This window comes from Streptomyces sp. SS8, assembly GCF_054072955.1.
This window is the reverse complement of the sequence record NZ_JBSVCZ010000001.1, coordinates 288,165-344,492: the sequence shown is the minus strand read 5'-3', so window position 1 is coordinate 344,492 and position 56,328 is coordinate 288,165. Positions and strand designations below refer to the sequence as shown.

Genomic DNA, 56,328 nt, shown 5'->3' with positions numbered 1-56,328 from the left:
CGGCGTACTCCACCCGGGCGCGCCCCGACAGGCGCTCCAGGTTCGGCCGATCGCCGCCGGGGACGCCGAGGACACCGAGGGTGGGGACGCCGGCCGGAACAGTCGTTTCTGACATGGGCGGAAAACCGTTTCGCAACGAGGGGGCAACGGAGGAGGAGAAGTATTGGGCCCGGCGCGAAGAGATCCGGAGCACCGTACGGACGCACGGACGGACGGACGGATTGACCACGGTAGGGACCTGTAACTACCTTCGTCAACGAAGGCATCTGTCCCGGCGTCCCGGCTCTCTCGCGCCGGTTTTTCCTCCGTCAACGGCCCTTGGCCGCCCCTACCCTCTTCAAGGGGTGCTCATGGATGTCTCGTTCCTCGGCGGTCCGCATCCGCAGCGCGGAGTCGGTGTCGTCGCCCCCTTCGACTTCGCACTCGACCGCGAACTGTGGCGGTGGATCCCCGACGACGTCTCCCTCCATCTGACCCGCACTCCGTTCGTCCCCGTCGAGGTGAGCCTGGACCTGGCCAGGCTCGTCAGCGAGCACGAGACGCTGCGGGAGGCCGTCCAGGCGCTGTGCGCGGTGGCGCCGGAAGTGGTGGCGTACGCCTGCACCTCCGGCTCCTTCGTGGGCGGCACGGTCGGGGAGCGGGCCATGTGCGCGGCCATGGAACTCTCCGGAGAGGTCCCCTCCCTCACCACCTCGGGCGCCCTCCTGGAGGCGCTGGAGGAGCTCGGCGCGCGGCGGGTCGCCGTCGTCACCCCGTACACCAGGTCGGTGACCGACTCCCTGGAGGCCTTTCTGGGCGAGGCCGGGATCGAGGTCACCGGCCGCAGCTATCTGGGGCTGACGCGGGAGATCTGGCGGGTGCCGTACCGGGACGTGGTGGACATGGCCCGCGAGGCCGTGGTGGACGCGCCCGACGCGCTGTTCATCAGCTGCACCAACCTGCCGACCTACGACGTGATCCCGCAGCTGGAGGCGGAGCTGCGGATGCCGGTGCTCTCCGCCAACCAGGTCACCGTCTGGTCGGCGCTGCGCCGCATCGGCAAGGACGCGGTCGGCCCCTACCAGGCGCTGCTCGACCCCGTGGCCCGGCGCGGCCCGGCGTCCATGTCGTCCCTGCCGCCGGGGCCGCCCGTACCGCCCCTGCACCCGGACGACGTAACGGAGTTGGGCAGTTCCGCGGGAGTGCCCGGACCGTCGGCCGAGCGTGAGCCGGAGCCCGCGGTGGCCGGGGCCGAACCGGAGGCGGCCGAGGGCGCGGAGCCGCCGCCCTTTCCGGACGAACCGGGCGGGCCGCCGCCCCTGTGACACCGCGCCGCCCCGCCGCGGGGACGGCGCCGCCACCGGCGAGGAGACCGAGCGGGAGACCGCACAGCGGACCGAGGAACAGGAGGACCGGATGGACCGGACGGAAGAGACGGCGCGGGCGGAGCGGACGGCGGACGTCGTCGGCTTCCTCTATCCCGGCCACTCCGCCGAGGACGAGTACCCCCGGCTGGAGGCGATCCTCGGCGAGGCCGCGGGCTCCGTCCGGCTGCCGCTGGTCCACACCGACATCGGCGAGGACGCGCACCGCGTGGACGCGCTGCTGGAGATGGGCTCCACCGCCCGCCTGTCGGCCGAGGTCGGCAGGCTGTGCGAGCACGGCGTACAGGCGGTGGTGTGGGCGTGCACCAGCGCCAGCTTCGTCTTCGGCTGGGACGGGGCGCACGAGCAGGTGCGCGAGCTGTCCTCGGCCGCGGCGCTGCCCGCCTCCAGCACCTCCTTCGCCTTCGCCCACGCCGTGCGGGCCCTGGGGGCCGAGCGGGTCGCCGTCGCCGCCACCTATCCGGAGGACGTGGCCGAGCACTTCAGGGCCTTCCTCAAGGCGGCGGGTACCGAGGTGGTGTCGGTGCGCGGCGCCGGGATCGTCACCGCCGCCGAGGTCGGCACCTGGGGCCGCGAGGAGGTGCTCGCGCTGGCCCGCGCGGGCGACCACCCGGAAGCCCAGGCCGTCCTGCTGCCCGACACCGCCCTGCACACCGCCGCCTGGCTCCCCGAACTGGAGGCGGCGCTGGGCAAGCCGGTGCTCACCGCCAACCAGGTGACCGTCTGGGAGGGGCTGCGGCTGCTGGACCGCACGGTCTCCTGCCCGGCGCTGGGGGCGCTGTTCGACGGCCGGGCGCTCGCGGAGCCGCTGCTCATGCGGGAATAACGGGCGGTCCGTACGGGCTGTGCTCTTGCGGCGCGGACATCCCGCGCCGCAAGAGCACCACGAGGAGGCGGCCCGCGATGGACCCGGTGAAGGACGCGGAGGCGAGGAACGGCGGACAGCCGGGCGGGGACGGCGGCGACCCGGTCAGGGGAACGGCGCGGGGCACCGCCCCCGTCCCGCTGTCCGTGCTCGACCTGGCCACCGTCGGCGCCGGCCGCACCGCCACCGACGCCCTGCGCACCTCCGTGGAGATCGCGAAACTGGCCGAGAGCCGGGGCTACCACCGGCTGTGGGTCGCCGAGCACCACTCCATGCCCGGGGTGGCCAGTTCCTCGCCCGCCGTCATCCTGGCCCACCTGGCGGCCCACACCGCCTCCATACGCCTGGGCTCGGGCGGGGTGATGCTGCCCAACCACGCGCCCCTGGTGATCGCCGAGCAGTTCGGCACCCTGGAGGCGCTCGCCCCCGGCCGCGTCGACCTGGGCCTGGGCCGCGCCCCCGGCACCGACGGGGCGACGGCCGCCGCGCTGCGCCGCACCGAGCGGCCGCACGAGGCGGCCGACGACTTCCCGCGGCAACTCGCCGAGCTGATCCACTTCCTCGACGACGACTTCCCCGACGGCCACCCCTACGCCCGTATCCACGCCGTCCCCGGCCCCGTCCAGGGAAGCGTGCCCGGCGGGGTGCAGGCGGCGAACCGGCCGCCGGTGTGGCTGCTGGGCTCCTCCGGCTTCAGTGCGCAGCTCGCCGGGAGCCTGGGCCTGCCCTTCGCCTTCGCCCACCACTTCTCGGCGGCGAACACCCTCCCCGCCCTGGAGCTGTACCACTCCTCCTTCCGGCCCTCGGAGGTGCTGGACGAGCCGTACGCCCTGATCGGCGTCTCGGCCCTGGCCGCGGAGGAGGAGAGGGAGGCGCACCGCCAGGTGATGACCGGCGCCCTGTCGATGCTGCGGCTGCGCACCGGGCGTCCCGGCCTGGTGCCCACGCCCGAGGAGGCCGGGGAGTACGAGCGGGGCATGGGCGAGCTGGAGCGCGACTTCGTGCGCGGCTGGCTGGCCAACGTGGTGTACGGCACGCCGGAGCAGGTGCGCGACGGCCTCGACGCGCTGGTCAAGCGGACCGGAGCCGACGAGCTGATGATCACCTCGCAGTCGCACGGGGCGCGGGCGCGGCTGCGCAGCTACGGGCTGATCGCCGACGCCTACGGGCTGCCGTCCGCCACCAGCAGCTGACTGATGCGGTCGGCCGGCACCGGCTTGGAGTAGTGCCAGCCCTGGCCGGTGTCGCAGCCGATCCGCCGCAGGCGGTCGGCCTGGGCCGGGCCCTCGACGCACTCGGCCGTGACCGTCAGCCCGAGGTTGTGGGCGAGCTGCACCAGAGAGGTGACGATCGTCTCGTCGGCCGGGTTGAGGGAGCGGGCGGTGCGGAAGCCGCGGACGAACGTTCCGTCCAGCTTCAGCCCGCGCACCGGAAGCCTGCTGAGGTAGGCGAGGTTGGAGTAGCCGGTGCCGAAGTCGTCGATCGCGATGCGCACACCCATGTCGGACAGCGCCTGGAGCGCCTTGATCGGCCGCCCCGCCGAGCCCATCACCGCCGACTCGGTCAGCTCCAGCTGGAGCAGCCCCGGCGGCAGCCCCGTCTCCTCCAGGATCGCCGCGACGTCGGCCACCAGATCCGAGTCCCACACCTGCCGCACGGCGACGTTGACGCTGACGTACAGCGGCCGGCCGGGCTGCTCCAGCTGCCAGCGCCGGGCCTGGCGGCACGACTCGGCCAGGATCCAGCGGCCCAGGGGCACGATGGCGCCGTTCTCCTCGGCCAGCCCGATGAACCGGTTGGGGGCGAGGGTGCCCAGCCTCGGGTGCCGCCAGCGCACCAGCGCCTCCACCCCGGTGAGCGTGTCGTCGTGCAGGGAGACGATCGGCTGGTACTCCAGCGTGAACTCGCCGCGCTCCAGCGCCGGACGCAGTGTGCTGGACAGCGCCTGACGGGTCATGCGGCTGGCGTTGCGCTCGGGGTCGAAGAGCGTCCAGCGGGCCTTGCCGTCGGCCTTCGCCCAGTAGAGCGTGGTGTCCGCGGCCTGCATCAGTTCCGTGGCCGTGGTCCCGGCGGCGGGCCGCTCCACCACCCCGATGCTGGCGGAGACCGCCAGCCGCTGACCGGCCAGGTCGAACGGCTGCTGGAGGGCGGCGAGCAGCTGCTCGGCCAGCTCGGTCAGCGGCTGGGTGCCGGTGGAGGCCTCGGCGAGCAGGGCGAACTCGTCGCCGCCCAGCCGCGCCACCAGATGCCCGCCCGGCTCCGCGCACCGGCGCAGCCGGTCGGCGACCGCCTCCAGCAGCCGGTCGCCGACCCGGTGGCCGAGGGTGTCGTTGACGGCCTTGAAGCCGTCCAGGTCCAGGTAGCACAGCCCGATCCGGCCGGTGGTGGACTCGGCGAGCGCGGTGGACAGCCGCTCGAAGAACAGGGACCGGTTGGGCAGCCCGGTGACCGCGTCGTGCATCTGCAGATGGCGCAGCCGCTCCTGGAGGTCGCACCGCTCGCTGATGTCGGCGACCGACAGCAGGGCGGCGCCGCGCCGCCGTCCGGGCCGTGCGGCCGGCCCGCCGGTGGGGACCACGGTGACCCTGGCCCACACCGAGCGGCCGTCGCCGTGCTTGAGGCGGCGGGTGCAGCTCATGAAGCCGCTGCGTCCCTCCAGCACGGCCTGGCACTCGTCGCGGGCCCGGTCGTCGATGCCGAGTCCGGTCAGGGAGGCGACGGGGGTGCCGGACAGCTCGGCGGCGGGAGAGCCCAGCAGCTGCCCGAGCGCGTGGTTGGCGGCCAGGACGCGCCCCTCGCCGTCGATCACCGCCATCGCCAGGCCGGCGGCCTCGAAGGCGGTGCGGTAGTCCGCCGGGTGGAGGGGAGGGCCGGGGGGCGCGGAAGCCCGAGGGCTCGCGGGATCGTCACTCTCGGTCACGGCGGGCGTCGTCATGCCCGGACTGTCACCCGGTTTCCTGCCCGGTCCGTCGAGTGGTCCATTCACCGATCGCTCCCGCGGGGGACTCGTCTCGTCTGGGTGGCCCGGGCGGCGGGCCGGTGGTCGTCGTGGGGGTGTCCGCCCTGGAAATGTGCCGATCATAGAGGCTTATCGGGCGGCCGAGCCAGTGTCGCGCGGAGTGTTCCGGATCCGTGCGGCGGACTCCTGGGACGCATTTTCGAGCGGCTGATCGTTCCTGCGCGGCAACTTCCCGCAGGCGACCGATGATGACCGATTGTTACGCACGGTGATCCTGTGGGGTCTCACTCGTACGGCGTAGCGGAACGGGGCACGCGGGCACGAGAAGGCACACAGTGGGTGCCGTGCCCCTCCCCGGGGCGCCGTGCCCCGACACCACCGCGGGAGGACGATGTGCGGTTTACGCGCAGGGCCGAGTGGACCGGAGGGGGACGGAGCGAGCCCGTGCCCCGGCCGGGCGGCTCCTGGCCGGGCCCCCGCTCCCGCCGGACCGGGGCGGTGCTCACGGCGTTCTCCGCGCTGGTCGGCACGAGCCTGGTCACCGGGCCGGTCGCCGCCGCGGCGGGCGCCGACTCCTGCGCACTGGAACGCACCGCACTCCACCACTCCGAGGGCCTGGACACCTGGCACCCGGCCTACCCCCGGCCGGTGGGGGAGCTCGACGCGCTGATGGTCTTCCTCTCCTTCCCCGAGGCCCGGCCCGCGGCCTCCCCCCGCGGGCTCGCCGCCGACTACTTCCCGGAGACCTCGGACTTCTTCGAACGGGCCTCCTACGGGAAGTTCACGCTGCGCCCGCACGTGACGCCCCGCTGGCTGGAGATGGCGGCCGACTCGCGGGCCTACGGGATACAGCGCGACTGGGAGCCGGACCTGCGCGGCGCCTACCTCCACGACGCCGTCGCCGCGGCCGACCCGCACGTGGACTTCGGCGACTACGACATCGTCTACCTCGTCGCCGACCCCGACGCGCCGGGCGTGAACTCCGACGCCACCAAGGTCGTCAACCTCGACGAGCCGATCACCGTGGACGGCACCGAGCTGCACCGGGTCGTGACGGTCTTCGAGAAGCAGCCGCCGGACCGCAACGTCCTCGCCCACGAGACCCTGCACATCTTCGACCTGCCCGACCTCTACCACCAGCCCGAGGACGACGACGGCGACTGGGACACCCACGTCGGCGACTGGGACATCATGGGCAGCCAGTTCGGGCTCTCCCCGGACCCCTTCGGCTGGCACAAGTGGAAGCTGGGCTGGCTGGACGGCGGCCGGGTCGACTGCCGGGCCGAGTCCGGCACCAGCCGGCACACCCTGAGGGCGATCGCCTCCCCGGACGGCGACGGGCCGGCCGGCGGGTCCGACACCCGGCTGGTCGCGGTCCGCACGGGCCGCGGCGAGGTGCTGGCGATCGAGGCGAGGGAGCCCGGCGGCAACGACGTCACCTCCTGCACCAGCGGCGTACTGGTCTACCGGGTGCGCAACGACGTCCCCTCGGCGCAGGGCCCCGTCAAGGTGGTCGACGGCCATCCCGGCACCGGGGCCTGCCACCGCCTCTCGGTGTACCCGCCGCTGGCCGACGCGCCGCTGGGCCCGGGAGAGGCCATGGAGGTGGAGGTGGACACGGGTACCGTGCGCGTGGAGGTCGTGGACCGCACCGAGCGGGGCTGGCGGGTGGAGGTCACCGTCAGCGGAGTGCCGGGCCCGGGAACGGCGTGAGCGGGGTGGTGTGAGCGGGACCGGGGGCGGGGCGGCCCCGCCCCCGGCCGGGCCGCACACGGGAAAGCCGGAAGGCCTCCGCTTCCGCGGAGGCCTTCCGGCTGTCTGTACGCCGCCAGGGACTCGAACCCCGGACCCGCTGATTAAGAGTCAGCTGCTCTAACCAACTGAGCTAGCGGCGCCTGTTGACGTGGTAAACCTTAGCACCCTGGTCCGAGGGAGCGGAAATCGGTTGATCACGGCTGCCTGTGAGCCCCCGGCCGCCCTCCCGGACGGCCCGCACACAGGCCCACAGCAGCGCCTCGGCACCCGGCAGCCAGGGCTTCCGGACATCCGGGGCGACCAGCCAGCGGGTGGTGGGCGGGCAGCCCTCGCCGGGCACCGGCGGAGGGACGGTCACGGCGTCGCCGAGGCCGTAGCACAGAAGCGGAGGGATCGTTTCCGCAGCGCCGACCGCGCCGGTCGTGCCACCGGTGCCGCCCGTGTCCGCCGGGGCTGACGAGCCGCGCCACTCCCGCCAGCGCAGTAGGGCCGGCAGCCGCTGGGCGGTGCCGGGCTCGGCGAACAGCAGCATCCGGCCCGCGTGGAGCGCCACCGGGCCGGTGCCCGGCCCCGCGGTCCACAGCCGGTCCAGCATCCGGCGGCCGAACAGCGTGCCGGCGCTGACCACGTCGAAGGCGGTGCCGCAGGGCAGGGTGCTCGGGAGGCCCGGGCGCCCCGCCCACAGGGCGTGGACGCTGCGCGGGAAGGCGCTCGAGGAGGCGAGCCACTCGGCTCCGGCAGGGGTCACATAGGCGGCGGGATCGCTCATGTGCACAACATCTACCGGCAACCTGTGTACCACCCCTGGAAATCCGCGAAAACGGGACGCGGCGCGGCTGCGTCCGGTATCTTCCGCGCCGCATATGCCGCGGGCTTAGGGCGTGGTCCGGAAGTCCCGCCTGCGGGGTGGTGCCATGCATTCCCTCCCCGGCTCCGGCCGGGGCGCCCCCACGCCGCGCTCCCGGCCCCCCGCCCCGCGATCGCACGCACCTGACGCCGCCCCGCGCGTCCCGCGGGCGCACGACGCCGCCTTCGGAACACGCCCTGGCCGTGACCGCCGCCCCGTGCCACCGCCCCGGCCGCCGTCACCTGCGCGCCGTCACTCCGGGGTGCGGTCCCTCATCAGCTCGCGGCCGAACTCGATCATCTTGCGGGCGTAGTCGGCCGTCCACTCGGCCCGGTCCGCGATCGCCTCGTCCGGCAGCCGGTCGAAGCGCCCGGGATCGGCGAGCTGCGCCGCCGCCATGGCCTGGAACTCCATGGCCCGGTCCGCCGCCGCGCGGAAGGCCAGGGCCAGCTCGGTGGCGCGGCCCAGCAGCTCGCGCGGGTCCTCGATGGACTCCAGGTCGAAGAAGTGCTCGGGGTCCGAGGCGGCGTCCGGCGGCTCGAAGAGCAGCGGCGCGGGGCGCCGATGGCGCGGCTCACCGCCGCGCCGTTCCGGAGCCGGGTTCGGCTCGGGCATGGAGATACCTCCGTCGGTCGTGGGCAGCGTTCCATTGTCCACCCTCGCGCACGCCCGGCGCGGGGCCGAGCCGGGCGGCCCTCCCCGCCGGCCTCTCCCGGCCGCCCCGGACGAGCCGCTCACCAGGGCACGGTGTGCTCCGCCAGATGGGCCAGGACCGCGTGGTTGGCCTCCCAGCCGTCCGGGAACTTGACCGTCACCCCGAGCTGGACCGGCTCGGCCGAGGGGTACTCGTCCAGCAGCTCGGGAACGCCCGCCCGGCACACCACCACGCAGGCGTGCCGGTGGCGCGAGGCCAGCACGCACAGCCGCCCCGTCTCCAGATGGAAGGCCGTGGCGTCCGGGCGGCCCGACAGCGGGTGGAGCACCACCGTCACATCGAACTCGCGGCCCTGGAGCCGGTTGGCGGTGTCCACCGCGACGTCCGTCACACCCAGGGAGGCCAGTGCCGCGCGGACGGCCGCCGCCTGGTCGCGGTGGGCGGTGCCCACCGCGATCCGCTCCGCCGTCACCTGGCCGGGCTCCCCGGAACGCTCGCCGAACGCCGCGCCGCGGCGGTCCAGCAGCCGCCGTACCACCGCCGCCACGGCCGCGACCGCCTCCGGGTCGGTGCGCGGGGTGTGGCGGGCGGGCAGCTCCAGCAGCCCCCACCCGGAGCCGGCCGCCTCGTCCAGCACCCGGTCCACGCTGGATCCGTCGGAGGGCAGCGCGAACTCCAGCCGCCGCTCGCCCGGCCCGGTGCCGCTGCGGAACGGGGTGTAGGGGTAGAACGCTCCCGACACCAGCGGCGCGGCCGAAGCGGGCAGCCGCCAGGAGACCGGCAGCCGGTGCACGGGCAGGTCCGGGTTGTGCGCCAGCAGCGTGGTCACGGCGCTGGCCGACGGGTCGTACGACAGCCCCGCCCACTGCTCGGCGCCGACCTGGCTGAACGGGTCGAGCTGACCGGGGTCGCCCACGAACAGCGCCCGCTCGAACAGCCCGGCCACCGACAGCAGTGCGTCGGAGCGCATCTGGTACGCCTCGTCCACGATGGCCTGCTCCCACGGACCGGCGCCTTTGACGTGGGCCCACTTGGCGGCCGTGGAGACCACCACGTCCAGCCCGGCCAGATCCGCGGCCTTCGAGGACTTCACCACCGACGGGTGGCGGTCCAGCACCGGGGAGTACGGCTGCGCCTCGCTGCTGTGCAGCCGGCCCACCGGCAGCTCCGGCTCGGCGGTCGCCAGCCGGTCCACCAGATCGTCGACCTGGGCGTTGGTCTGGGCGACGATCATCAGCGGGCGGCCCGCGGCGGCCAGCTCCCGGGCGGCGCGCACCACCAGCGTGGTCTTGCCGGCGCCGGGCGGCGAGTCCACGACCACACCGCGGTGGGCGCCGGAGAGGACGTCGCGCAGGATCGCGCCGGTCGCCTCGGCGGCGGCCGCGCCCGGGTCGGGCGCGGAGCCGGCGGGGGCGTCGTCCGGGGTGCCGTTCAAAGCAGGTCCTCCGGTGTCACGGGGTCGGGCGCGTCCAGGGCGTCGGGGTCGGGCGGGCCGCCGTGCGTCCACGGCGTCTCCTCCGGGTCCGGCAGGTCCGGTCCGCCGCGCGGCGCGTGCTCGAACAGCGTCCAGCACACCGTCTCGCCCGCCTCCGGCACCGAACCGGCCTCCGGCTCCCTGCCGCGGCCCATGCCGCCGGTCAGCCGTACCGTCAGCAGCCCCGGCGCGGGGGACTCCGTGAACACCCCTGGCTGCGACTTCCCGCCCTCCAGGGCCCGGTACAGCCGCTCGCCCCCCTCCAGGTGCGGCCGGTCCGCGGTGCGGACGGTGACCAGCGGGCGCGGCATCGGACGCCTCCCCGACGAGTACGCCGTCTCCACCTCGACCACCTCGCCCTCGAACGCCTCCCCGGCCATCCGCCGCTGAGCCATCACCAGCGGGTCGTCCAGCGCCTCCTGGGCGGCCAGTTCCGCCTGGGCCGTCTCCCGGGCGGCGAGCTTGCGGGCCGCCGTCACCGCGTCGTCGCGCCTGGGCTGCGGCGGCTCGCCGGCGCGCACCCGGTCGCGGTGGGCGGTGTAGGACCAGCGGTCCCGCTTCCAGCGGTCGGCGACGTGCGCGCCCGGCGGCAGCGCGCGCAGCAGGTCCAGGCCCTGCCACACCGCGTCCCAGGTGGGCCGCAGCTGGGATGCGACCAGTTCGCGGATCTCCGCCTCGGCGCCGGGCAGCCCCGCGTCGTACCGCGCGACGGCCGGGGCCAGGCGGCGGTTGTCGAAGGCCGGGTCGGTGGCCGGGCCCGCGGGCGGGGTGAGCAGCAGCCCGTCGCGGTCGCGGGCCAGCTCGGCGCGGAGGGCGGCCTCCGCTCCCGACTCGCCCTCCCCGGCGGTGATCCAGGCCAGCAGGGCGCCCAGGTGCTGGTCCTCCAGACGGCTCTGGCCCGTGGCCCAGTGGCGGCCCAGCGCCTCGGTGACGGCCAGCAGCAGCGAGGAACCGGGCACCCGGGCCCGCTCCCCGTAGTGCGTCAGCCACCGCCCCAGCAGCGGCAGCCGCGGCGGGGCGGGATGGGCGGCCCGCGGATCCTCCTCGGCGGTGCGGCGGAAGCGCATGGACCGCCCCAGCAGCCGTACGTGGGCGATGCCCGCGGCGCTGGGCACGACCAGCTGCGGCGCGTCCGCGCACAGCTCGACCTCGACCTTCGCCTTCCTCCCCGTATCCGGGTCGGTCTCGGAGCGCTCGACGAGCTCCACCTCGTCCTGCGCGGACTCCAGATGGGGCAGTACGGCGTCGGCCAGCTCGGCGAGGAAGGCGAAGCGCAGCGTGCGGTCGCGCGGCTGGGGCACGACCAGCAGACGGGGCGCGTCCCGGTCCGTCCCGACCATCGCGCCCAGCGGGGCGCCGACCTCGCCGGCGGTGGTCAGCGGCACCAGGACCAGGGGCCGCTCGGCCAGGTGCCGGTGGCGCACCGTCGCCACGGGCCGCGCCCGGCCCGCGGCCGCGGCCTCGATCCGGGCCAGGGTGGTCACCAGCGACATCAGGGCCTCCCCGCGGCCGCGAGGGCCTCGGCCCGCAGCCGGGCCGCGCGGCGCAGCGCGGCGGCGGCCGGATCACCGGCGGGCTCCTGCGGTGGGTTCCCGGGGGAGCGGTCCGCGGTGTCGCGCGCCTCGCCGCGGGCGGCCGCCAGGACCGCCCCGACCGTGGTCAGCCCGCCCAGCTCCCCGCGGACCTCGCGGCCCAGCACCTCCACCGAGCCCTCGGACCGGGCGCGGTCGCGGCAGTGGAAGGCCAGTTCGCAGGTGGACAGGCACTGCGGCGCGTAGGCGGCCGGCACCGACTCCACGGAACCGGCCAGTTCGGCGGGCGGGCGGGCCGGGTCGAAGGTGGCGTCCCCGGGGAGCGCGGCGGCGATCTCGTCCAGCCGCGTCAGCCGGGCTAGCTGCCGCCGGGTGGTGGCGATCTGCCTGCGCAGGTCGACCGCCTCGGCGGTTGGCAGGTTGGAGAAGTCCTTCGGGCAGACCAGCAGCGCCCGGTCGTCCACCCGGCCGCCGGGCGTCCCGAGCGCCCGCAGCGCCAGGGCGTAGACGGCCGCCTGCCGTGCCGCGGCGCCGACCTTGGCCGGATCGGCCGAACCGTCCAGGATCGGGAAGGACTTGATCTCCACCACCGTCCAGCGCCCGTCCGGGTGGACGGCCACCGCGTCGGGCTCCAGATGCACGGGGGACCCGGCCACCTCCAGCCGCACCATCGGGTGGTCCAGCAGCGTCCATCCGCCGTCGGCCGTCGCCCGCTCCAGCGCCTGCCGGGTGCGCTCCGCGCGCCCTTCCGGTCCGGGCGCCGACAGGTCGGGTACGGACACCTCGCCGGGCCCGGGGGCGGGGGCGTCCGCCGCGGCGGTGCGCGAGTGGACCAGGCGCATCAGCTCGGCGCCGCCGTCCCCCTTCACCCGAGCCTCGAAGGCGTGGCCGCGGACGAACGCGAACTGCGACTGCCCGAAGGGCGCGGGGGAGCCGAGCGCCTGTGCCAGCGCGCCCTTGTCCACCCCGGCGCCGTCCAGCAGCGCCCGGCGGCGGCAGCCCGGGTTGGCGGCCAGCGCGGCGAGCGCCCGCGCGTCCATCGGCCGGGGCGCGACGTCGGCGCCGCGCAGCTCGGCGAGCCGCCGGCGCAGGGCTGTCGTCGGTTGGCTGTCGGGGTTGTAGCTCACCCGCGGAAGTGTGACATCCGCCTGTGACAACGGTGGAGTTGAGGTCGCCCGAAACCGCCGGCGCGGACCGCTGTCCCGCAAACGCGTCCCCCGCCGGGCCGTTCGCGGCCCGGCCCGCCGGCACATCCGGCGTGCGGTGGTCGGCGGTGCTCGTCACCCCGTCGTCGTCGGTGGTGGACGGCCGGGGCGGGGGCTCGGCGTGACGGCGCACGGGTCCGGCGCGCGATGATGGTCGTGAGCCCGGCGGCGCCGGGAGTCCCTTACGGAAGGCAAGCAATGGCAGCGCGCATCCTGGCGGTCCGGCACGGCCAGACCGCATGGTCCCGGTCCGGGCGGCACACCGGCCGCACCGACGTCCCCCTGCTGGAGGAGGGGCGCGGCATGGCGCGGGCCCTGGGGGAGCGGCTCAGAGGCGCGCCCTGGGACGGGCTGCCGGAGGCCGAGGTCCGTACCAGCCCGCTGTCGAGGGCGAGGGAGACCTGTGACCTGGCGGGCTTCGGGGAGCGGGCCGCCGACTGGGACGCGCTGCTGGAGTGGGACTACGGCGCCTACGAGGGGCTGACCCCGGACGGCATCAGGGAGCGGGCGGGGCGGGACTGGCTCATCTGGAGCGACGGCGTGGCCGGCGGCGAGCGCCTGGCGCAGGTCGCCGCCCGCGCCGACGAGGTGGTCGCCTGGGCGCGGTCGGCGGAGCGGGACGTGCTCGTCTTCGCGCACGGCCATCTGCTCCGGGTGCTGGGCGCGCGCTGGCTGGGCCTGGACCCGTCCTTCGCCGCACGGCTGCGCCTGGACGCGGGGGCGCTGTCGGTGCTGGGCTGGGCCTACGGGGAGCCGGCCGTCGAGAGCTGGAACGACCGGGGCCACCTGGACCGGCCGGGGCGGTGACGGACGGTCGGCGGGCCGCCGTCAGGCCGGCCGCGCCATCTCGGCCATGCGGTCCAGGAAGTCCGCGACGGCCGGGACGCCCCGGTGGTGGCGCAGCCGCCGGGCGGTGCCGTCGAGCATCCCGCCGACGCGGGAGGAGCGCACCTGGCCGAGCAGGTCCAGCGCCCGGACGGCGGACCCGGCGGCCTCCTCCAACTCGCCCCCGCCGGCGAGGTCGTCCGCCAGTTCGGCGGTGAACAGGGCGGTGTTGCGCGCGAAGTGCGGATCCTGGAGGGCCACCGCGCGGCGCGCGCGGCGTGCCGCGCGCCCCCAGTCGCCCAGTGCCGCCCGGCACTGGGCCTCCAGACCGCTCAGTTCGGCCTCGCCGTAGAAGGTCATCCACTCCGGGTCGGCGTCGCGGGGGCCGTGCTCGAACAGCGTCCGCGCCCGGCCGAGGGACTCCTCGCAGGCCGTGCGGTCGGCGAGGAGGGCCCAGCCGCCCGCCTCGCGCGCCGCCAGCAGCGACAGCAGCCGCGCCGAGCCCAGGTGGCGGGCGATGTGCTGCCCGGCCTGCGCGGCCCGTACCGCCTCCCGGGGGCGCCCCGCGTCGCGGGCGAGGAAGGAGGTGTTGCAGAAGGCGTGTGCCTCCAGGGCCGCGTCCCCGGCCACCCGGGCGATGGCCAGGGCCTCGGCGTAGTGCGGGCGGGCCTCGGCCAGACGGCCCGAGTCGTGGGCCAGCCAGCCCACGGACAGGGCCAGTTCGCCGGTCCAGGAGTGCAGCCGGTCGGCGGCCGGCTGCCGCCGGGCGCCCGCGTCCAGCATGTCGTACGCGGACCGCAGGGCGCCGTCGGCCCGGTGGTAGAGGTCGTCGGCGCCGTACCGGTCGTCGAGCAGCCGGATGCCGCGCACGGTCTCCTCGACGGCCGCGGCCTCGGCCGCGCCGGGCCGGCCGTTCCGGGCGGCGGGGGCCGCGGCGGCCGGGCGCGCCAGGGGGTCCAGGGACACCGCCGCCACTGCGGCCGGGCCGCCGGTCATGAACGCGCGACGCAGCACGTCGTTCTCCTCGTCGGTCGGGCGATCGCTCGGGCCGTGGCTCGGATCGCGGGTCGGGCAGGACGGCTCCGGGAAGGGGGAGCCGGGGCGGATACGGGCGTCTTCGGGTGTGCCCGCGGAGTCGTACGCCCCCCGTCCGCGCGCGGCGCGCCCGCGAACCGCCTGACGGGGCTCGAAGCCCAGATCGGTGAGCGAGTACCCCGGGTACATGTGCAGGAACACGCGCTCGTAGGCGTAGTTGGGGCAGCGGATCTCCCCGGCCTCCACCCGCCCGACGTACCGGGCGTCACAGGAGACGTTCTCGCCTATCTCCCGGGCCGCCCTGCGGACGGCCGCCGCGAACTCCCCGGGCGAGAGCCGCCCGCGCAACCGCCGGAAGGCCAGATTGGGCTGACGGCCCGGACCCGCCGGCGCTGAGGGTGACGGTGACGACGCCATGGCCGGGACCGTACCGGCCGCCCCACGGAAGATACGAGATGTTTTGCAGACAAACGGGATATCCAACACGTGATCTGCCATCAACTGCCATCCTTTGCGGCGGCATTGCGCCGTAGCGGTTGACAGACCGGTTCGTTGAGCCCTGTGTAGCGAACGTGGAGGACGACCCAGGAGGAGGTTCCCCGTGCTGGACACCGGCTGCGAGACCGGCGGCCCGCCGCCCGCCGGAGTGCCGGACGCGCCCTGCGAACTGGTGACCGTGCCCGCGCGGCACGGCCTGGAGGCCGTCGACATCCTGCGCCTGCGCGAGTGCGTGGGCCCGGTGCTGCACGACGGAGCGGGCGGCACCCTCGGCTTCCTGGTCCCGCCCGGCACCGCGGACGGCTGGGACCTGCCGGGCAGCGTCTGCGTCCCGGCCCACCGCCGCTCCGGCCGGCCCCTTGACCCGCCGGTGGCGGGCACCGGATGGCTGGTGCCCCCGGAGAGCGCGCAGGCGGGCACCACCGAGCCCGCGAGGCTGCGCGCCGCGCTGAGCGAGGCGGCCCGTACGATCGCCGCCGCCGAGGGCACCTCCTGAGCACCCCCTGAGCACCGGAGGGGTCCCACCGGGCGCGGGTGGGCCGTACGGGTGATACTGGACCGTGTGGCGAGGAACGGACGGCGGCGCGAGGGCGGCAGGCGGACCAGGGAGCCGGTGAGCGAGCCGGTCGACGGCGGACTGGCCCAGCTCCTGCCGGACCCGGACCGGCCGCGCGCCTGGACGCTCCTGCTCGACGGCGCACCGCAGTCCCATGTGGACCTCGACGATCCGGCGCACCTGGAGTTCGAGTACCAGCGCCGGATCGGCCATCTGATCGACCTGGCCGCGCCGCCCGGGCGACCGCTGCGGGCGGTGCACCTCGGCGGCGGCGGGCTCACCCTCGCCCGCTACACCGCCGTCACCCGGCCGCGCTCCACCCAGCAGGTCTTCGAGGCGGACGCCGCGCTGACCGCCCTGGTCCGCCGCGAGCTGCCACTGGAAGGCGCCTGGCGGATACGGGTGCGCGGCGGCGACGCCCGCGCCGGGCTCGCGAAGCTCCCCGAGGACGGGGCCGACCTGATCGTCGCGGACGTCTTCGGCGGCGCCCGCACCCCCGCCCATCTGACCAGCGCGGAGTTCCTCGCCGAGGTCCGGCGGGTGCTGGGCCCCGGAGGGCTCTACGCCGCCAACCTCGCCGACGGGCCGCCGCTGGCCCACCTGCGCGCGCAGGTCGCCACCGCCGCCGCCGTCTTCCCCGAACTGTGCCTGATCGCCGACCCCGCCGTACTGCGCGGGCGGCGCTTCGGCAACGCCGTCCTGGCCGCCTGTGACCGGGCGCTGCCCGTGGCCGAGATCACCCGGCGCGCGGCGGGCGACCCGCACCCCGGCCGGGTCGAACACGGCCGCGCGCTGGCCGGCTTCACCGGGGGCGCCGCCCCCGTCACGGACGCCACCGCCACCCCCTCGCCGCAGCCGCCCGCGCGGGTCTTCCAGCGACGCTGAGACCCGGCGCCGCGCCCCGGCTCCGCACCCCGCCGCCCCGGGACGTCAGCCCCCGTGCTCGTCGACCGTCACCCGTGGCGGGGCACCGTCCCAGACGCAGAAGACCGACGACGCCTCCTCGCCCCGGGTGAAGGTGACCCGTATCCACCGGCTCCCCTGCCACACCCGCATCTCCCAGCCGGGAGCGGGGGAAGCGGAGACGAGATCGGCCGAGTCCCGGCCCAGGTCGAAGGCGACCCGGCCGCCGCGCACCTCACGGCTCTCCACGTTCCCGGACGTCCTGCCGGCGCTCGCGGTGCCCCCGCCCGGCCCGGCGTCCCGCCGGGCCCCGGCGGAGCCGCGCGAGACGGACGGCCCGGACGGCCCGGGGGAACGGACGGCCGAGGACGCTCTGGGCCGCCGGGTGGAGGCGGTCTCCGGCTCGGGGCCGTCGCGCGAGGCGGACGGCGCCGGCGTGTCCGAGGCGAGCGGCGGCATCCGCGGCAGGTCGTACGCGGCCTGTGACACCACGGTGCGCACACCGAACCAGGACAGGGTCACCGCCGACCCGGTGGCCAGCACCCACGCGCCCGCGTGAACCAGTCCTCGTCGCATCCCGCGCACCCTAGCCGCTTTCCCCGCACTCCTCGCGCTCGCGGCCGCGTCCGGAGCCTCCTCGGGGCGCCCGCGCATGCCGTACCGTGCCGCCCATGGCACGTGTACTCGTCGTCGAGGACGACCAGTTCGTACGCTCCGCCCTGATCAGGCATCTGACGGAGGCCTCCCACACCGTACGCAGCGTCGGAACGGCCCTGGAGGCGCTGCGGGAGGTCGCGCACCTCGGGTTCGACGTGGTGATCCTCGACCTCGGGCTGCCGGACCTCGACGGGGCCGAGGCGCTGAAGATGCTGCGCGGGATCACCCAGGTGCCCGTGATCATCGCCACCGCGCGGGACGACGAGGCCGAGATCGTCCGGCTGCTCAACGACGGTGCCGACGACTACCTGGTCAAGCCGTTCTCCGTGGAGCACCTGTCCGCCCGGATGGCCGCCGTGCTGCGCCGCGCGGGCACGGGCGCGGGCGGCGGCGGTGCGGGCGCGGAGGCGGACCGGGCGATACGGGCCGGGGGGCTGGTCATCGACCCGTTGCGGCGGCAGGCCGAACTCGACGGCCGCGCCCTGGACCTGACCCGCCGGGAGTTCGACCTGCTGGCCTTCCTCGCGCAGCGCCCCGGGGTCGTCGTGCCGCGCAGGGAGCTGCTGGCGGAGGTCTGGCAGCAGAGCTACGGCGACGACCAGACCATCGACGTCCATCTCTCCTGGCTCCGCAGGAAGCTGGGCGAGACCGCGGCCAGCCCCCGCTATCTGCACACACTGCGCGGTGTGGGCGTCAAACTGGAGCCCCCGCGCGATTCCTCCCGGGAGTCCTCGCGGGGGTGAGCCCGGCCGTGGCCGCGGAGGCCGGGGCGGTGGTGGGCAGGAGAGGGGGAGGGGCCCATGAGACGGGCGCTGGTCAAGGTGTGCATCGCCGTGACCGCGATGGTCGTGGTGGCCTTCGCCGTGCCCCTGGCGCTGGTGGTCAAGGAGATGGCCCGCGACCGGGCCTTCACGGGCGCCGAGCGGCTGGCCGCCTCCGTCACCCATCTGCTCGCCGCCACCGGCGGCGACCGGGGCCCACTCCAGCGCGGGCTGGCCAGCATGCCGGCGCAGGCCGCCGGGCGGATCGCCGTGTACGCGCCCCCGGGCCGGGAGGACGGGAGCGCCGAGATCGGTGAACGCCGCCTGACCGGGGAGAGGCTGAGGTCCGCGGCCCCTCTGGAGGGGGCGGCCGTCGTGCCCGTCGAGGGCGGCTTCGTGCTGCTCCAGCCGGTCACCACCGAACGGTCGGCCGTTGTCGAGGTGTTCGTGCCCGAGGAGGAGGTCACGGGCGGTGTCACCACCGCCTGGCTCGTCCTGGCCGGCACCGGCCTGGCGCTCGTCGCGGCGTCCGTCGTCATCGCCGACCGGCTGGGCACCCGCATGGTGGGCGCCGCCGAGCGGCTGGCCGGGGCCGCGAGGGAGCTGGGCACGGGACGGCTGGCGGTGCGGGTCCCGGTGGAGGGCCCCGCCGAACTGCGCCTGGCCGCGGCCGCGTTCAACTCCATGGCCGATCAGGTCGCCCAACTGCTCGCCAACGAGAGGGAGCTGGCGGCCGATCTCTCCCACCGGCTGCGCACTCCCCTGACGGTGCTCCGCCTCAACACCGCCTCGCTCGGCGACGGCGACGCCGCCGAGCAGACGCGCGCGGCCGTGGCGCAGCTGGAGCGGGAGGTGGACCACATCATCCGCACCGCGCGCGAGCAGCGGACCCAGCCGCCGGACGCGCCGGGCGGCGGTGCCTACTGCGACGCCTGTGAGGTGATCCGGGAGCGGATGGACTTCTGGTCCGCGCTCGCCGAGGACGAGGGCCGGAAGGCGGAACTGGCCGGGGTCGGGGAGCCGGTGCGCGTCCCCGTGGCCCGCGCCGACCTCGCCGCCGCCCTCGACGCGCTGCTCGGCAACGTCTTCCGCCACACCCCGGAGGGCACCGCCTTCGCCGTGGACGTCCACCGCTCGGCCGCCGGCGACTCGGTGATAGTGCTGGTCTCCGACGCGGGGCCCGGCATCGGTGACCCCGACGCGGCGCTGCGCCGAGGCCACGGCGACGGCGGGCCCGGCTCCACGGGCCTGGGCCTGGACATCGTGCGGCGGGTGGCGGAGGCCACCGGCGGCGACGTGCGGATCGGGCGCTCGGTGCTCGGCGGGACGGAGGTACGGCTCCTGCTGTCCTCGGAGGGAGGATCCGCCGGTGGAGCGAGCCGTCGGCGCGGACACAGAGTGCGACGGGGTGTGCGCCGAAAGTCGTGATTTCTCAGCCGTTCCGTAGACCGGCCTTAAGGGAGCCATAAGTTCCCGCACGTCTGCCCGGAACGGGTGTTTCGCCGGAGTCCGCCTCGCTAGCGTGCTCCCTGTCCACGTTCCCCCTGGATCGAGGCAGGAGTGTCATGAGAAGCATCGCCGCACAGTGGCGCCGCCCGGGCGGGCGGCGGCAGCCGATCGCCGACGCGGCCGTGGCGGCGATCGTGGCGGCCGGCGGGCTGATCCTGGCCGGTACGGCGACGGCGGAGCCGGGCCCCGCGCCGTCCGCCGCGTCCGCCGCCGACCCGCCAGCCGCGGACGGCGGGGCACGGGAGGGCGCCCAGCCGCCTCCCCGCTGAACCCTCCGCCCCGGTCCCACCTGTTCCCGTCGGCCGACGGGAGCCGGCCCCCGTGAACCAGCCACCCCCCACGGCAGGCGGGGCGCAGCGGTCTCCACCCCCCACGCCCGCTGCGCCCCGCCCGCTCCGGCCGGTGTGTTCCGGTCTGGCCCGGTCAGGCCCTCCGGGCAGACCGCCCGGCCGGGTGCCTCAGTCGGCCACCGGGGCCCTCACGGCGTCCACGGCGTCCACCGCGTCCAGTGTCCCGGCCGCGGGCAGTTCGCCGGTCCGGGCGACCTCGGCGTACCACCGGGCGCTGGACTTGGGGACGCGCTCCAGGGAGTCGAAGTCCACGTACACCGTGCCGAAGCGCTTGCTGTAGCCGTACGCCCACTCGAAGTTGTCCAGCAGGGACCACAGGAAGTAGCCGCGCACGTCGGCGCCGTCGGCGATCGCCCGCCGGACGGTGTCCAGGTGGCTGTGGAGGTAGGCGATGCGGTCGGGGTCGTGGACGGCGCCGTCGGGGGACGGCTTGTCGTCGCAGGCCATGCCGTTCTCGGTGATGTAGAGCGGGATGCCGCCGGTCTCGCGGTGGTAGCGCATGAGCAGGTCGTGCAGACCGGTGGGGTCGATCGTCCAGCCCATGTCGGTGGTCTCGCCCGGGGTCTGGTGGAAGGCGATGTCCTCCGAGGCAGGCCAGGGGGACTGCTCGCCGCCGCCGTGCCCGTCCCGGCGCGGCAGCTTCCGGTCCGCGGAGGCCGAGACCAGGGTGGGGGTGTAGTAGTTGATGCCCAGGGCGTCCAGCGGCTGGTGGATGTCGGCCAGGTCGCCGTCCTTGACGAAGCTCCAGTCCGTCAGGCGCGAGGTGTCCTGGATCAGGTCCTCGTCGTACACCCCGCGCAGCATCGGGCCGTCGAAGATCCGGTTGGCCAGGGCGTCGATGCGGCGTGCGGCGTCCAGATCGGCGGGGTCGTCGGTGAGGGCCCGCACGGCGGCCGGGTTGACGCTGACGCCGATCTGCGCGCGGCCGGGGAGTGCGGCGCGCAGGGCCTGGGTGCCCAGCCCGTGGGCGAGGTTGAGGTGGTGGGCGGCGCGCAGCACGTCGGCGTGGTCGGTGCGGCCGGGGGCGTGGACGCCCGAGCCGTAGCCGAGGTAGGCCGAGCACCAGGGCTCGTTGAGGGTGGTCCAGCGCTCCACGCGGTCGCCGAGCGCGCCGGCGACCAGGGAGGCGTACTCGGCGAACCGCTCGGCGGTGGCGCGCTCCGGCCAGCCGCCGGCGTCCTCCAGCTCCTGCGGCAGGTCCCAGTGGTAGAGCGTGATCCAGGGGGTGATGCCCTTGGCCAGCAGCTCGTCCACCAGCGAGCGGTAGAAGTCCAGGCCGCGCTGGACGGCGGGGCCGCGGCCGGTGGGCTGGACGCGGGACCAGGAGATGGAGAAGCGGTAGGCGTTGAGGTTGAGGTCCGCCATGAGCTGCACGTCGTCGCGCCAGCGGTGGTAGTGGTCCACGGCCACGTCGCCGGTGTCGCCTCCGAGCACCTTGCCGGGGGTGTGGCAGAAGGTGTCCCAGATGGACGGCGTGCGGCCGTCCTCGGCGGCGGCGCCCTCGATCTGGTAGGCGGAGGTGGCCGAGCCGAACAGGAAGCCGGCGGGGAAGGAGGAATGGCTCATATGGGAGCGCTCCCATCAATGGTTGTACGGAAGGGGATGACGTGGGGGGCTGAGAGACGGGAAGGGCTGCCGGTCAGCCCTTGACCGCCCCCTGCATGATGCCGCCGACGATCTGCTTGCCGAAGACGGTCAGGATCAGCAGCAGCGGCAGGGTGCCCAGCAGTGCGCCGGCCATGATCACCGACTGGTCGGGTATGTAGCCCCGGCCCAGACCGGTCAGGGCCACCTGGACGGTCGGGTTCTGCTGGGTCAGCGCGATGATCGGCCAGAAGAAGTCGTTCCAGGCCATCACGAAGGTCAGCATGCCGAGCACGGCCATCGCGGGCCGGGCGGCGGGGAAGACCACGTGCCACACGATGCGCAGACTGCTGGCGCCGTCCACCCGCGCGGCCTCGATCAGCTCGGTCGGCAGCGCCTCCAGCAGGTACTGCCGCATGAAGAACACGCCGAAGGCGCTGACGAAGGTCGGCAGGATGACGGCCTGGAGCTGGTTGGTCCACTCCAGTTCCGCGATCGCCATGAACAGCGGCACCACGCTGAGCTGCGGCGGGACCATCATGGTGCCGATCGTCAGCATCAGCAGCAGGTTCCGGAAGCGGAACCGGAGTTTGGCGAACGCGAACCCGGCGATCGTCCCGAACAGCACGGTGCCGATCGCGATGGACCCGGCGACGATGGTGGTGTTGAGCAGCGCCAGACCCATGTTGGCGTCGGTCCAGGCGATCCCCAGGTTCTTGAAGAGGTTGCCGCCGAACCAGAAGGGCGGCGGCATCTCCGCGAGCCGGGTGTTGTTCCGGGAGGCGGCCACGGCCGTCCAGAACAGCGGGAAGAGCGCGATCGCGGTGACGAGGAAGAGCACCGCGTACGTCAGCTTGCCGCCGTGCAGCGTGCCGCCGGCGCCGCCGGCCCGTCCCCGCGCACGGGGGCGGCCGCGGCCGGTGCGGTGGCCGGCCCCGCCGGGTTCGGGTGCCGTCCGCGCGGGTGTCGCGCGGTCGGAGTCCAGCACGCTCATGAGCGCCTCCTCGCGGTCTTGCGGCCCAGCTCCCGCTTCTGCATACCGCGCGAGATCAGCCAGTTGACCAGCGCGATCAGCACCAGGATCAGGAACATCATCCAGGCGATGGCCGATGCCCGGCCCAGGTGCAGGTTGACCCAGCCCTGCTCGTACAGGTACAGGCCCAGGGTCTGGTACTGGTGGGCCGGACCGCCGCTCGCACCGCCGCCGGGGTTGAACAGCAGGGGCTCGCCGAACAGCTGTGTCGCGCCGATGGTGGAGACGACGACCGTGAACAGGATCGTCGGCCGCAGCGCGGGGATGGTGACGTGGATGAACTGCTGCCAGCGCGAGGCGCCGTCCAGCGCCGCCGACTCGTACAGGTCCTTGGGAACCGCCTGCATGGCGGCGAGGTAGATGAGGGTGTTGTAGCCGGTCCAGCGCCAGATCACGATCGCGGAGATCGCGAGGTGGGAGGTCATGCCCTCGTGCCAGTTGACGGGGTCGATCCCGACGAATCCCAGGAACCAGTTGATCATGCCGTAGTCACGGCCGAAGAGCACGACGAAGACGAGGGTCGCCGCGGCCACCGAGGTGGCGTAGGGAGCCAGCATGGCCACGCGGTAGAACGTGGCGCCGCGCAGCTTGTAGTTCAGCAGGTGGGCCAGCCCGAGCGCGATCAGCAGCTGGGGCACGGTGGAGATGATCCCGATGCTGAAGGTGTTGCGCAGGGCGTTCCAGAAGAACTCGTCCTCCAGCAGCCGGGTGAAGTTGTGCAGCCCGGCCCACTCCATGTCGGTGGGGGCCGTCAGCGACACCTTGTGCAGCGACGCCCAGCCCGTATAGAGCAGCGGGAAGAGACTGAACGCCCCGAAGAAGAGGAAGAACGGGGCGACGAAGCCGTAGGGGCTCCACTTCACGTCCCGCTGGTACCAGCGGCTGCGGCGTGCCCGCCGCCGGTCCTCGCGGGAGGAGGGGAGATGTTTGTGGCGCGGGGCCGCGCCCCCCTGCTTGACGGGGGGCGCGGACACCGGCGAACCGGTAGTGGTCACTTGTCGATCACTCGTCCAGGGCGTTGTCGACTGCCTTGGTGGCCTCTTCCCAGGCCTTGTCGGAGGACAGACCGCTGCGCTCCATCTGCAGGAGGCCGCTGCGGGTGATGTTCTCCTGGATGACCTGGTCCTTCGGGCCGACCACCTGGGTCGGGATGCCCTCGGCCGCCTTGGAGAAGATCTCACCGATGGGAGCGTCCGAGAAGTACTCGTGCGTGGCCTCGGAGACCTCGGGGGTCTCGTACGACTTCGGGGCGCTGGGGAAGCTGCCGCGCTCGGCGAAGAGCTTGGCCTGCTGGGTGGGGGCGGTCAGCCAGGCCGCGAGCTTGATCGCCTCCTCCTTGTTCTTGCCGCTCTCGGGCACTCCGAGGAAGGAGCCGCCCCAGTTGCCGGCCTTGGGCGCGGGAGCGACGTCCCACTTGCCCTCGGCCTTCTCGCCGCCCTTGTCCTGGATGTAGCCGAGCATCCAGGCGGGGCAGGAGAGCGTGGCGAAGGTGCCGTTGTTCATGGCCTTGTTCCACGAGTCCGTGAACAGCTCGTGCTTGTCGGTCATGTCCTCGGAGGCGGCCTCCGCTGCGACGTCCCAGGCCTCCTTGACGTCGGAGTTGGTCTTGTAGATGACCTCGCCCTGCTCGTCGTAGTAGCGGGTGGCGCTGGAGGAGATGGCCGCGTTGTACAGGCCGCTGGCGGAGTCGACCCACTTGACGCCCTTGGGGGCGCTGTCCATGAACTTCTTGCCGGTGTCGAGGTACTTCTGCCAGTCGCCCTCCCACAGCTTCCCGACCTCGTCGCGGTCGGTGGGCAGGCCGGCGGCCTTGAAGTGGTCCTTGCGGTAGCAGATGGCCATCGGGCCGATGTCGGTGCCCAGGCCGATGGTCTTGCCGTCGGCGGTGGTGGCCTGCTTCCACTTCCAGTCGAAGTAGTCGTCCTCGGAGACTCCGCCGGCCTTGGACAGGTCGGCGAACTTGTCCGCCTGGGTCTGGACGACCTCGGCGATGTTCGCCACCTCGATGCCCTGGATGTCGGCGAGCCCGCTGTTGCTGGCGAGGCGGGTGAGAAGCTGCGGGTAGTAGTTCTCGTTCCGCTCGACGACGCTCTGCTCGATCTTGACCTTCGGGTTGAGCTTCTCGTACTCCTCGTAGAGCCCGGCCTCCTTGAAGCCGAAGGTCCCGAAGAGACCGACGGTGATGACGGTCTTGCCCTTGCTGTCGGTTCCCCCGGCCTTCTCGCCCGAGTCGTCGTCGCTCGCGCATCCGGCGAGCAGGCTCGTGCCGATCGCCGCGGCGGCCATGAGGGCCACGGCTCGGCGGGTGGTGCGGGTCTTGCGCACTGCGTCCTCCTAGCGCCCTGACGTTTCACTCCCGGCCGTGGAAGGGTGTGGGGGACCGCGGTGACGGATGGTGCTGCGGCTCGGGCTGGAACGTGTGGGTTCTGTATGGGCCAAGTCCTTTGGGAGCGCTCCCAGACGTGATGAGTTGAAGAGTCGCGGTTCCCTGGCGCGGGTGTCAAGGGAATGGACACACTGACCCGGCGCAGTTATCCGGCTGTTAGCTTCGGTGGCTGATCGATACTGGTGCAAGGGCCGACCGGCCCTTGCGGTCGAGCCCGTACACCCTGGGGAGGCGGTCATGACAGTGAGCGGAAGGCGGGGCCAGCGGCCCACTCTGGAGCAGGTCGCCGCCTACGCGGGGGTGGGCCGCGGCACCGTCTCCCGGGTGATCAACGGCGCCGCCAACGTCAGTGACCAGACGCGCACCGCCGTCCAGCAGGCGATCGCCGAACTGGGCTACGTGCCCAACCGGGCCGCCCGGGCGCTGGCCGCGGGCAGCACCGACGCGATCGCGCTGGTCATCCCCGAGGCCGAGACCAGACTGTTCGCCGAGCCCTACTTCTCCGGCATCATCCGCGGCGTCAGCACCGAGCTCGCCGACACCGACATGCAGTTGCTGCTGACCCTGATCCGCAACCCCAAGGAACGCGACCGCTTCGCCCAGTACGTCACCGCCCACCGGGTGGACGGCGTGCTGCTGGTGTCCGTGCACGCCGACGACCCCCTGCCCGACCTGCTGGAGAGCATCGAGATGCCCGCCGTCCTCAGCGGCCGCCGCAGCGGCGACGAGCCGGTCGCGTACGTGGACTGCGACAACACCGGTGGCGCCCAGGCGGCCGTGGAACACCTGATCGGCCGCGGCCGGCGCGCCGTGGCCACCGTCACCGGGCCGCCGGACATGTACGTCGCCCAGTGCCGTCTCGAGGGGTACCGCGAAGCGCTGCGCGCCGCGGGCCTGCAGGAGGACGAACGGCTGGTGGCCGACGGGGACTTCACCGAGGAGGGCGGCCGCCGCGCCATGCGGGAGCTGCTGTCGCGGCGGCCGGACCTGGACGCCGTCTTCTGCGCCTCCGACGTGATGGCCGCGGGCGCCCGCGCCGTGCTGCGCGACTCTGGCCGCCGGGTGCCCGAGGACGTGGCCCTGGTCGGTTTCGACGACTCGACCGTCGCCCGCCACATGGACCCGCCGCTGACCAGCGTCCGGCAGCCGCTGGAGGAGATGGGCCGGTCGATGGCCAGGGTGCTGCTGGAGCAGATCGAGGGTCGCAAGGCGGGCCGGGAAGACCGCTCCAGCCGGGTGCTGCCGACCGAACTGGTCCGCCGCTCCTCCTCCTGACAGCCCGGTCTTCCGGCCTTCCGACGGCCCCGGCCGGTCGCGCGGGCACGGAGGTCATGTGGACACCGCGGTCGCGCGGGCACGGCGAAGGGGCCGGCCGGCGTACCGACCGGCCCCCATCGAGCCGTCCTACCGCTGTCGGGCGATCACTTCGGTGATCAGCCGATCGGCGGGTAGGCGTTGCGCAGCAGCTCCTCGAACTGGGCCTGGAACCAGTGGCCGGAGACCGGCGCGTCGGGCAGGGCGCCGGAGGGGCTGTTGCCGTTGCGGGCGTTGCCGCCGTAGCTGGGGTCGCACATCTGGTCGGCGCGCTTGCCCTCGTCGTTCGGGATGTCCTCGCTGGCCCCGTCCGACTCGCCCGGGGGCTTGATCCACGCGTAGGCGTCGATACCCGGAGCGGGCGCGGCCTTCGGCCGCTCACCGAGACCGGCCCCGGCCTGGTTGCACCAGTTGCCGGTGTGGATCCGGCGGTCGACGCGGCTGCCCTCGACGAAGGCGTCCAGGCTGGTCTTGGCCGCGGGGGCGCTGGGCCGGTTCGGGCCGCCCCAGCCGTTGCGGGAGGTGTCGATGATCACGCCGACATCGGAGCGGAAGCCGGCCCGGACGGCCTCCTGGCGGAAGGCCTGGGCGTAGGACTGCTCGTCGACGTAGCGGTTCCAGTCGACCCACTTGGACTGGCGCACGGAGGTGCCGTTCACCGAGTCGTTGATGCCGAAGTGCGGCTCCTTGAGCGCGCCGTAGTTGGCGACGTTGGCGGCGAAGCCGGCGACGTCGTCCGGAGTGGCGCCCTCGGCGTTGGCGGCCTCGAAGAGGAGGTCGGCGGAGGCGCCGAAGTTGTCGTCCCAGCCGAGCCAGCCGTGGTGGCCGATGTCGATGTAGTTGTAGACGTTGTCGAACTCGCCCAGCGTGGCCAGGTTGTAGCCGACGCCCTTGATGTAGTTGCCGTTGGCCAGCATCTCGTCGCAGTTCTCGGTGGCGGTGGGCCGGCCGCTGACGTTGGTGACCAGGTTCGGCAGCGAGTCGATCTCGACGATGTTCACGATGCGCAGGCCGGCGTACTTCGGGTCGCCGACGATCTCCGCGATCGGGTCGATGAACTCGTTCTTGTAGCGGTCGATCTCGTCGGGGCCGAGCTCGCCCTGGGAGGCCAGCGCGGCGCAGTCGCGGCCGGGCAGGTTGTAGGTCACCATCTGGAGCACGTCGGCGCCCTGCTCCAGGGCCGCGTCGAGGTGGTCGCGCAGACCCATGGTGTTCTCGCCCGCGGAGCCAGACTCGATGGCGGAGATGCGGTCCAGCCACACGGCGGTGGGCTGGTCGGCGATCGCCTCGCCGCCGCTCTCGGCGGCCTGCTCGGACCAGTCGGGGTTCACGTAGACCTGGGCGCCCTCGTAGGGGTTGTCCACGCGGTCACCGGGCGGGTCGGTCGGCTCGTCCGGCTCGTCGGGCTCATCGGGTTCGTCCGGGTCCTGGACGTCCACGTTGCAGGTGGTGCCGTTGAGCGTGAACGTCTCGGGCACGGGGTTGGAGCCGGAGTGCACGCCGTTGAACCCGAAGGTGGCGGAACCGCCGGCGGACAGCGTGGAGCTCCACGACGGAGCGCTCGCGGTCACGTGCGTGCCGTCCTGGGAGACGGTGGCGTTCCAGCCCTGACCGGCCTTCTGGCCGCTGTTGGCGTAGTCCCACTCCACCTTCCAGTTGCTCAGGGCGGAGGTGGCGTTGTTGGTCACGCTGACCGAGGCGGTGAAGCCGGAGTTCCACTCGTTGACGACCTCGTAGTCCACGGTGCAGACGGGGGCCGCCGCGGCGGTGCCCTGCATCATGCCACCCGCGCCGAGCACGCCGCCTATCAGCGCGCTGGCGGCGAGTAACGCCGTCCGGCGCCTGCGCGCCGGTTTAACGGTGCCTGTCATGCGATCTCTTCCTCTTCCTTCCGGTGTTCTCCGGATGACGACGGAGCCCAGCTCCGCGTTGGGGGTGCGGTCGTGTCACGGGTGCGAGTCCCGGACGGGGGGTCTTTCCGCCGCGGTGGGGAACGACCGCTGTCGTGGCGCGGAGCGAGACCTCGCTCCGCGCCCGTCTCCGGACACGGCCTCCCGGAGCGTGCTCCGGTATCGGTGCCCGGGGAGGAGAGGGGTCGGCCGGGCGGTACCGGCCGGCCGGTACCGCGGTGGAGGGCGGCGCGGAGCGCCGCGTTGCCGGTCAGCGCCCGAGGGCGCGGTGGGGGGTGCATGAAGCGGCTCCTGGTCGGTCGAACGCGCCGTCCCTGGCGCACGACTGTGGAAGCGCTCCCACTGGTTGAAGGAGAACGTAGCGCCAACTTCCGGTTGTGGCCAGAGTGCGTTCAGTAATTGGCGGAACGAATTTCTTCGACAGGGTCATCTCGTTCAGGCTCTTGACAGGTGTCATGTCCACCTTGACTCTTGGGAGCGCTCCCACTGGTTTCAGTTCCTCAGCCCCTGCGCCTTCGGGCGCCGCTCTCCCCACATCCCGAGCCGCGAGGAGGGAACCCCGCATGCGCGTGTTACCGGTACCGGACGTGCCGCCGAAACCCCCAAGAGGCAGGACCAGAAAACTGCTGGTCGCGGCCACCGCCGCGATCTCCCTGCCACTGGGCATGAGCTCGGCGCTCAGCGGTACGGCCCAGGCCGCGGCCCTCCAGTGCAGCGTGGACTACAGCAAGAACGACTGGGGCTCCGGCTTCACCGCGAACGTCACCGTCACCAACCGGGGTTCCGAGGCCATCGAGGGCTGGACCCTGACGTACGACTACAGCGGCAACCAGCGGCTCCAGCAGGGCTGGAACGGCCGGTGGTCGCAGTCCGGCACGACCGTCACGGTGCAGAACCCGACCTACAGCACGAGGATCGGCGCCGGCGCGGCCGTCACCGCCGGCGCCAACTTCAGCTACAGCGGCACCAACACCGACCCGACCTCCTTCTCGGTCAACGGCACCCGCTGCGGCGGCAACCTCTCCGCCCCCACCGCCACGCTGACCAGCCCCGGAGCGGGCGCGGTCTTCTCCGCGGGCGCCACCATCCCGCTGACGGCCACCGCGAGGGCCACCGAGTCCGGGGCCACCATCGAGAAGGTCGAGTTCTACAGCGACACCGAGCTGCTGGGCACCGACACCACGGCGCCCTACTCCTTCGACTGGGAAGACGTCCCGGCCGGCAACTACTCGCTCTACGCCGTCGCCCACGACTCCAACGGAATGTCGAGCGAGTCCACCCCCGTCGGCGTCGAGGTGACCGACGGCCCCGCCGTGGTCGTCACCCCGGCCCAGCTCGGCGTGCGCCAGGGGGAGACCGCCCGGTTCGCCGTCAAGCTCTCCAGGCAGCCGTCCGCGAACGTGACGGCGACGGTGGAGCGCACCAGCGGGAACACCGGTCTGTCCGTGGCCGACGGCGCCTCGCTCACCTTCACGCCCGCCAACTGGGACACCCCCCAGGAGGTGACCGTCGCCGCCGACGCCACCGGCACCGGAGCGGCGACCTTCACCATCAGCGCCCCCGGCCACGACGAGGCCGAGGTGACGGTCACCCAGCTCGCCGGCTCCGGCGAGGGAGGCGAGTACGAGGACCGCTTCCTGGAGCTCTACAACAAGATCTTCGACCCGGCCAACGGGTACTTCTCCCCGGAGGGCATCCCCTACCACTCCGTCGAGACGCTGATGGTCGAGGCCCCCGACCACGGTCACGAGACGACCTCCGAGGCGTACAGCTACCTCATCTGGCTGCAGGCCATGTACGGCAAGGTCACCGAGGACTGGGGCCCGTTCAACGAGTCGTGGCAGATCATGGAGGACTACATGATCCCCACGGCCGACGACCAGCCGACCAACAGCTTCTACGACCCCTCCAGCCCGGCCACCTACGCGGCGGAGCACCCGACCCCCGAGGACTACCCGTCGGCGATCGACGGCAACGTCCCGGTCGGCAGGGACCCGATCGCGGGCGAGCTGCGCAGCGCCTACGGCACCGACGAGATCTACGGCATGCACTGGCTGCAGGACGTGGACAACGTCTACGGCTACGGCAACGAGCCCGGTAGCGTCTGCCAGGGCGGACCGGAGTCGGACGCGCCGTCGTACATCAACACCTTCCAGCGCGGCTCGCAGGAGTCGGTGTGGGAGACCGTCCCGCAGCCCACCTGCGACGACTTCACCTTCGGCGGTGAGAACGGGTACCTCGACCTGTTCATGGACGACGACAGCTACGCCGAGCAGTGGAAGTTCACCAACGCCCCCGACGCCGACGCCCGCGCCATCCAGGCCGCCTACTGGGCCGAGACGTGGGCCGAGGAGCAGGGCAAGAAGTCCGAGATCTCCGCGACCCTGTCCAAGGCCGCGAAGATGGGCGACTACCTGCGCTACGCCTTCTTCGACAAGTACTTCAAGAAGATCGGCAACTGCACCGGTCCCACCTCCTGCCCCGCCGGCACCGGCAAGGACAGCGCGCACTACCTGCTGTCCTGGTACTACGCCTGGGGCGGCGCCACCGACACCAGCGCCGGCTGGGCCTGGCGGATCGGCAGCAGCCACAACCACTTCGGCTACCAGAACCCGATGACGGCCCACGCCCTGACCACCGTCCCGGAGCTGAGGCCCAAGGGCTCCACCGCGGTGTCGGACTGGGAGAAGAGCCTCCAGCGCCAGGTCGAGTTCTACCGCTGGCTGCAGTCCGACGAGGGCGGCATCGCCGGCGGCGCGACCAACAGCTGGGAGGGCGACTACGGCACCCCGCCGGCCGGCACCCCCACCTTCTACGGCATGTTCTACGACGAGAAGCCCGTCTACCACGACCCGCCGTCCAACCAGTGGTTCGGCATGCAGGCCTGGTCGATGGAGCGCGTCGCCGAGCTCTACCACGAGACCGGCAACGCCATGGCCGAGGAGGTCCTGGACAAGTGGGTCCCGTGGGTCCTGTCCGAGGTGACGGTCAACCCGGACGGCAACTACCAGATCCCGTCCACCCTCCAGTGGTCGGGCAAGCCCGACACCTGGAACCCCTCCAACCCCGGTGACAACTCGGACCTGCACGTGACGGTCCGCGACTACTCCACCGACGTCGGCGTCACCGCGGCCCTGGCCAAGACCCTGATGTACTACGCCGCCAAGTCCGGCGACGAGGAGGCCAGGACCACCGCCAAGGCGCTGATGGACGCCATGTGGGACCACCACCAGGACGCCATGGGCATCGCCGTGGAGGAGACCCGGACCGACTTCGAGCGGTTCGAGAACCCGGTGTACGTCCCCGAGGGCTGGACCGGCACCATGCCCAACGGCGACAGGATCGACTCCGACTCCACCTTCCTGTCGATCCGCTCCTTCTACGAGGACGATCCGCAGTTCAACAAGGTGGAGAGCTACCTGAACGGCGGCGAGGCGCCGACGTTCACCTACCACCGCTTCTGGGCCCAGGCGGACGCCGCTCTCGCCCTGGCCACCTACGCGGACCTCTTCGGCGACCAGTAGCCGCCGAGGGGGATGAAGCCGGCCCCCCGGTCCGGTCTGGTCGACGGCGGCCGCACCGGGGGCTCCCAACCCGTACCACCGGCGGCACCGGTACGAGCGGTGCCGCCGGCCGGTGACGAGCCGGAGCGGTGGTCCGTCCGTCCCCGCCTCTCCACCGCCCGGCCGCACCACCCGACGGCCGCGGCCGTCCCGCACCGGCACCCGGGAACGCACCGGGTGCCGCACGCGGGGCGGCCGCGGCCGTCTCCGGTGCCTTCCGTCGTCCTTCGCCCCTCACCGCCCTCCCGCCGCCTCCCGCCTTCTCCCGGCCCGTCGGGTCCGGGAGGTGACCGCGCGCCAGATGGGCGGCCGACGGCAGCGCCTGCCGGGTGGTTTAGTCCATTCACCTGTACGGGGATTGTCACCCGACGGACCGTCCGGGACCGCAACCGCGCCCGTGGAAAGGCGGGTTCACGCACCCGGACCCGGTCGGTGCTACGCCGTTCGGCGGCCCCGGGAGCGGCCGCGAAGATGCGAGAAGGCCCGGGCTGACGTGTCCTCACATCTATGGCACCGCCGAATGGGAGGTCGAAGCGATGGCTGGACAGGGTGGACGTCGGCAGTGGACGCCGGACCGGCGCGGACTGCTGCTGCGCGGTGCGGCGCTGGCGGCACTGGGAAGCGTCCCGTTCCTGGCGGGAAGAACCGCGGGAGCCGGGGGATGGTGGCCGGGCGGCGACGCCGCCCCGGTGGCCTTCTCGGCCGGGCAGGAGACGTCCCTGGGGCGCTGGTCCCGGCCGGTGATGGGGGACTACCGGGTCTCGGCCGCCTACGGCATCCCCGGCAACTGGCAGGCGGGCCATCACACGGGCATCGACTTCGCGATGCCCGTCGGCACCCCCGTCTACGCGGTCGGCGCCGGCTCGGTGGTCTTCGCCGGCGAGGCCGGCGCCTACGGGAAGGCGGTGACGGTCGGGATGGACGACGGCTACTACGCCCTCTACGCCCATCTGTCGCGGATCTCGGTGAACGGCGGGGAACGGGTGAAGGCCGGCAGCCCGGTGGGCAGCTCGGGGGCCACGGGCCGGGTCACCGGCCCCCACCTCCACTTCGAGGTGCGCAGCAAACGCGGCTACGGCTCGGACGTCGACCCCGTCGCCTACCTGGCCCGGCGCGGGGTGCAGCTGCTGTGACCCGCGCCGCGCCCCCGGGGCGCGGGCCCCGCCGTGTACCCGCCGTGTCTCCGTGATGCCCGGAGACACGGCGGCCCGGAGGCCTGGCGGACGACGAAGGCCCGGTCCGCTTCCGCGGACCGGGCCTTGATCGTTCAGGGTGAGTAACGGGACTCGAACCCGCGACATCCTGGACCACAACCAGGTGCTCTACCAGCTGAGCTATACCCACCATGACCGGCGCTCGTGGTGCTTTCCGCACCGGCCGATAAGAGTGTACAGGGTCGTGGACCCTGCCCGCGCACCCTTATCCCGTGTGGCCCCGCGCCGACGCCGGGGGGAGCGCCGGGGGAGCGCTGCGGGGCCGGGCGCCTCAGTCCGCGGCCGGCAGCACGTGCCGGGCCGCGATCCTCCGCGCCGTCTCCGAGTCCGGGCCGGGCCCGGGGACGAAGACCGCCTCGCGGTAGTAGCGCAGTTCCGCGATGGACTCCCTGATGTCCGCCAGCGCCCGGTGGTTGCCGCTCTTCTCCGGGCTGTTGTAGTACGCCTTCGGATACCAGCGCCGGGCCAGCTCCTTGATCGAGGAGACGTCGACGATCCGGTAGTGGAGGTACTCCTCCAGCGTCGGCATGTCGCGCATCAGGAAGCCGCGGTCGGTCCCGACGGAGTTTCCGCACAGCGGAGCCCGGCCGGGCTCGGGGACGTACTTCCCGACGTACTCCAGGACCCGCTGTTCGGCGTCCTCCAGCGTGGTGCCCCCGGCCAGCTCGTCGAGCAGGCCGGAGGCGGTGTGCATCTCGCGGACGACGTCGGGCATGGTGTCCAGCGCCTCGGCGGGCGGGCGGATCACGATGTCCACCCCGTCACCGAGCACGTTCAGCTCCGAGTCGGTGACCAGCGCGGCCACCTCGATGAGAGCGTCTTCGGACAGCGAGAGCCCGGTCATCTCGCAGTCGATCCACACCATGCGATCGTTCATGCGCCCCAGCCTACGGGGCCCGGCCGGGCGTACGGCCCCGCTGGGAGGGCAGCCGGGGGGTGTAGGTGTCGGATTCCGGTTTGCCGTGCTCGCCCCGTACGGCACGCTCCGTCCGGTCGGTGCGCTCTCCCCGGTTCCCCCGGTCTTTCTGATCCCCTCCGTCCCCCCTGTCCCCTCTTTCTCCTCTCTCCGGGCGCACGGTGTGGGCCGTGCCGTTCGCGGTGGACTCGGTCCCGTCCTGCTCGGCGCGCGTCTCCGGGGCGCGCTCCCCGCCGCCCTCCGGTCTGCCGGTGCGTGCCCGGTAGGCCGCCCGGTACGCCGCCGGCGAGGCGCCGAGCTGCCGCCGGAAGTGCCCGCGCAGCGCGACCGGCGAGCGGAAGCCGCAGCGTCCGGCGACCTCGTCGACCGAGTAGTCGGAGGTCTCCAGCAGCCGCTGCGCCTGGAGCACCCGCTGGGTGATCAGCCACTGCAGCGGCGCGCTGCCGGTCAGCGAGCGGAACCGGCGGTCGAAGGTCCGCCGGCTCATGTAGGCCCGCGCGGCGAGCGTCTCCACGTCGAACTGCTCATGGAGGTGCTCCAGGGCCCAGGCCACGACCTCGGCGAGCGGGTCGGTGCCGATCTCCTCGGGTAAAGACCTGTCCAGGTAGCGCTCCTGACCGCCGTTGCCGCGCCGGGGCGGTACGACGAGGCGGCGGGCCAGGGCTCCCGCCGCCTCGGCGCCGTGGTCGGTGCGCACCACGTGCAGGCACAGGTCGATACCCGCCGCCGTGCCGGCGGAGGTGAGGATGTCCCCGTCGTCCACGAACAGCTCGCGCGGGTCGACGTGGACGGCCGGGTACCGCTTGGCCAGTGTCGGCGCGTACATCCAGTGCGTCGTCGCGGGGCGGCCGTCGAGCAGCCCCGCCGCGGCGAGCACGAACGCGCCCGTGCACAGGCCTATGATCCGCGCCCCCTCCTCGTGCGCCCGCCGCAGGGCGTCGAGGGCCGCGGAGGGCGGCGGCTGGGTGATGGAACGCCAGGCGGGCACGACGATCGTGCCCGCCCGGGAGAGCGCCTCCAGGCCGTACGGAGCGGTCAACTCCAGGCCTCCCGTGGTGCGCAGGGGTCCCTCTTCGCCCGCGCACACCAGAAGGCGGTAGCGGGGAACGCCGGCGTCCTGCCGGTCGATGCCGAAGACGGACAGCGGGATGGAGCTCTCGAAGATCGGGCCGCCGCCGAAGAGCAGTACGGCGACGATCTCGCGGCGGCGGCGCGCGGCCAGCTTGCGCGTCGTCCCAGGGCCGTGCGGTGGCTCCTGGCTCATGGAACTAAGCCCCCCTCAGTCGTCGCGTCCTTCCGGTCCTGCACGTTTCCCCCGCCGTGGTTAGCCAAGATCGAATCTACTGTGTCTGTCGAGGCTGACGGGACAAGTTCACCACTCACTGCTATGTCGACATGACAACTTGGCGTGAAGCGTTCGATCACGAAGCGTTCCACTCGTCGGCGCCCCTGGGAAGAACGCCTCGCTCCGTGGCCGTCTGTCCGCGGGGTGCACTTGTTCGCCTCGATTCTCCCCGCTCTGGTGGGCGGTGCGGGGTCAGCCTCTGGCAAGTTGTGTACCACGGCTGGAAGTTGGCCGAAAAGCGCGGGGGCTCAGAAAGCGGCGACCGGGGCTTCGAGGGCGTGCGCCGCGTATCCGGGGGCGGACGGGAGCTGGTGTCATCTGCTTCCGTGCGCCCCTGTGCGCCCCATGTCGGCGCGGTCGCGACGCTCCCGCTCCATCCGGGCGCGGGCCCGTGCGCGGTCTGCCGGAGGGGCCTGTCGGAGGGACCTGCCGGAAGGGGGCCGGGGAGCTGTCCCGGGCGGTCCGGGAGAGGCGCCGGGGCGGCGCGGAGGCGGCGCGGGGCCGCCCCGGCATTGCGCAACGCCTGCCGCTCCGGCATGCTGCACCGGCAGTGACCGCAGCCTCTGGGCAAGGGGGGAGTGCCGTCGTACCCTCAGGGGTATGGGCTGAGGAACATGCTTCCAGGACGTACTCCTAGGCACACGTGACGTAACCGATGGCTGGACACGAGATCCCCGACCCCGCGGACCGCAAGCGGCTCGCCGATCCGGAGGCGACGCCCCGGGCGGCGGACGAGACACGCCACTCCTGCGATCCGGCGTTCCGGCACGGGGTCGTGGTCGGATTCGACGGCTCGGTCTCCAGCGAGCGGGCCCTGGCCTACGCCATCGGCATGGCGAGGCGCTCCGACTCCGGTCTGATCATCGTCCATGTCGCCAACCGGCTTCCGACGACCGTGTGGGCGGGCTGCGAGCCGCCGGTCTTCGTCGACGTCCCCGACCACCGCACCGAGGTGCTGGGTCTGGAGCTGGCCTGCGCGGACCATCTGTCCGAGGTCCCCTGGATCCTCGTCGAGCGCGGCGGCGACATCTGTCACGAGCTGGAGGAGGTCGGCTGCGAGTACGAGGCCGACGCCATCGTCGTGGGCTCCACGCACGGCCTCGTCGGCCGGTTCTTCGGTTCGGTCGCGGGCCGCCTCGCCCGCCGCGCGCGGCGCCCGGTCGTCGTCATCCCCTAGCGGCCGGCCCGCCGCGCCCCGCCAACTCACGCCGAACCAGGGGCATTCGGCGAATCCACTCGCGCCCGGAGGTGGATTGTTCGCTTGTGACGGGCATACAGACAGCATCATGCCGCCGCGCGGGAAGTGACGGTCCCGCGCCGGCGGCCCGCCGCCGGCGTGATGGGCGACGCCGGCGCAGGGAGGCGGTCCCCTCGTGCGCCTGGTGGCACGCACGAGGGGACCGCCCGCGTGTTCCGCCGCTCGCCGCGCCGGCTACTCCACCGTCACTGACTTCGCCAGGTTGCGGGGCTTGTCGATGTCGCGCCCCAGGGCCAGGGCCGTGTGGTAGGCGAGGAGCTGGAGCGGGACACCCAGCAGGATCGGATCCAGCTCCACCTCGTTGCGCGGCACCACGATCGTGTGCTCGGCCTTCTCCTGCCCGGAGTGGGCCACGGCCAGGATGCGGCCGCCGCGGGCCCGGACCTCCTCCAGGGTGGCGCGGTTCTTCTCCAGCAGCTCGTCCTCGGGCAGCACCGCCACGGTCGGCACGGCGGGCTCGATCAGGGCCAGCGGGCCGTGCTTGAGCTCGGAGGCCGGGTAGGCCTCGGCGTGGATGTAGGAGACCTCCTTGAGCTTCAGGGACGCCTCACGCGCCACCGGGTAGCCGCGCACCCGGCCGACGAACATCATCGACCTCGCGTCCGCGTACTCCCGCGCCAGCTTCGCGATCTCCTCCTCCTTCTCCAGGATCTCGGCGATCTGGCCGGGCAGCCTGCGCAGACCGTCGATGATCCGCCGGCCGTCGGCCACCGACAGGTCGCGGATGCGGCCCAGGTGCAGGGCGAGCAGCGCGAAGGCGACGGCGGTGTTGGTGAAGCACTTGGTGGACACCACGCACACCTCCGGCCCGGCGTGCACGTACACGCCGCCGTCGGTCTCGCGGGCGATGGCCGAGCCGACGACGTTGACCACGCCCAGCACCCGCGCGCCCTTGCGCCGCAGCTCCTGGACGGCGGCCAGGGTGTCGTAGGTCTCCCCGGACTGGCTGACGGCGATGTAGAGGGTGTCGGGGTCCACCACCGGGTTGCGGTAGCGGAACTCGCTGGCGGGCTCGGCGTCGGCGGGAACCCGGGCCAGCTCCTCGATCAGCTGGGCGCCGATCAGGCCCGCGTGGTACGCCGAGCCGCAGCCGAGGATCTTCACCCGGCGCACCCCGCGGGCCTCGCGGGCGTCGAGGTTGAGGCCGTCGAGGCGGACGGTGGCGAAGCGGTCGTCGATCCGGCCGCGCAGCACCCGGTCCACGGCGTCGGGCTGCTCGGAGATCTCCTTGTGCATATAGGTGTCGTGGCCGCCCATGTCGTAGGACTGCGCCTCCCACTCCACCGTCGTGGGGACGGCGGAGGTGCGGCTGCCCTCGGTGGTGTAGGTGCGGTAGTCGCCGGCCTTGACGGTGGCCATCTCGCCGTCCTCCAGGGTGACCACCTGGCGGGTGTGGGAGACCAGGGCGGCCACGTCGGAGGCGACGAACATCTCGTGCTCGCCGATGCCGAGCACCACCGGCGAGCCGTTGCGGGCCACGACGATGCGGTCGGGGAAGTCGGCGTGCAGGACGGCGATGCCGTAGGTGCCCTCGATGTGACGCAGCGCCTCGCGGACCCGCTCCTCCAGTGTCGGGGCCTGCGAGCGGCCGACGAGGTGGGCGAGGACCTCGGTGTCGGTCTCGGAGGCGAACTCCACGCCCTCGGCGGTCAGCCTCGCGCGCAGCTCCTCGGCGTTGTCGACGATGCCGTTGTGGACGACGGCCACCCGGCCGCCGGTGTCCCGGTGCGGGTGCGCGTTCTCGTCGCTGGGGGCGCCGTGGGTGGCCCAGCGGGTGTGGGCGATGCCGGTGGTGCCCGCGAAGCGCTCGGGCAGGCGCGACTCCAGCTCGCGTACGCGGCCCTTGGCCTTGACCGTGCGCAGCCCCGCCGCCCGGCCGGTGCCGCTGCCGTGGACGGCGATACCGGCGGAGTCGTAGCCCCGGTACTCCAGGCGCTGGAGGCCCTCCAGCAGCAGCGGGGCGGCTTCACGCCCGCCGATGTATCCCACGATTCCGCACATACGGGTCCTCGGTTTCTCGGATGGGTTCGGTTCAGGCGTCCGGTTCACGGCCGCCCGGTCTCCGGAGGGCTCCCGGGGGCGCCCGCGCCGCCGGTGGCCGTCAGCCGTAGACGATGCGGCGCAGCTGCCGCAGCGAGAGTCCGGGCGGGGCCACCGCGCGGTGCGGCAGCTCGGCCGCGATCCGCTCGAAGATCTCCTGGTTCGCCAGCCCCCGGGACTGCAGCTCGCGGTGGCGGCGGCGCACGAACTCCTCGACGGTCTCGTCGAAGTACGCCAGGACGTCCAGGACCACCCGGGCCGCCTCGCCGCGCCGCAGCGGCGTGGAGCGTACGAGGTGGTCCACGAGGTCGTCATGGGCCGAGGGGTGTTCGAGCACTCGTAGATACTGAGGCCCGCGCTCTCCCTTGTGCAAGAAATCTGCCCGATATCGGGCAGGGGTGAGGCGAAAGGGTGTGGAGTCGGAGCCGGGGAACGGCCCGGTGGCCGCCGGGCCACCGCCTCCCGCCGTCAGAAGCGGCGCAGTACGGCCTGCTTGGCCGCGGTGAACTCCTCCTCGGTGAGCACTCCCTCCCGGCGCAGCTCGCCCAGCTCACGCAGCCGCCGCAGCAGGACGTCGTGGCCGTCCCCCTCGGGGCCGGGGTCTTTCCCTGAACCGGAACCGGAACCGGAGCCGGTCCCGGGGCGCGGGCCGTCCGAGGGCGGCAGGGCGGGTGCGGACGCGGGGGCCGACGGGTGCGGCAGCCGGGCGGTGACGGCGGCGGCCAGCAGCACCGAGCTGACGTCCTTCGCCTGCCGCACTCCCCACAGCACCAGGCAGTTCGGGTCGTGGTCGGGCTTGAGGACGGCGTGTGAGCCCTTGGGGCGGAAGCGCAGGAAGCCGTTCTCCAGCCCGACCGCCGGGGACCACTCCACACCCGCCAGCTCGTGCAGCGCGAGCGTCCGCGGGCCGGCGGAGGACTTGCTCCCCTCGGCCACCCAGTTCCAGTCGATCCGCACCAGATCCCCGTCGAAGGAGGCCGTGCCGTCGGTGCCCTGCACCGTCAGCGGCACCGGCGGACCGGGCAGCAGATAGCGGTCGCACGGCTCGGCGACGGGGATCTGCTCCAGCAGCAGGGCGTTGCGCAGCTCGTCCGCGAAGTACTCGGCGACTCCGGAGCGGTCCGGCTCCACCTCGAGGCTGTACGGGTCGGCGGCGTCGGGCAGCCGTCCGCCGGCGGCCTGGAGGAGCGGATCGGCGCCGTGCCGCAGCCGCAGCCTCAACCGCCCGGCCCTGCGGCCGGGCTCGTACGCGATCCCCGACACCGCCTCCAGCGGCACCGCCACCTCGCCCAGCAGCCTCCGCAGTCTGTGCACGCTCTTGTGGTGCCCCGGCACGACGCGCACCGTGCCGCCGTCGAACGTCCAGTTCCCCGCCCGCTGGAGTATCTCGGTCATGCGGCGATTGTCCCAGCCGCCGGACCGGGCCCCGCCCCTCGGCGCCGGTGCGCGCCGGCCGCGGTGTCCGTCAGTCCCAGTAGAGGCCGCGCAGACGTGAGGTGGTGATGGTCACCGGGGCGTCGTCGTCCGGATCGGCGGGGTAGTAGGCGGCCTCGAAGCGCAGCTTCTCGCCGCGCGCGATGCTGCCGGAGTGGTGGAAGTCGGCGAAGGTCTTCCCCGCGGTTCCGATGCGCTCGATGATCCCGGACTCCCAGCGGGTGCCGTCCGCCCGCAGGTGGTAGAAGCGGCCCTGGAGCGTGGACCCGGCCGGGAGGGCGGCGGTGAGGTGAGCCATCATCTGGTAGCGCGTCGCGCCGGTCAGGATGTCGGTGCCCTTGATGTCGAGGGTCTGCCACCGCCGGGGGGCGAGCCGGATGTCGCTGGTCTGGTATTCGCCGATCACCTTGGGCACGTCGTCCTCCTCGCCCTGGTTCCAGCCGGGGCTGTGGGTCAGGCGCTCGCGTACGCGGGCGCGCATCGTGTTCATGGAGAAACCGCGCGGGTCGACCTTGCCGGGCTGCCACTCGAGGTGTCCGATCACGGACTCGGCCTTCCAGCCGTGGTGGCGGCAGAGCGCGGCCGCGGCGCGTTCGATGGCGTCCAGCTGGGCCGCGGGCCAGGGGTCGCGGCCGTCGCCGAGGTTCTCGCACTCGAAGCCGTAGAAGTGGCGGTTGCCGTCGGTGTTCGCCTCGTTGTCCGGTGGGAGGGGTCTTTCGGCGATGACGGCGCGCAGGACGTCGTCGTCGCCCATGCCGGCGTGGTTGGCGCGCCCGTGGCCGACCAGGTGGACCCGCCCGTCCTTGGTGATCACTCCGTGGCACAGCGGGCCCGGGAGCGTCGAGTACCCGGTGCGGCAGATCTCGACCGTCCGGGCCGACCCGGAGGTCACGGTGTGGTGGACCATCACACCGTGCACCGGCCCCCACGGGCCCTTGTGGTTGCGGTTGTGCGTGCGCCAGCTGCCGACCTCGACGACCCTGAGCCCCTCTTTCTTGAGCGCGGCGACGAGTGCGCTCGCGCCGATGGGAGTAGCCATGTGTGTTCTCCCGACTACTTCTGGTGAGGTGCCTGCTCTCTTTCCTTACCCACTCCGGCGGGTGAGTCCGAAGGAGTGGCCATGATTTTTTGCCCCCCGCCGTCTCCCCCGGGGGCGCGGCCTCGCTCGTCCGCGGGCGGGGGACTGTTCGACCCGAAGGGGCGAACAGTGTTAAGAATGGGCATGTGATCGGACTTTCCGTCCGATCTCGGTAATCACCGCGCCGACTGCTCGGTGCCCGGCGTCCACCGGCGAAGCGGCAGGGGGGCGGGAGAACGAAGGGCGGGGATTCCGGGGAGATGACGAGACGACCGCCGAAGCGGCACCCGGGCTCGCTGCTGGGCGTGCGCAGTCTGGCGGGCCAGGTGTTCGTCCTCCAGGCCGTCCTCGTCCTCCTGCTCGTCGTCGCGGCCGTCACGGCCCTGGTGGTGCAGGCGCGCAACGACAGCACGCGGGAGGCGCGCAACCGGTCGGTCGCGGTCGCCGAGGGGTTCGCCGGGGCGCCCGGACTCCCCGCGGCGCTCAGGAGCGAGGACCCCACCGCGCGGCTCCAGCCGCTCGCCGAGGGTGTCAGAGAACGGTCCGGCGTGGACTTCCTCGTGGTGACGGACACCGACGGCATCCGCTACACCCACCCCAAACCGGACCGGATCGGGAAGAAGTTCGTCGGCACCGTCGAGCCCGCGCTGCGCGGCGAGGTCGTCACCGAGGAGATCGTCGGCACCATCGGCCCCCTGGTGCAGGCGGTGGTCCCCGTCCGGGACGCGGACGGGGACATCGTGGGCCTGGTCTCCGCGGGCATCACCGTCGAGAGTGTCGAGGGCACCGCCGGCGGCCAGTTCCCGCTGCTCTTCGGCGCCTCCGCGGGAGCGCTGCTGCTGTCCATGGCGGGCACGGCGGTGGTCAGCCGGCGGCTGCTGCGCCAGACCCGCGGTCTGGGGCCCGGCGAGATGACCCGCATGTACGAGCACCACGACGCCGTACTGCACGCCGTCCGGGAGGGCGTGCTGATCGCCGGCGCCGACGGCCGGCTGGTGCTCGCCAACGACGAGGCGCGCCGGCTGCTGGACCTGCCACCGGACGCCGAGGGCCGCCCCGTCGCCGCTCTCGGCCTCCCACCGCCCCTGGGCGGGCTGCTGGCCTCCGGGCGGGTGGCCGTCGACGAGGTCCACATGGCCGGGGAGCGGATGCTGGCCGTCAACCAGCAGCCCGTCGACCGCTACGGAGCCCCGTCGGGCAGTGTGGCGACGTTCCGGGACACCACCGAGATGCGGGTGCTCTCCGAGCGCGCCGAGGCGGCGGGCCGCAGGCTGCGGCTGCTGTACGACGCGGGGACGGGCATCGGCACCACCCTGGACATGGTGCGCACCGCCGAGGCACTGGCACAGGCCGCCGTGCCCCGGCTGGCCGACTTCGTCACCGTCGACCTGGCCGAACCGGTGCTGCGGGGGGAGGAACCCGCCGGCGAGGCGGTGGAGATGCGCCGTGTGGCCGCCGCCGGGATCCGGGAGGTCCCCTCCTTCTACGCAAGGGGGGACCTCATCAGGTTCGCCCCCTCCACCCCGCAGGCACAGGGCTACGGGACGGGGCGGGCGGTGCTGGAGGCCGACCTGACCGGCGCCCCCGGCTGGCAGGCGCAGGACCCCGAACGCAGCCGGGGGATCATGGAGGAGGGCGTCCACTCCCTGATCACGGCCCCCCTCCGGGCGCGCGGCATCGTTCTGGGACTGGTCACCTTCTGGCGCTCGGAGAAGCCCGAGCCGTTCGACGGCGACGACCTGTCCCTGGCCGAGGAACTGGTGGCCCGGGCCGCGGTCGCCGTCGACAACGCCCGCCGGTACACGCGCGAGCACACCATGGCCGCCGCGCTCCAGCGCAGCCTGCTGCCGCGGGCCCTGCCCAAGCAGGACGCGCTGGACGTCGCCTACCGCTATCTGCCCGCCCACTCGGGGGTGGGCGGCGACTGGTTCGACGTGATCCCGCTGTCCGGCGCCCGGGTGGCGCTGGTGGTCGGTGACGTGGTCGGCCACGGCCTGCACGCGGCCGCCACCATGGGGCGGCTGCGGACCGCCGTCCACAACTTCTCCGCCCTGGACCTGCCGCCCGACGAGATCATCGGGCACCTCGACGAACTGGTGAGCCGGAGCGACCAGGAGGGGGACGACGGGGACGGGACGCCGGACGACATCCACGGGATGATGGGCGCCACCTGCCTGTATGCGATCTACGACCCGGCCTCCCGGCGCTGCGTCATGGCCCGGGCCGGGCATCCGCCTCCCGCGGTCGTCCGTCCCGACGGCACGGTGGAGTTCCCCGACACGCCCGTGAGCGCCCCTCTCGGGCTGGGGGCGCCGCCCTACGAGTCGGCCGAGATCGAGCTGGCCGAGGGCAGTCGGCTGGTGCTGTACACGGACGGGCTGGTGGAGGACCGGGCGCGTGACATCGACGCGGGGCTGGACCTGCTGGCGCGGGCCCTGGCCGGGGCCGACCGCTCCCCGGAGGAGACCTGCGACGCGGTGACCGGGGCGATGCTGGCCGAGCGCCCGCGCGACGACATCGCCCTGCTCGTCGCGCGTACCCGGGCCCTGGCCGCCGACCGGACGGCCTCCTGGGACGTGCCCTCCGACCCCGCCGCGGTCTCCGCCGTACGGGAGGAGGTCGCGCGGCGGCTGGCCGACTGGGGGCTGGAGGAGGCGGCCTTCACCACCGAGCTGATCCTCAGCGAGCTGGTCACCAACGCTATCCGGCACGCCACCGGGCCGGTGCGGGTCAGGCTGCTCAGGGTGGAGCGCAGCCTGATCTGCGAGGTCTCCGACACCAGCAGCACCTCGCCGCACCTGCGCCGCGCGGCGACGACGGACGAGGGCGGGCGGGGGCTGTTCCTGGTGGCGCAGCTCTCCGAGCGCTGGGGCACCCGGTACACCGGGACCGGGAAGGTCATCTGGGCCGAGCAGCACCTGCCCCCGGCCTGACCGGTCCGACAAGAACGGGCCGGCCCGGCCCCGTCGGACCGGTCAGGCCGGAGGCGCGGGGCCCGGCGGGGTGGGGCCGCCGTCGCCGGCACCTCCGCCCCATCCCGCCGGGTCTCCAAGCCCGGCCCGCCCGGCCCGCGCCCGATCAGGAGGCGGGAACGCCCAGTTCGCGGGCGATCAGCATGCGCTGGACCTCGCTGGTGCCCTCGCCGATCTCCAGGATCTTCGAGTCCCGCCACATACGGGCCACCGGGTACTCGTTCATGAAGCCGTAGCCGCCGTGGATCTGGGTGGCCTCGCGGGCGTTGGTGACCGCGATCTCCGAGGAGTACAGCTTGGCGATGGCCGCCTCCTTCTTGAACGGCTCGCCCGCCAGCAGCCGGGAGGCCGCGTCGCGCCAGGCGATACGGGCGGTGTGGGCGCGCATCTCCATGTCGGCCAGCTTGAACTGGATGGCCTGGTTGGCGCCGATGGGGCGGCCGAAGGCGTGGCGCTCCCCGGCGTACCGCACCGACTCGTCCACACAGCCCTGGGCCAGGCCGGTGGCCAGCGCGGAGATGGCGATGCGACCCTCGTCCAGGATGCGCAGGAACTGGGCGTAACCGCGGCCCTCCTCGCCCAGCAGGTTGGCGGCCGGGACCCGGACGTCGGAGAAGGACAGCTCGCGGGTGTCCGAGGCGTTCCAGCCGACCTTGGAGTAGGGCGCGGCGACGGTGAAGCCCGGGGTGCCGGAGGGGACGATGATCGAGGAGATCTCCGGGCGGCCGTCGGGCTTCCGGCCGGTGACGGCGGTGACGGTGACCAGGCCGGTGATGTCGGTGCCGGAGTTGGTGATGAAGCACTTGGTGCCGTTGATGACCCACTCGTCGCCGTCGCGCACGGCGGTGGTGCGGGTGCCGCCCGCGTCCGAGCCGCAGTCGGGCTCGGTCAGGCCGAAGGCACCGAGCATCTCGCCCGAGCACAGCTTCGGCAGCCACTGGCGCTTCTGCTCCTCGGTGCCGAAGCGGTAGACCGGCATGGCGCCCAGCGAGACGGCGGCCTCCAGGGTGATGGCGACCGAGGAGTCCACCCGGGCCAGCTCCTCCAGCGCCAGGCACAGGGCGAGGTAGTCGCCGCCCATGCCGCCGTATTCCTCGGGGAAGGGCAGGCCGAACAGGCCCATGCGGCCCATCTCGCGGACGATCTCGTAGGGGAACTCGTGGTTCTCGTAGAACTCCCCGATCTTCGGCGCGATGACGTCGTGAGCGAACTCCTCGACGGTGCGGCGCAGTTCCTCGTGCTCGGGGGAGAGGCGGTGGTCAAGGGACATGGGTGTCACTGCTCCTTGTGGGAGTCGCGGGAGACCTGGGTGCCGGGGGTGTCCTGGGTGCCGGGGGTGTCCCGGTCTCCCTGGGAGGAGAGGGCGCGGACCGTGCGGGACGGGCTGGGCCGGCCCAGCCGCTCGGCCATCCACGCACTGGTGGCGGTGAGGCGGCCGAGGTCGACCCCGGTGTCGATGCCGAGGCCGTGCAGCATCCACACCAGGTCCTCGGTGGCGAGATTGCCCGTGGCGCTCCTGGCGTACGGGCAGCCGCCGAGCCCACCGGCGGAGGCGTCCACGGTGGTGACGCCGTGCCGGAGGGCGGCCAGGGTGTTGGACAGGGCCTGGCCGTAGGTGTCGTGGAAGTGGACGGCGAGGCGGCCGGTGGGCACGCCCGCCTCGTTCAGAGCCGTCAGCAGGGCGGTGACATGGCCCGGGGTGGCCACGCCGATGGTGTCGCCCAGGCTCAGCTCGTCGCAGCCGAGGTCGAGCAGGCGGCGGCAGACACCGGCCACCTGGGCGATGGGCACCGGCCCCTCCCACGGGTCGCCGAAGCACATCGACAGATAGCCGCGCACCCCGGCGCCCGCCTCCCTGGCGCGGGCGACCACCGGCTCGAACATCGCCAGGGCCTCGTCGACGGTGCGGTTGAGGTTGGCCCTGGCGAAGGACTCGGTGGCGCTGCCGAAGACGGCGATCTCGCGGACACCGAGAGCCAGCGCCCGCTCCAGGCCGCGCTCGTTGGGCACCAGCACCGGCAGCCGTACGGCGTCGGCGCCCGCCCGGCCGGTGAGATCGGCCACGGCCGGGAACAGCTCCTCGGCGTCCGCCAGCTGGGGTACCCACTTGGGGTGCACGAAACTGGTCGCCTCGATGGTGCGCAGCCCGGCGTCGGCGAGCCGGCGGATGAACTCCGCCTTCACCTCGACGGGCACGGTCGACGGCTCGTTCTGCAGCCCGTCGCGCGCGCCCACCTCGTGAATGCGGACACGGTCCGGAAGCCCTTCGGCCGGAACGGCCATGGGCAGACCCTCGATCATCGCGCGGCCTCCTTCTCGGAGTTCCCGGGCTTTCCGGGCCCCCCGGACTCCTCCGGCCCCTCCGACGGCGCGGAGTCCTTCGGCTCGACGACGGCGAGCACCTGGTCCATGGCGACCGTGCTGCCCGCGGTGACGTCCAGCTCGGTGACGACCCCGTCGTAGGGAGCGGCGATGACGTGCTCCATCTTCATCGCCTCCACCACCAGCAGGCTCTGGCCGGCGGTGACCTCCTCGCCGACGGCCGCCTTGACGACGGTGACCGTGCCGGGCATCGGCGCGGTCAGCGCGTCGGCGCCGTGCGCGCCCGGGCCGCCCCGCAGGGCCGCCTCGACCGGGTCGTGGTCGGCCAGGTGCCAGCTCTGCCCGTCGCGGCCGAGCCAGCGGCTGCCGCCGAAGCGGGCATGGGCGAAGGAGTGGGTCACCCCGTCCCAGGTCAGCAGCGCGCGACCGGAACCCTCACCGGAATCCCCATCGCTCTGCGACCGCAGTGCGGCGCTCACCGGACCGGCGTCCCCGATACGGACCTCGGCGGCACCGGCCCGCCCGCGCACCCGCACGGCCACCGGCTCGTGGCCCGGTATCCGCAGATGGTGCACCGTCCAGGCGGGCTCACCGCCCAGCCGCCAGCCGGTCGGCGCGGAGAACGGGTCCGTCCAGCCGGACGGGCCGCCGTCGGCGGGGGCGGAGGAGGCGGAGGGCTCCAGAGCGGCGTGCCGCAGCAGCGCCGCCGCCGCGTACACCTCGTCGGGCACGGCCGAGGGCAGCAGCGAGGCGGCGTCGCGGTCCACCAGACCGGTGTCCAGCTCCCCGGAGACCACCGCCGGATGGGCCAGCAGGGCGTGCAGGAACGCGGTATTGGTGTCCACGCCCAGCACGGTCGTCTCCGCCAGTGCCGAGCGCAGCCGCCGCAGCGCGGAGGCCCGGTCCGGGCCGTGGGCGATCACCTTGGCGAGCATCGGGTCGTAGACCGTGCCCACCTCGGTGCCCCGCGCGAGCCCGGAGTCCGTGCGGACGCCCTCGCCCGAGGGCTCCGACAGCAGGTGGACGGTGCCGGCCGAGGGCAGGAAGTCCACCTTCTCTCCGGTGGCGCGCGCAGTCTCCGCGCAGATGCGGGCCTCCACCGCGTGTCCGGTCAGACGGACGTCCTCCTGGCCGAAGGCCAGCGGCTCGCCGGCCGCCACCCGAAGCTGCCACTCCACCAGGTCCAGGCCGGTGATCAGCTCCGTCACCGGGTGCTCGACCTGGAGGCGGGTGTTCATCTCCATGAAGCAGTAGGCGGCCGGATCGCCGCCGGGGACGATGAACTCCACCGTGCCGGCGCCCCGGTAGCCGCAGGAGCGGGCGGCGCGTACGGCCGCCTCGCCCATCGCGGCGCGGGTGGTCTCGTCCAGCAGCGGGCTGGGCGCCTCCTCGATGATCTTCTGGTGGCGGCGCTGGAGGCTGCACTCGCGCTCGCCCAGGTGCACCACGGTGCCGTGGCCGTCGGCCAGGACCTGGATCTCGATGTGCCGGGGCCGGTCGATCCACCGCTCCACCAGCAGCGTGTCGTCGCCGAAGGCTCCGCGGGCCTCGCGCCGCGCGGCGGCGATCTCCTCGGCCAGCAGCGCCTCGTCGCGCACCAGCCGCATGCCCTTGCCGCCGCCTCCGGCCGAGGGCTTGAGCAGGACCGGAGTGCCGATCTCCAGTGCCGCGGCGGTCAGTTCGGCGTCGGTCAGTCCGCTGCCGCTGCTGCCGGGCACCACCGGCACCCCGGCTGCCCGCACCGTCTCCTTGGCGCGGATCTTGTCGCCCATCAGCTCGATGGCGTCGGCTGGCGGGCCGACGAAGACCATCCCGGCCGCCTCCACCGCGCGGGCGAAGGCGGCGTTCTCGGCGAGGAATCCGTAGCCGGGGTGGACCGCCTGGGCGCCCGTGCGCCGGGCGGCCTCCAGCAGCCTCTCGGCCGACAGATAGCTCTCGGAGGCCACCGCCGGGCCGATCCGCACCGCGGTGTCCGCCTCCCGTACGTGCCGGGCGTCGGCGTCCGCGTCGCTGAAGACGGCGACCGAGCGCACGCCCATCCGCCGCAGCGTGCGGATGACGCGGACGGCGATCTCGCCGCGGTTGGCGACCAGCACCGTGTCGAACATGGAACGCATCCCCCTCACATCCGGAAGACGCCGTAGCCGGGCGCCGCGGGGTCCTTCTCGGGCAGTGGCGCGTTCGCGCACGCGGTGAGCGCGAGGCCGAGCACCGTGCGCGTCTCCAGCGGGTCGATCACACCGTCGTCCCACAGCCGCGCGGTGGCGTAGTAGGCGTTGCCCTGGGTCTCGTACTGCTCGCGGACGGGCGCCTTGAAGGCTTCCTCCTCCTGGGCGCTCCACTCCTCGCCGCGCGCCTCCAACTGGTCGCGCTTGACGGTGGCCAGCACCGAGGCGGCCTGCTCGCCGCCCATCACCGAGATCTTGGCGTTGGGCCACATCCACATGAAGCGCGGCGAGTACGCCCGGCCGCACATCGAGTAGTTGCCCGCGCCGTAGGAGCCGCCGACGACGACCGTCAGCTTGGGCACCCGGGTGCAGGCCACGGCCGTCACCATCTTGGCGCCGTGCTTGGCGATGCCGCCCGCCTCGTACTGACGGCCCACCATGAAGCCGGAGATGTTCTGCAGGAACACCAGCGGTATGCCGCGCTGGTCGCACAGCTCGATGAAGTGCGCGCCCTTCTGGGCGGACTCGGCGAACAGGATGCCGTTGTTGGCGACGATCCCCACCGGGTGGCCGTGGATGCGGGCGAAGCCCGTCACCAGCGTCGTGCCGTACTCGGCCTTGAACTCGGCGAACCGGGAGCCGTCGACAACGCGGGCGATGACCTCGCGCACGTCGTAGGGGGTTCGCGAGTCCACCGGGACCGCGCCGTAGAGCCCGGCCGGGTCGACCTTCGGCTCCTCCACCGGCTCCACCGGCCACGGCAGCGGGCCGCGGCGGGGGAGGGTGGCCACGATCTGCCGCACGGTGCGCAGGGCGTGGGCGTCGTCCTCGGCGAGGTGGTCGGTCACACCCGAGGTGCGCGAGTGGACCTCGCCGCCGCCCAGCTCCTCGGCCGTGACGACCTCGCCGGTGGCCGCCTTCACCAGCGGCGGACCGCCCAGGAAGATCGTGCCCTGGCCGCGCACGATCACGGCCTCGTCGCTCATCGCCGGCACGTACGCGCCGCCCGCCGTGCAGGAGCCGAGGACGGCGGCGATCTGCGGGATGCCCGCGCCGGACATCCGGGCCTGGTTGTAGAAGATCCGCCCGAAGTGCTCGCGGTCGGGGAAGACCTCGTCCTGCATGGGCAGGAAGGCGCCGCCCGAATCCACCAGGTACACGCACGGCAGCCGGTTCTCCAGGGCCACCTCCTGCGCGCGCAGGTGCTTCTTGACCGTCATCGGGTAGTACGTGCCGCCCTTGACCGTGGCGTCGTTGGCGACGACCACCACCTCGCGGCCCGCCACCCGCCCGATGCCGGCGATCACGCCGGCGGCCGGGGCCTGCCCGTCGTACATCCCGTCCGCCGCGAGCGGGGCCAGCTCCAGGAAGGGGGACCCCGGATCCAGCAGGGTGTCCACCCGGTCCCGCGGCAGCAGTTTGCCGCGCGCGGTGTGCCGCGCCCGTGCCCGCTCGCCGCCGCCCAGCCGTGCCGCGGCGAGCTTCTCGCGCAGTCGCGCGGCCAGCTCGCGGTGCGCGGCCTCGTTCGCCCTCGCCGCCTCTGACGCCGGATCCACGGCGCTGACCAGCGGAGGTGCCTGCTGCATGCCCTTCGAGCCCCCTTGCTCGGTTAGTGAGCGTTAACCTCGCCATCAGGTTAACGCCCGCTAACCCGGCTGTCTACAATTCCCCTATGACGACCAGGACCGACGCCCCCACCCGCCGAGAGCAGATCCTCGGCCAGGCCGCCCGCCTGTTCGCCGAGCGCGGGTTCCACGGCGTCGGCGTGGACGAGATAGGCGCGGCGGTCGGCATCAGCGGCCCCGGCCTCTACCGCCACTTCGCGGGCAAGGACGCGATGCTCGCGGAGCTGCTGGTGGGCATCAGCGAACGGCTGTACTCCGGCGGGCGCAGGTGTCTGGCGGAGTCCGGCGAGGCCGGCTTCGCGCCGGGGGCGACGCTGGACGCGCTCATCGGCCGCCACATCGACTTCGCCCTCGACGACCGCGCCCTGATCACCCTCCACGACCGCGAGCTGGACCGGCTGCGCGACAGCGACCGCAAACTGGTGCGCCAGCTCCAGCGCCAGTACGTGGAGCTGTGGGTGGGCGTCGTGCGCCAGGTGCACCCGGAGCTGCCGGAGAAGGAGGCCCGCGCCTCCGTGCACGCCGTCTTCGGCCTGCTGAACTCCACCCCCCACCTGAGCCGCCCCTCCTCCCTGCCGGACCGCGACGCGGCGGCCGCCCTCCTGCACCGGCTGGCCCGCGGCGCCTTCGCCGCCGCGGCGGACGGGGCCGCGGGCGGTGGCCCGGACGGCGGCCCCGGCGCCCCGGCGGGCGGCGTGTACCGCGTGGACGGCGCCCCGGCGGGCGACGGGCCGCGCGCCGGGGGCTGAGCCCGGGGGCCGAGGCCCCGCCCGCGCCCGCCCCGGGCTCCGCCCGCCCCGGGCTCCGCCCGCCTCCCCTCCCGCGCGTATGACACCGCCCACAGCGGCGGACAACCGCCGGAACACCTCTGGACAGCCGATTCGACCCTTCGGTAACTTGCGTCTGAGCAAGCGCTTAGTTTTTCCGGCTAGTTTTCCGGCCCCAGGAGGCGATGACGTGCGTCGCACGGTGTTCAACGAGGACCACGAGGCGTTCCGCGAGACCATCCGCGACTTCATCGCCGCCGAGGTCGTGCCCCACTACGAGCAGTGGGAGAAGCAGGGCCACGTCCCCCGCGAGCTCTACCTCAAGCTCGGCGAGCTGGGCGTCTTCGGCATCGAGGTGCCCGAGGAGTACGGCGGCGCCGGCGAGACCAGCTTCAAGTACAGCGCCGTCATCTCCGAGGAGACCGCCCGCGCCGGCGTCAGCTTCGGCGGCTCCGGCGTCCACACCGCGCTGTGCCTGCCCTACCTGCTGAAGTACGCCAACGAGGAGCAGAAGCGGCGCTGGCTGCCGCCCTTCGTCACCGGCGAGATGATGACCGCCATCGCCATGACCGAGCCCGGCGCCGGCTCGGACCTGGCCGGCATGAAGACCACCGCGAAGCTGTCGGAGGACGGCACGCACTACATACTCAACGGCGCCAAGACCTTCATCACCGGCGGAGTCCAGGCCGACCGCGTCCTGGTCTGCTGCCGCACCGCCCCGCCGACCCCCGAGGACCGCCGCGGCGGCATCTCCATCCTGGTGGTGGACACCAGGAGCGAGGGCTACGCCGTCGGCCGCAACCTCGACAAGCTGGGCCTGAAGTCCTCCGACACCGCCGAGCTGTCCTTCACCGACGTACGTGTCCCCGTCGAGGACCTGCTCGGCGAGGAGGGCGAGGCGTTCTCCTACCTCACCCACAACCTCCCGCAGGAGCGCCTGGGCATCGCGGTCGGCGCCTACGCGCAGTCCGCCGCCGCCGTCCGCTTCGCCCAGGAGTACGTCAGGGACCGCACGGTCTTCGGCAAGCCCGTGGCCTCCTTCCAGAACACCAAGTTCGTGCTCGCCGACTGCCGGGCGGACGTGGACGCCATGCAGGCGGTCGTGGACCGCGCGCTGGACGCCCTGGACGCCGGGGAGCTGACCCCCGCCGACGCCGCCTCCGTCAAGCTGTTCACCACCGAGACCGCCGCCAAGGTCATCGACAAGTGCCTCCAGCTGCACGGCGGTTACGGCTACATGCGGGAGTACCCGATCTCGCGCCTGTACGCCGACACCCGCGTCACCCGCATCTACGGGGGCACCAGCGAGGTCATGCGGTCCATCATCGCCAAGTCGATGGGCCTGTGAGCGGCCCGGCGCGAGACGGCCGGGTACGGAACCGAGTAGAGGAAACACCCCTTCCATGAGCGACAACGGCACGGACGGGGGCGCCGGCCAGGCGCCCCCGTCCGCCCTGCTGGACCTGATCGGCCTGCTCGACCTGGAGCGGATCGACCGTGACATCTTCCGCGGCCAGAGCCGCCCGGCGGTCGTCCCCCGGGTCTTCGGCGGACAGGTGGCCGCGCAGGCGCTCGTCGCGGCCTTCCGCACCGTCCCCGACGACCGGCTCGCGCACTCGATGCACGCCTACTTCCTGCGCCCAGGCGACCCGGACGCGCCGATCGTCTACACGGCCGACCGCATCCGCGACGGGCGGTCCTTCACCACCCGCCGGGTCGTCGCCGTCCAGCACGGGCAGCCGATCTTCCACCTGTCGGCCTCCTTCCAGACCTACGAGGACGGCCTGGAGCACCAGGAGCCGATGCCGGCCGCCCCGGACCCGGAGACGCTGCCGAACTCCACCGACCTGCTGCCGCGCCACGCCCATCTGTTCAGCGACCCCGGCGTCGCCGACCGCCTCGCCGAGGCGCGGGCGGCCGTCGACCTGCGCTACGTCACCCAGCCGCCGTACGCGACGGCCGGACAGCCGCGCGAACCGCGCTCCCAAGTGTGGTTCCGCACGGCCGGCAAGCTCGACGGCGACCTCGACCGGCCGATGCTCCACCTCTGCCTGGCCGCCTACATCTCCGACATGAGCCTGCTGGAGCCCGTCCTGCTCGCCCACGGCCGCGGCGGCTGGACGGTCGGGGACGTGGTGGGCGCGAGCCTGGACCACGCGATGTGGTTCCACCGCCCCTTCCGGGTGGACGAGTGGCTGCTGTACGACCAGTCCAGCCCCACCTCCCAGGCCGGCCGCGGACTCGGCCACGGCCGGATCTTCACCGCCGACGGGCGGCTGGCGATCACGGTGATGCAGGAGGGCGTGGTGCGGGTTCCGCGCGGCTGAGGACCGCGCGGCGCGGTGCCCGGGCGGCGGAGCCGCTCAGGGGTTCCCGCCCGGCCCCGCCTCCTCGCCCGACCCTGCGGGAACGCGGGCCCCGATCCGGCGCACGGGCCCCGGACCGGGGCCGCCGGGGGCGTCCCGCAGGCGTTCAGCCCCGTCCCAGTTCGTCGAACAGCGCCAACCACTGACGCGGGGCAACCAGCCCCACGGGGGTGTCCGTGCCGACCCCCGCCGCCGCGCAGGCGGCCCGGACCCGGCGTGTGCGGTGCCGCCGCGCCAGTGTGGCCGCCAGCGAGCCGCCCACCCCGGTGAAACCGTGCTCCACGAAGGCCCGGTAGCCGGGGAGCCGCTCCGGGGGCAGCAGGGGCGTGGAACGGCGCTCGATCCGGAGCGCGGCCGAGTCGGTGCGCGGCGCGGGCACGAAGCTCCCGCGCCCGACCCGGCAGCCCAGCAGCCAGTCGTGGCAAGGCCAGCTGAGTACCGTCAGCAGCGGCCAGCGGCCGTAGTCCCCGGTGTGCTTGCGCGCGTACTCCCGCTGGGTGAGCAGCGTCGCGGAGGTCAGCGCGGGGGCGGCCAGGCACCACCGCACGATGTCGGTCGTGCGCGAGTAGGGGATGTTGCCCACCACGGCGAACGGCTCGCGCGGAGGGGAGGCCCGCAGGAAGTCGCCCCGTACGGGGCGGACCTCGGGGCGTCCCGCGAAACGGCGCTCCAGCCGGGCGGCCAGACGCGGGTCGATCTCGTACGCCACCACCTCGCGGCAGGTGCGGGCCAGTGCGGTGGTGAGCGGCCCCTCCCCGGCGCCGGGCTCGACCACCAGGTCGCCGGGGCCGACCCGGGAGAAGCGCACCAGGCGGCGTACGGCGCCGGTGTCGTGCAGGAAGTTCTGGGAGAGCGTGACGCGGCGGCGTGCCACGGGCGAAGTCCTCTGTTCGAGGACAGGCCGGGGCCGGGCGCGGCGGAGCGCGTGCGTGGACGGTTCCACGAAGGTGCGGGCGCGCGGGGCCTCGGGCCTGTCCGGGTCCACGGGAGACACCGGGGCCCGGGCACGCGTGCGGAAGGACCGCGCGGGGACGCGGGGAGCGCGGGTGAGCGGGCGCGTACGCGTGACGGCGTACGCGAAGGACACGTCCGTACGGAGGGGCGCCCGGGGGCGCCTGCGGACGGCTGCTCGGGGTCAGACGCTCGACGGGTCCCGGCGTGCCGGGGCCGAACGCCGACCGCGCGGGCGGCTGGTCGTCTGCGGACACCAGCCGCAGCGCCGCGCGACGGCGCCCGCACCGCTGGTGATCGCCATGAAGGCTGCGGAACCCATGGCCGCGACGCTAGGGGCCGCACCCGCCGGCGGACAACCGGATTTACGGGCCGCCAGCAGTCCGCGGACGCCCGCCGCCGGACGGCACGGACGCCCCACCCGCCGCGCTACGCGGGAGTCAGCCCCGCCGCCTCCAGCAGGTAGGCGGTCATCGGCTCGTAGTAGCGCGGATTGATCACATGGTCGTCCAGGGGGACGGTGACCGCGAGGGTGCCCTCCGCCTCGCCGAGGAAGAGCGCCGGGTCGTTGCAGTCGGCGAAGCCGACCGTGGTGATGCCGCGCTGCGCCGCGCAGCCCGCCCAGCCGTGGTCGGCGAAGATCAGGTCCGGCAGCGGCTCGCCCTCGCGCTCGAGGGCGTCGAGGATCGCGGTCATCGGCTCGGGGGAGTGGGTGTGCCACAGCGTCGCCCCGCGCTCGTGCATCGCGATGTCCGCGAGCTGCACCACCACGCCCTGGTCCGCGATCAGCCCCAGCGGCACCCGTACGATCTCGCACCCGGCCAGCCGCAGCGCGTTCGCCACCTTGCTGTGCAGATCGATCAGCGCCCCCGGGTGGCCGGTGGCGAACAGCACCCGGTGGCCGGCCTCCGCCGCCTTGCGCAGCTCGACCGCCGCCCGGTCCAGGGCGGCCACCGTCAGCTCCGGGTCGATGGTGTCCTGGCCCTGGCGGTGCCCGGGGTCGTCGACGACCCCGCAGCGCTCGGCCATCACCGCCAGCACGTCCTGCTCGTCGCTCCAGCGGTCGCCCAGCTCCAGGCCCAGCCAGTAGTGCCGGTCGCCGTTGGCGAGCCTGCGGTAGTGGTCCAGGTTGTTCTCGCGCGGAGTGGCGACGTCCCCGGCGATACGGGTGCGGACGAGGTGGTCGATCAGCTCGGAGCGGGAGGGGGCGGCGGTTATCGGCATGGAGGCATTGTCTCCCGAGGGGGCCCGCCGGGCGATCCGCTTCGGCCCGTGGCGCCCCGCCGTGCACCCGCCGCACCCGCACGGCGCCCCACCGCACCCGCCACCTCCTGTACGGGCAGTCCAAAAGAGAGCGGTCGGCTGTCGGATCCGTACATGTCCACCGAGGTGGGCCCCTGCCTACCCTCGGCCGCATGAGCAGCGACCAGCAGCAGCCCCGCGGACCCGTCGACTCCTCCCGTATCCCGCGCTTCGCGGGCCCGGCGACCTTCGCCCGCCTGCCCCGCCTGGACGAGGTGGGCCGTGCCGACGTCGCCGTCGTCGGGGTGCCCTTCGACTCGGGCGTCTCCTACCGGCCCGGCGCCCGCTTCGGCTCCAACGCCGTCCGCGAGGCCTCCCGCCTGCTACGCCCCTACAACCCGGCCCAGGACGCCTCGCCCTTCGCGCTCGCCCAGGTCGCCGACGCGGGCGACATCGCCGCCAACCCCTTCGACATCCACGAGGCGGTCGAGACGGTGGAGCGGGCGGCCGGCGAACTGCTGGACACCGGCGCCCGGCTCATGACGCTCGGCGGCGACCACACCATCGCCCTGCCCCTGCTGCGCGCGGTGGCCCGTAAGCACGGTCCCGTCGCCCTGCTCCACTTCGACGCCCACCTGGACACCTGGGACACCTACTTCGGCGCCGAGTACACCCACGGCACGCCCTTCCGGCGCGCGGTGGAGGAGGGCATCCTCGACACCTCCGCCCTCTCCCACGTCGGCACCCGCGGCCCGCTGTACGGCAAGAAGGACCTCACCGACGACGCCAAGATGGGCTTCGGCATCGTCACCTCCGCCGACGTGATGCGGCGCGGCGTGGACGAGGTCGCCGACCAGCTCCGCCAGCGCATCGGCGACCGCCCGCTGTACGTCTCCATCGACATCGACTGCCTCGACCCGGCCCACGCCCCCGGCACCGGCACCCCGGAGGCGGGCGGCATGACCTCCCGCGAACTGCTGGAGATCCTGCGCGGGCTCGCCCCCTGCAACCTGGTCTCGGCCGACGTGGTCGAGGTCGCCCCCGCCTACGACCACGCCGAGATCACCTCGGTGGCCGCCTCCCACACCGC

Annotated in this window: 45 protein-coding genes, 2 tRNA genes and 1 pseudogene (2 of these 48 running past the window's edge); 19 read left to right on the top strand and 29 right to left on the bottom strand. The window is 73.5% G+C overall.

All coding sequences use genetic code 11. The features are described 5' to 3' along the window. Window positions 1-115, bottom strand: partial view of a D-2-hydroxyacid dehydrogenase gene (locus ACW69E_RS01435; RefSeq protein WP_457496327.1) — the start only. 890 nt of this gene lie to the left of the window's left edge; the window shows 115 of its 1,005 coding nt (coding positions 1-115); the start codon lies at window positions 113-115; its stop codon lies beyond the left edge, outside the window. A 235-nt stretch (window positions 116-350) separates the two neighbouring features. On the opposite strand from ACW69E_RS01435, the gene ACW69E_RS01430 reads away from it, so the two are divergent. The 3 genes from ACW69E_RS01430 to ACW69E_RS01420 all read left to right on the top strand — a co-directional run bounded on the left by ACW69E_RS01430 (window position 351) and on the right by ACW69E_RS01420 (window position 3,422). Further along, a complete protein-coding gene (locus ACW69E_RS01430; RefSeq protein WP_457496326.1) occupies window positions 351-1,304 on the top strand; it encodes a maleate cis-trans isomerase family protein in 954 nt (317 codons plus the stop codon). A 91-nt stretch (window positions 1,305-1,395) separates the two neighbouring features. After that, a complete protein-coding gene (locus ACW69E_RS01425) occupies window positions 1,396-2,190 on the top strand; it encodes a maleate cis-trans isomerase family protein (protein ID WP_457496325.1) in 795 nt (264 codons plus the stop codon). A 77-nt stretch (window positions 2,191-2,267) separates the two neighbouring features. Next, window positions 2,268-3,422 carry an LLM class flavin-dependent oxidoreductase gene (locus ACW69E_RS01420; RefSeq protein ID WP_457496324.1) on the top strand — a complete coding sequence of 385 codons (1,155 nt, stop codon included), beginning with the start codon at window positions 2,268-2,270 and terminating at the stop codon, window positions 3,420-3,422. On the opposite strand, the gene ACW69E_RS01415 is transcribed toward ACW69E_RS01420, so the two are convergent. Next, window positions 3,392-5,164, bottom strand: coding sequence for a putative bifunctional diguanylate cyclase/phosphodiesterase (locus ACW69E_RS01415; RefSeq protein WP_457496323.1), 1,773 nt, complete (start codon window positions 5,162-5,164; stop codon window positions 3,392-3,394). The two genes, ACW69E_RS01420 and ACW69E_RS01415, sit on opposite strands and share 31 nt — an antisense overlap. A gap of 468 nt (window positions 5,165-5,632) precedes the next feature. Between ACW69E_RS01415 and ACW69E_RS01410 the strand changes: the two genes are divergently transcribed. Then, on the top strand, window positions 5,633-6,901 hold the full coding sequence (locus ACW69E_RS01410; RefSeq protein WP_457496322.1) for a M6 family metalloprotease domain-containing protein: 1,269 nt from the start codon (window positions 5,633-5,635) through the stop codon (window positions 6,899-6,901). A 108-nt stretch (window positions 6,902-7,009) separates the two neighbouring features. On the opposite strand, the gene ACW69E_RS01405 is transcribed toward ACW69E_RS01410, so the two are convergent. The 6 genes from ACW69E_RS01405 to ACW69E_RS01380 form a co-directional block, all read right to left on the bottom strand. Next, a tRNA-Lys gene (locus ACW69E_RS01405) sits at window positions 7,010-7,083 on the bottom strand. Then, window positions 7,074-7,712 (bottom strand): hypothetical protein, encoded by a 639-nt coding sequence (locus ACW69E_RS01400; RefSeq protein WP_457496321.1) that lies wholly within the window; start codon window positions 7,710-7,712, stop codon window positions 7,074-7,076. Before ACW69E_RS01400 ends, ACW69E_RS01405 begins: the two co-directional genes overlap by 10 nt. A 330-nt stretch (window positions 7,713-8,042) precedes the next feature. Beyond that, on the bottom strand, window positions 8,043-8,405 hold the full coding sequence (locus ACW69E_RS01395) for a hypothetical protein (protein WP_237876765.1): 363 nt from the start codon (window positions 8,403-8,405) through the stop codon (window positions 8,043-8,045). Window positions 8,406-8,524: 119 nt separating this feature from the next. Beyond that, window positions 8,525-9,880: an AAA domain-containing protein gene (locus tag ACW69E_RS01390; RefSeq protein WP_457496320.1), complete on the bottom strand. Its 1,356-nt coding sequence runs from the start codon at window positions 9,878-9,880 to the stop codon at window positions 8,525-8,527. Next, window positions 9,877-11,412, bottom strand: coding sequence for a hypothetical protein (locus ACW69E_RS01385; protein WP_457496319.1), 1,536 nt, complete (start codon window positions 11,410-11,412; stop codon window positions 9,877-9,879). The genes ACW69E_RS01390 and ACW69E_RS01385 overlap by 4 nt, the downstream gene beginning before the upstream one ends. Then, window positions 11,412-12,578 (bottom strand): hypothetical protein, encoded by a 1,167-nt coding sequence (locus ACW69E_RS01380; protein WP_457496318.1) that lies wholly within the window; start codon window positions 12,576-12,578, stop codon window positions 11,412-11,414. Before ACW69E_RS01380 ends, ACW69E_RS01385 begins: the two co-directional genes overlap by 1 nt. A gap of 276 nt (window positions 12,579-12,854) precedes the next feature. Between ACW69E_RS01380 and ACW69E_RS01375 the strand changes: the two genes are divergently transcribed. Beyond that, window positions 12,855-13,463 carry a histidine phosphatase family protein gene (locus tag ACW69E_RS01375; protein ID WP_457496317.1) on the top strand — a complete coding sequence of 203 codons (609 nt, stop codon included), beginning with the start codon at window positions 12,855-12,857 and terminating at the stop codon, window positions 13,461-13,463. Window positions 13,464-13,484: 21 nt separating this feature from the next. Here ACW69E_RS01375 and ACW69E_RS01370 read toward each other — a convergent pair whose 3' ends face one another. After that, window positions 13,485-14,933, bottom strand: coding sequence for a hypothetical protein (locus ACW69E_RS01370; protein ID WP_457496316.1), 1,449 nt, complete (start codon window positions 14,931-14,933; stop codon window positions 13,485-13,487). A gap of 184 nt (window positions 14,934-15,117) precedes the next feature. On the opposite strand from ACW69E_RS01370, the gene ACW69E_RS01365 reads away from it, so the two are divergent. Both ACW69E_RS01365 and ACW69E_RS01360 read left to right on the top strand, forming a co-directional pair. Further along, on the top strand, window positions 15,118-15,510 hold the full coding sequence (locus ACW69E_RS01365) for a hypothetical protein (RefSeq protein WP_457496315.1): 393 nt from the start codon (window positions 15,118-15,120) through the stop codon (window positions 15,508-15,510). A 66-nt stretch (window positions 15,511-15,576) separates the two neighbouring features. Beyond that, window positions 15,577-16,455, top strand: a complete 879-nt coding sequence (locus tag ACW69E_RS01360) for a spermidine synthase (protein WP_457496314.1) — start codon at window positions 15,577-15,579, stop codon at window positions 16,453-16,455. A gap of 45 nt (window positions 16,456-16,500) precedes the next feature. Here the strand turns inward: ACW69E_RS01360 and ACW69E_RS01355 are convergent, their stop codons facing one another. Further along, entirely contained in the window at window positions 16,501-17,049 is a 549-nt protein-coding gene (locus ACW69E_RS01355; RefSeq protein WP_457496313.1) for a hypothetical protein, read from the bottom strand. Between the two features lie 95 nt (window positions 17,050-17,144). Between ACW69E_RS01355 and ACW69E_RS01350 the strand changes: the two genes are divergently transcribed. From ACW69E_RS01350 to ACW69E_RS01340, 3 genes are all read left to right on the top strand, one after another. Further along, window positions 17,145-17,873: a response regulator transcription factor gene (locus ACW69E_RS01350; RefSeq protein WP_457496312.1), complete on the top strand. Its 729-nt coding sequence runs from the start codon at window positions 17,145-17,147 to the stop codon at window positions 17,871-17,873. A 57-nt stretch (window positions 17,874-17,930) separates the two neighbouring features. Beyond that, window positions 17,931-19,319: an ATP-binding protein gene (locus ACW69E_RS01345; RefSeq protein ID WP_457496311.1), complete on the top strand. Its 1,389-nt coding sequence runs from the start codon at window positions 17,931-17,933 to the stop codon at window positions 19,317-19,319. Window positions 19,320-19,456: 137 nt separating this feature from the next. Beyond that, window positions 19,457-19,669 (top strand): hypothetical protein, encoded by a 213-nt coding sequence (locus ACW69E_RS01340; RefSeq protein WP_457496310.1) that lies wholly within the window; start codon window positions 19,457-19,459, stop codon window positions 19,667-19,669. 189 nt (window positions 19,670-19,858) lie between these two features. Here ACW69E_RS01340 and ACW69E_RS01335 read toward each other — a convergent pair whose 3' ends face one another. The 4 genes from ACW69E_RS01335 to ACW69E_RS01320 all read right to left on the bottom strand — a co-directional run bounded on the left by ACW69E_RS01335 (window position 19,859) and on the right by ACW69E_RS01320 (window position 24,653). Further along, a complete protein-coding gene (locus ACW69E_RS01335; RefSeq protein ID WP_457496309.1) occupies window positions 19,859-21,316 on the bottom strand; it encodes a GH1 family beta-glucosidase in 1,458 nt (485 codons plus the stop codon). Between the two features lie 73 nt (window positions 21,317-21,389). Further along, window positions 21,390-22,328 carry a carbohydrate ABC transporter permease gene (locus tag ACW69E_RS01330; protein ID WP_457496308.1) on the bottom strand — a complete coding sequence of 313 codons (939 nt, stop codon included), beginning with the start codon at window positions 22,326-22,328 and terminating at the stop codon, window positions 21,390-21,392. Beyond that, window positions 22,325-23,341 carry a carbohydrate ABC transporter permease gene (locus ACW69E_RS01325; RefSeq protein ID WP_457496307.1) on the bottom strand — a complete coding sequence of 339 codons (1,017 nt, stop codon included), beginning with the start codon at window positions 23,339-23,341 and terminating at the stop codon, window positions 22,325-22,327. Before ACW69E_RS01325 ends, ACW69E_RS01330 begins: the two co-directional genes overlap by 4 nt. Before the next feature lie 28 nt (window positions 23,342-23,369). Next, window positions 23,370-24,653, bottom strand: a complete 1,284-nt coding sequence (locus tag ACW69E_RS01320) for an ABC transporter substrate-binding protein (RefSeq protein ID WP_457496397.1) — start codon at window positions 24,651-24,653, stop codon at window positions 23,370-23,372. Between the two features lie 337 nt (window positions 24,654-24,990). On the opposite strand from ACW69E_RS01320, the gene ACW69E_RS01315 reads away from it, so the two are divergent. After that, window positions 24,991-26,028 (top strand): LacI family DNA-binding transcriptional regulator, encoded by a 1,038-nt coding sequence (locus ACW69E_RS01315; RefSeq protein WP_457496306.1) that lies wholly within the window; start codon window positions 24,991-24,993, stop codon window positions 26,026-26,028. Window positions 26,029-26,186: 158 nt separating this feature from the next. Here ACW69E_RS01315 and ACW69E_RS01310 read toward each other — a convergent pair whose 3' ends face one another. Further along, a complete protein-coding gene (locus ACW69E_RS01310; protein ID WP_457496305.1) occupies window positions 26,187-27,938 on the bottom strand; it encodes a glycoside hydrolase family 6 protein in 1,752 nt (583 codons plus the stop codon). Between the two features lie 602 nt (window positions 27,939-28,540). Between ACW69E_RS01310 and ACW69E_RS01305 the strand changes: the two genes are divergently transcribed. Then, window positions 28,541-31,501: a glycoside hydrolase family 48 protein gene (locus ACW69E_RS01305; protein ID WP_457496304.1), complete on the top strand. Its 2,961-nt coding sequence runs from the start codon at window positions 28,541-28,543 to the stop codon at window positions 31,499-31,501. Window positions 31,502-32,076: 575 nt separating this feature from the next. Then, window positions 32,077-32,673, top strand: coding sequence for a M23 family metallopeptidase (locus ACW69E_RS01300; RefSeq protein ID WP_457496303.1), 597 nt, complete (start codon window positions 32,077-32,079; stop codon window positions 32,671-32,673). A 138-nt stretch (window positions 32,674-32,811) separates the two neighbouring features. Here the strand turns inward: ACW69E_RS01300 and ACW69E_RS01295 are convergent. The 3 genes from ACW69E_RS01295 to ACW69E_RS01285 all read right to left on the bottom strand — a co-directional run bounded on the left by ACW69E_RS01295 (window position 32,812) and on the right by ACW69E_RS01285 (window position 34,934). Beyond that, window positions 32,812-32,884, bottom strand: a tRNA-His gene (locus tag ACW69E_RS01295). Window positions 32,885-33,025: 141 nt separating this feature from the next. Continuing rightward, complete coding sequence (gene orn / locus ACW69E_RS01290; protein ID WP_457496302.1) at window positions 33,026-33,631, bottom strand: oligoribonuclease; 606 nt, start codon at window positions 33,629-33,631, stop codon at window positions 33,026-33,028. Between the two features lie 10 nt (window positions 33,632-33,641). Continuing rightward, window positions 33,642-34,934, bottom strand: a complete 1,293-nt coding sequence (locus tag ACW69E_RS01285; RefSeq protein ID WP_457496301.1) for a helix-turn-helix domain-containing protein — start codon at window positions 34,932-34,934, stop codon at window positions 33,642-33,644. A gap of 736 nt (window positions 34,935-35,670) precedes the next feature. Between ACW69E_RS01285 and ACW69E_RS01280 the strand changes: the two genes are divergently transcribed. After that, window positions 35,671-36,192: a universal stress protein gene (locus ACW69E_RS01280; protein WP_093849957.1), complete on the top strand. Its 522-nt coding sequence runs from the start codon at window positions 35,671-35,673 to the stop codon at window positions 36,190-36,192. Between the two features lie 255 nt (window positions 36,193-36,447). Here the strand turns inward: ACW69E_RS01280 and glmS are convergent, their stop codons facing one another. From glmS to ACW69E_RS01260, 4 genes and pseudogenes are all read right to left on the bottom strand, one after another. Beyond that, window positions 36,448-38,274, bottom strand: a complete 1,827-nt coding sequence (gene glmS / locus ACW69E_RS01275) for a glutamine--fructose-6-phosphate transaminase (isomerizing) (protein ID WP_457496300.1) — start codon at window positions 38,272-38,274, stop codon at window positions 36,448-36,450. 100 nt (window positions 38,275-38,374) lie between these two features. Beyond that, complete coding sequence (locus tag ACW69E_RS01270) at window positions 38,375-38,650, bottom strand: hypothetical protein (RefSeq protein ID WP_457496299.1); 276 nt, start codon at window positions 38,648-38,650, stop codon at window positions 38,375-38,377. 131 nt (window positions 38,651-38,781) lie between these two features. Beyond that, entirely contained in the window at window positions 38,782-39,708 is a 927-nt protein-coding gene (locus ACW69E_RS01265) for a DUF4429 domain-containing protein (protein WP_457496298.1), read from the bottom strand. 493 nt (window positions 39,709-40,201) lie between these two features. After that, window positions 40,202-40,786, bottom strand: a pseudogene (locus ACW69E_RS01260) (N-acetylmuramoyl-L-alanine amidase); the annotation flags it as partial. A 299-nt stretch (window positions 40,787-41,085) separates the two neighbouring features. Between ACW69E_RS01260 and ACW69E_RS01255 the strand changes: the two are divergent. Further along, window positions 41,086-43,758, top strand: a complete 2,673-nt coding sequence (locus ACW69E_RS01255) for a SpoIIE family protein phosphatase (protein WP_457496297.1) — start codon at window positions 41,086-41,088, stop codon at window positions 43,756-43,758. Window positions 43,759-43,903: 145 nt separating this feature from the next. Here the strand turns inward: ACW69E_RS01255 and ACW69E_RS01250 are convergent, their stop codons facing one another. From ACW69E_RS01250 to ACW69E_RS01235, 4 genes are read right to left on the bottom strand one after another with little or no spacing between them, the layout of a single operon-like run. Continuing rightward, entirely contained in the window at window positions 43,904-45,067 is a 1,164-nt protein-coding gene (locus ACW69E_RS01250) for an acyl-CoA dehydrogenase family protein (RefSeq protein ID WP_093849963.1), read from the bottom strand. Between the two features lie 5 nt (window positions 45,068-45,072). Then, window positions 45,073-46,098, bottom strand: a complete 1,026-nt coding sequence (locus ACW69E_RS01245; protein WP_457496296.1) for a hydroxymethylglutaryl-CoA lyase — start codon at window positions 46,096-46,098, stop codon at window positions 45,073-45,075. After that, window positions 46,095-48,227 carry an acetyl/propionyl/methylcrotonyl-CoA carboxylase subunit alpha gene (locus ACW69E_RS01240; protein WP_457496295.1) on the bottom strand — a complete coding sequence of 711 codons (2,133 nt, stop codon included), beginning with the start codon at window positions 48,225-48,227 and terminating at the stop codon, window positions 46,095-46,097. The genes ACW69E_RS01245 and ACW69E_RS01240 overlap by 4 nt, the downstream gene beginning before the upstream one ends. A 14-nt stretch (window positions 48,228-48,241) precedes the next feature. Continuing rightward, a complete protein-coding gene (locus ACW69E_RS01235; protein WP_457496294.1) occupies window positions 48,242-49,873 on the bottom strand; it encodes a carboxyl transferase domain-containing protein in 1,632 nt (543 codons plus the stop codon). 86 nt (window positions 49,874-49,959) lie between these two features. Here ACW69E_RS01235 and ACW69E_RS01230 point away from each other — a divergent pair, with 86 nt between their 5' ends. From ACW69E_RS01230 to ACW69E_RS01220, 3 genes are all read left to right on the top strand, one after another. Continuing rightward, complete coding sequence (locus tag ACW69E_RS01230) at window positions 49,960-50,661, top strand: SACE_7040 family transcriptional regulator (RefSeq protein WP_457496293.1); 702 nt, start codon at window positions 49,960-49,962, stop codon at window positions 50,659-50,661. 208 nt (window positions 50,662-50,869) lie between these two features. After that, entirely contained in the window at window positions 50,870-52,027 is a 1,158-nt protein-coding gene (locus ACW69E_RS01225) for an acyl-CoA dehydrogenase family protein (RefSeq protein WP_457496292.1), read from the top strand. A 55-nt stretch (window positions 52,028-52,082) separates the two neighbouring features. After that, window positions 52,083-53,006 carry an acyl-CoA thioesterase gene (locus ACW69E_RS01220; protein WP_457496291.1) on the top strand — a complete coding sequence of 308 codons (924 nt, stop codon included), beginning with the start codon at window positions 52,083-52,085 and terminating at the stop codon, window positions 53,004-53,006. A gap of 145 nt (window positions 53,007-53,151) precedes the next feature. Here ACW69E_RS01220 and erm read toward each other — a convergent pair whose 3' ends face one another. The 3 genes from erm to ACW69E_RS01205 all read right to left on the bottom strand — a co-directional run bounded on the left by erm (window position 53,152) and on the right by ACW69E_RS01205 (window position 55,220). After that, complete coding sequence (erm, locus tag ACW69E_RS01215) at window positions 53,152-53,919, bottom strand: ErmE/ErmH/ErmO/ErmR family 23S rRNA (adenine(2058)-N(6))-methyltransferase (protein ID WP_457496290.1); 768 nt, start codon at window positions 53,917-53,919, stop codon at window positions 53,152-53,154. 261 nt (window positions 53,920-54,180) lie between these two features. Further along, on the bottom strand, window positions 54,181-54,318 hold the full coding sequence (locus ACW69E_RS01210) for a hypothetical protein (RefSeq protein WP_457496289.1): 138 nt from the start codon (window positions 54,316-54,318) through the stop codon (window positions 54,181-54,183). Between the two features lie 107 nt (window positions 54,319-54,425). Beyond that, complete coding sequence (locus ACW69E_RS01205) at window positions 54,426-55,220, bottom strand: phosphatase (RefSeq protein ID WP_457496288.1); 795 nt, start codon at window positions 55,218-55,220, stop codon at window positions 54,426-54,428. A gap of 191 nt (window positions 55,221-55,411) precedes the next feature. On the opposite strand from ACW69E_RS01205, the gene speB reads away from it, so the two are divergent. After that, a protein-coding gene (gene speB, locus ACW69E_RS01200; protein ID WP_457496287.1) for an agmatinase crosses the window boundary here: on the top strand, window positions 55,412-56,328 show its 5' portion. 58 nt of this gene lie beyond the right edge of the window; 917 of the gene's 975 nt are visible here — the first part of the coding sequence; the start codon lies at window positions 55,412-55,414; its stop codon lies off the right edge, out of view.

Bases quoted from the DNA above. Each gene is read 5' to 3' on its own strand.
- ACW69E_RS01430 (WP_457496326.1), top strand. From the start codon at position 351: ATGGATGTCTCGTTCCTCGGCGGTCCGCATCCGCAGCGCGGAGTCGGT.
- ACW69E_RS01425 (WP_457496325.1), top strand. From the start codon at position 1,396: ATGGACCGGACGGAAGAGACGGCGCGGGCGGAGCGGACGGCGGACGTC.
- ACW69E_RS01420 (WP_457496324.1), top strand. From the start codon at position 2,268: ATGGACCCGGTGAAGGACGCGGAGGCGAGGAACGGCGGACAGCCGGGC.
- ACW69E_RS01415 (WP_457496323.1), bottom strand. From the start codon at position 5,164: ATGACGACGCCCGCCGTGACCGAGAGTGACGATCCCGCGAGCCCTCGG.
- ACW69E_RS01400 (WP_457496321.1), bottom strand. From the start codon at position 7,712: ATGAGCGATCCCGCCGCCTATGTGACCCCTGCCGGAGCCGAGTGGCTC.
- ACW69E_RS01395 (WP_237876765.1), bottom strand. From the start codon at position 8,405: ATGCCCGAGCCGAACCCGGCTCCGGAACGGCGCGGCGGTGAGCCGCGC.
- ACW69E_RS01385 (WP_457496319.1), bottom strand. From the start codon at position 11,412: ATGTCGCTGGTGACCACCCTGGCCCGGATCGAGGCCGCGGCCGCGGGC.
- ACW69E_RS01375 (WP_457496317.1), top strand. From the start codon at position 12,855: ATGGCAGCGCGCATCCTGGCGGTCCGGCACGGCCAGACCGCATGGTCC.
- ACW69E_RS01370 (WP_457496316.1), bottom strand. From the start codon at position 14,933: ATGGCGTCGTCACCGTCACCCTCAGCGCCGGCGGGTCCGGGCCGTCAG.
- ACW69E_RS01355 (WP_457496313.1), bottom strand. From the start codon at position 17,049: ATGCGACGAGGACTGGTTCACGCGGGCGCGTGGGTGCTGGCCACCGGG.
- ACW69E_RS01350 (WP_457496312.1), top strand. From the start codon at position 17,145: ATGGCACGTGTACTCGTCGTCGAGGACGACCAGTTCGTACGCTCCGCC.
- ACW69E_RS01345 (WP_457496311.1), top strand. From the start codon at position 17,931: ATGAGACGGGCGCTGGTCAAGGTGTGCATCGCCGTGACCGCGATGGTC.
- ACW69E_RS01340 (WP_457496310.1), top strand. From the start codon at position 19,457: ATGAGAAGCATCGCCGCACAGTGGCGCCGCCCGGGCGGGCGGCGGCAG.
- ACW69E_RS01335 (WP_457496309.1), bottom strand. From the start codon at position 21,316: ATGAGCCATTCCTCCTTCCCCGCCGGCTTCCTGTTCGGCTCGGCCACC.
- ACW69E_RS01330 (WP_457496308.1), bottom strand. From the start codon at position 22,328: ATGAGCGTGCTGGACTCCGACCGCGCGACACCCGCGCGGACGGCACCC.
- ACW69E_RS01320 (WP_457496397.1), bottom strand. From the start codon at position 24,653: ATGGCCGCCGCGGCGATCGGCACGAGCCTGCTCGCCGGATGCGCGAGC.
- ACW69E_RS01315 (WP_457496306.1), top strand. From the start codon at position 24,991: ATGACAGTGAGCGGAAGGCGGGGCCAGCGGCCCACTCTGGAGCAGGTC.
- ACW69E_RS01310 (WP_457496305.1), bottom strand. From the start codon at position 27,938: ATGACAGGCACCGTTAAACCGGCGCGCAGGCGCCGGACGGCGTTACTC.
- ACW69E_RS01305 (WP_457496304.1), top strand. From the start codon at position 28,541: ATGCGCGTGTTACCGGTACCGGACGTGCCGCCGAAACCCCCAAGAGGC.
- ACW69E_RS01300 (WP_457496303.1), top strand. From the start codon at position 32,077: ATGGCTGGACAGGGTGGACGTCGGCAGTGGACGCCGGACCGGCGCGGA.
- orn (WP_457496302.1), bottom strand. From the start codon at position 33,631: ATGAACGATCGCATGGTGTGGATCGACTGCGAGATGACCGGGCTCTCG.
- ACW69E_RS01285 (WP_457496301.1), bottom strand. From the start codon at position 34,934: ATGAGCCAGGAGCCACCGCACGGCCCTGGGACGACGCGCAAGCTGGCC.
- ACW69E_RS01280 (WP_093849957.1), top strand. From the start codon at position 35,671: ATGGCTGGACACGAGATCCCCGACCCCGCGGACCGCAAGCGGCTCGCC.
- glmS (WP_457496300.1), bottom strand. From the start codon at position 38,274: ATGTGCGGAATCGTGGGATACATCGGCGGGCGTGAAGCCGCCCCGCTG.
- ACW69E_RS01265 (WP_457496298.1), bottom strand. From the start codon at position 39,708: ATGACCGAGATACTCCAGCGGGCGGGGAACTGGACGTTCGACGGCGGC.
- ACW69E_RS01255 (WP_457496297.1), top strand. From the start codon at position 41,086: ATGACGAGACGACCGCCGAAGCGGCACCCGGGCTCGCTGCTGGGCGTG.
- ACW69E_RS01250 (WP_093849963.1), bottom strand. From the start codon at position 45,067: ATGTCCCTTGACCACCGCCTCTCCCCCGAGCACGAGGAACTGCGCCGC.
- ACW69E_RS01245 (WP_457496296.1), bottom strand. From the start codon at position 46,098: ATGATCGAGGGTCTGCCCATGGCCGTTCCGGCCGAAGGGCTTCCGGAC.
- ACW69E_RS01240 (WP_457496295.1), bottom strand. From the start codon at position 48,227: ATGTTCGACACGGTGCTGGTCGCCAACCGCGGCGAGATCGCCGTCCGC.
- ACW69E_RS01235 (WP_457496294.1), bottom strand. From the start codon at position 49,873: ATGCAGCAGGCACCTCCGCTGGTCAGCGCCGTGGATCCGGCGTCAGAG.
- ACW69E_RS01230 (WP_457496293.1), top strand. From the start codon at position 49,960: ATGACGACCAGGACCGACGCCCCCACCCGCCGAGAGCAGATCCTCGGC.
- ACW69E_RS01220 (WP_457496291.1), top strand. From the start codon at position 52,083: ATGAGCGACAACGGCACGGACGGGGGCGCCGGCCAGGCGCCCCCGTCC.
- ACW69E_RS01210 (WP_457496289.1), bottom strand. From the start codon at position 54,318: ATGGGTTCCGCAGCCTTCATGGCGATCACCAGCGGTGCGGGCGCCGTC.
- ACW69E_RS01205 (WP_457496288.1), bottom strand. From the start codon at position 55,220: ATGCCGATAACCGCCGCCCCCTCCCGCTCCGAGCTGATCGACCACCTC.